Below are 57538 nucleotides of genomic sequence, written 5' to 3'. Positions count from 1 at the left end.
GCCCCCTTCATGGAGGCGATCGCGCCGCCGGCCATGCCGTCGTTCGCCGCGTACACCCCGATCACCCGGTCCCGCCCGATCGCCGTGATCGCCTGGTCCATCTCCTGCTGGGCCCGGTCCGGGGACCAGTCCGGGGTGTCGAACTCGTTGCCGATGTTGACCTTCCCGTCCAGCACCGAGTGCGCGCCGGCCTTGAAGTCGGCCGCGTTCGGGTCGGTCGGCGAACCGTTGATCATGACAATGTCGCCGCGCTTCGGGTCCTGCCCGTTGGCGCTCAACTGGTCCAGCAGGGCCTGACCCTGCACCATGCCGACCCGGCGGTTGTCAAACGAGACGTAGAAGCTGACCGGCCCGGAGGCGAGCCGGTCGTACGCGACCACCGGGACCTTCTGGGCCTGCGCGTTGCTGACGATCGCACCGGCCGCCTTCGCGTCGACCGCGTCCAGGATCATCACCTTGATGCCCTGGGTCAGCATCGCCTCGGCCTGCGCCTGCTGCTTGGCCGGATCCTGGTCGGCGTTCTGGTAGAGCACCTGGCACTTCGGGCAGAGTTCGCTGATCTTGGACTGGATCAGCGGCCGGTCGAAGGTCTCGTACCGAGTGGTCTTGGATTCGGGCAGCAGCAGGCCGACCTTGAAGCCGTCGTTGACATTCGCGTTGCCGGTCGAGGTGCCGCTCCCGCCGTTGTTGTCGTCTCCCCCGCAACCGGCGACCGCGAGCCCGGCCACGAGCAGCGCGCTGGTCACGCGCACGGCAGCACGAAATCTCGTTGACACGTTCGACCTCCTGGCCTAGCCGCCCCCGCTCACGCGACACCACCGCAGCGGATTCACGTTTGCCCTGGTTGTCAGCTTGGCGGAACTAAGCGCTCTTTGGAGCTGCTTTGCCAGCATCCGCCCGTTGACCAGGCGGGTCGCCGCGACAGCAGGCAGAAGGCACGAGGGCCCGAGGTCACGAGGACACGACGGCACGAGGACACGAGGGCGGGCGACGTCGGCGGACGCCGGGATGCCGGTCAGAACAGGATGGTGGCGAACGTACCGACCGGGCGGAAGCCGCAGCGCTCGTACACCCGGCGGGCCGGCACGTTGTAGTCGTTGACGTAGAGGCTGACCGTCGGCGCGACCCGGGTCAGCGCGTCCGCCACCACCGCCGCCATCGCGGCGGCGGCCATCCCCCGCCCGCGCCACCCCGGCGCCACCCAGACCCCCTGGATCTGCGCGGTGCGCCGGGTGACAACCGCCAGTTCGGCCTTGAACACCACCTGGCCGTCCACGAACCGGGCGTACGCGCGCCGGGCCCGGACCAGGTCGGCCACCCGGCGGCGGTAGCTGCGGCCACCGTCCTCGGCCAGCGGCGAGACGCCCACCTCCTCGGTGTACATCGCCACCGCCGCCGGGAAGAGCAGGTCCACCTCACCCGGGCGGACCGGGCGCACGTCCGGGTCGGGCGCGATCGGCGGCGTCGCCCCGGTCGCCAGCAACGGCTGGTTCGGCCGTACGTCACGAGCCGGTCCCCAGTGTGTGGAGAGCCGGTCCCAGAGGCCGAGCACCTCTTCGGCCCGCCCGACGATCGACGAGCAGAACCGCTCCTCGGCGGCGAGCAGTTCGGCGAAGGCGGCGATCGCCGGTGGGCTGGCCCGGACCGGGGTGAGCTGACCGCCGACCCAGCACATCGACTCGATCTCGCGCGCGCTGCCGTAGCCGTAGACCCGTCCGTCCGCGCGCCACCAGGACAACCCGTGCGCGGCGATCCGCTCGGCCACCTGGGCAGCCGCGTACGGTTCGAGGTCGAGCAACCGTTCGACGGTGCCTCGCTCGGCCTCGCCGAGTTGCCGTACCGGAACCATCAGCACACCTACCAGCGTGCCAGACGAGCGACCGGCGGCGCGGGGCGACGTCCACCCCGGTGGATGAGCCTCCACCGCGCCGGTCAGCCCACGGCCACCGCCTCGGCGGCCGGTTGACCCGGCCGGCTGCGCGCCGCCCAGCGGACCACCGCCGGCTGCGCCGCCCCGAGCAGGACGAAGAGCACGGCGAGCACCAGCCAACCGGGCGCGCCCCAGCCCACCGCGAGCGTGGTCACCAGCACCGGGGCCAGCATCCCGCCGAGTTGCATGCCCATCCCGTACGCGCCCTGGTACTGGCCCTGTGCGTGGGCCGGCGCCAGCCCGAAGGAGATGCCCCAGCCGGCGGCCGAGTGCCACAACTCCCCGATCACGTGCACCAGCGCTCCCGCCACCAGCAGCGTCACCGCGACCGGGGTCGGCCCGGCACCGCTGGCCGCGTAGAGCAGGCAGGCGGCCCCGATGGCGAGTCCGGCCCGACGGGCGGCGCGGGCGGCTCCGGTCAGCGCTTCGGTGCCGCGCGAGGCGCGTACCTGGAACAGCACGATCACCGTGGTGTTCACCAGCAGCAGCACCGAGATCAGCCAGCGGGGCGCGTCGGTGTGCTGCGCGATCCAGAGCGGCAGCGCGATGTTGAGCAGCCCGAAGTGCATCGACATCAGCCCGTCCAGCACGGTGAAGGCCAGGAAGGGGCGGTCGCGCAGGGCGATCAGGCGGGGCCCGTGCCCCGGCCCGGCGACCGGTGGGATCGGCGCCATCGGGATCAGGATCAGGGCGGCGACCGCCAGCGTGGCCGCGTTGATCCCGATCAGGGTCACGTACGCGGCGCGGGTGTCGGCGGCGAGCCCGACCCCGGCGAGCACGGTGCCGATCGAGATGCCGACGTTGGTGGTGGCCCGCAGGTAGGCCCGGGTGCGTACGCGCTGGTCCGGCGGTACGGCACCGGCGATCACCGCGCCCCGCGCGCCCCGGAAGGCGGCGTCGCTCAGTGCGGTGGCGACGCCGACGGCGAGGAACTGCGGGAAGGAGCGGACCGCGATCAGTGCCCCGGTGAACCCGGCCGAGGCGAGCAGGCCGAGCAACTGGGTGCCGCGCGGGCCGTACCGGTCGGCGAGGTAACCCATCGGCGCGCTCGCGACCAGGCTGACCAGCGCGGTCACGGTGAGGCCGAGCCCGACCTGGGCCACGCTCAGCCCTACCGAGCGGGTCAGGAAGAGGGCGCTCGCGGTCAGCCAGATGCCCCGGCCGACCGTCTGGACCAGGGTGGAGACGGCGAGGATCCGGCCCGCCCCGGGCTCCGGCAGAAATCGCGTCAGCATGACCCCCACCTAACCGTACAGACGTACGGTTTGTCGCCCGAGTATTGCCGGTCTCACGCACCCGAACTACCGAGACTTGTCGGCGACGCATTGCCGATATATCGTCGACACATCAGCGATAGTGCTAGAAGGAGTTGAGATGAGTTTCCACCGAAGAATGCGTGCCATGCACGAAGAGTCACGAATGCGTGGTTTCGGCTTCCCACCGATCCCGCCGGGCGGCTTCGGCTTCGGCCCACCCGGTCACGGCCACGGCAGGGGACGCGGCCGGGGCCGTGGACGCCGCCCGAACGTACGGGCCGCCGTACTGGCCCTGCTCACCGAGCGGCCGATGCACGGCTACGAGATGATCCAGGAGTTGGACTCCCGTACCGGCGGGGCGTGGCGCCCCAGCCCCGGCTCGATCTACCCGACCCTGCAACTGCTGGAGGACGAGGGCCTGATCGTCGCCACCCCGGCCGAGGCCGGCGGCGGACGCAAGCGGTTCGGCCTCACCGAGACCGGCCGGGCGGAGGCGACCGAGGCAGCCCAGACCCCGCCCTGGGAGGAGTTCGCCGAGAACACCATCAATAGCTGGCAGGAGATCCGCGACGCCGGCTTCCAGGCGATGAACGCCCTCCGCCAGGTGATGGTCAACGGCACCGACGACCAGCGCGAACGCGCCGCCCAGGTGCTGGAGGAGACCCGCCGCAAGCTCTACGCCATCCTCGCCGAAACCGAGTGACCCCCGAGCACCGGCAGCGCCTACGACAGCCAACACAGAAGGGCGTCCCCACCACCCGGCGGGGACGCCCTTCTGCTCAGCACGAGAGGCGCCCCCACCACCCGGGGACGCCTCTCGCCCAACTCAGAAAGGTTTGTCGGGGCAGCGTGCCCACGACGGGATCAAGCCTGACCGCCCAGAGTGGGCACGCTGCCCCGACAAACCACCAGCTCAGTGAACCGTAACCGTAGGACCCGTGATCACGTCACGCAGCTCCTCCGGCAACTCCGCACCCATCTCGTCCGCCAACCGCAGCGCCTCTTCGATCAGCGTCTCGACGATCTGCCCCTCCGGCACGGTCTTGATCACCTGACCGCGTACGAAGATCTGGCCCTTGCCGTTGCCCGACGCGACGCCGAGGTCCGCCTCGCGCGCCTCGCCCGGTCCGTTGACCACGCAGCCCATCACGGCCACCCGCAGCGGCACCGGCAGCCCTTCGAGACCGGCGGTGACCTCCTCGGCCAGCTTGTAGACATCGACCTGGGCCCGCCCACAGGACGGGCAGGAGACGATCTCCAGGCCGCGCTCGCGCAGCCCCAGCGACTCCAGGATCTGGTTGCCGACCTTGATCTCCTCGACCGGCGGCGCGGAGAGCGAGACCCGGATGGTGTCGCCGATCCCCTCGGCCAGCAGCGCGCCGAAGGCGACCGCCGACTTGATCGTGCCCTGGAACGCCGGACCGGCCTCGGTCACGCCCAGGTGCAGCGGGTAGTCGCACTGCTCGGCCAACTGCCGGTACGCCCGGATCATCACCACCGGGTCGTTGTGCTTGACCGAGATCTTGATGTCGCGGAAGCCGTGCTCCTCGAAGAGCGAGCACTCCCAGAGCGCGGACTCGACCAGCGCCTCGGCGGTGGCCTTGCCGTACTTGCTGAGCAGGCGCTTGTCCAGCGATCCGGCGTTGACCCCGATCCGGATCGGCACCCGGGCGGCCTCGGCGGCGCGGGCGATCTCGGCCACCTTGTCATCGAACTGGCGGATGTTGCCCGGGTTGACCCGGACCGCCGCACAGCCGGCGTCGATCGCGGCGAAGACGTACTTGGGCTGGAAGTGGATGTCCGCGATCACCGGGATCTGGGACTTCTTGGCGATTGCCGGCAACGCCTCGACGTCGTCCTGGGACGGCACCGCTACCCGGACGATCTGGCAACCGGAGGCGGTCAGCTCGGCGATCTGTTGCAGGGTCGCGTTCACGTCGGAGGTCAGGGTCGTCGTCATCGACTGGACCGAGACCGGGGCGCCGCCGCCGACCGGCACCGAGCCGACCATGATCTGGCGGCTCAGCCGGCGGGTCGCGAGCGGCGGCGGAGGTACGGCCGGCATTCCGAGACTGACAGCGGTCACAGGACACTCACCTTGAGAAGAGCGTGATCGGATTTACCACGTCCGCGGTGACGGTGAGCAGCGTGAACGCGCCACCGATCAGGATCACCACGTACGTTACGGGCATCAGCTTGAAATAGTCGACGCGGCCCGGGTCGGGGCGGCCGAGTCGGGTGAAAATCCAGGTCCGGACCCGCTCGAACCAGGCGATGGCGATGTGTCCGCCGTCCAGCGGCAGCAGCGGCAGCAGGTTGAAGATGCCGACAAAGAAGTTCAGCGAGATGAAGATCAGGACCAGGAACTCCGCGACGCCGTTGGCCAGCGCCTCGCCGCCGAGCCGGCTCGCCCCGACCACGCTGATCGGGGTGTCGGCGTCCCGCTCACCGCCGGTGATCGCCGTCCAGAGCGCCGGCACCTTCTCCGGGATGCGCTGCAACGCGTGCAGCGTGTTGACCGCCATCTCGCCGGTGTAGTCGGCGGTCGCGCCGAACGCGCCGACCGCGCTGTACTTGATCATGCCCGGGGTCTGGATGTCGACGGCGACACCGAGTGCGGAGACGGCGGAGAGCGCACCGGACGGGTTGTCGAGCGGTGGGCGCTGCACCGACGCGAGCTGGACCACGGCCTGCTGCGGGTTGCCGTCACGCTGGTAGTCGATGGTGGCCGGGGCGTTGGCCGGCGTACGCCGGACCGCGTCGAGCACCTGACCCCAGGTGGCCACCGGCGTGCCGTTCACCGCGGTGATCCGGTCCCCGGTACGGAGTTGCGCCTGCACGGCCGGGCTCGGCGGATCGTTGGGCGTGCAGGCCCGCTGCACGTTCTCCACCACGACACAGTCGGTCAGGGTGATCACCGCCGGCTCCTGCCGGACCTGCGCCTCGGTGGCGGGAAAGTCGGGGTTGGGCAGGCCCATGAAGATCGCGGCGAACCAGAGGGCGACGATCGCCAGCAGGAAGTGCGTGACCGAGCCCGCGCCCATCACGATCGTCCGCTTCCACACCGGGTACCGCCACATCGCCCGCGGCTCGTCGGCCGGGTCGACGTCGTCGTCCTGCGGCGTCATTCCGACGATCTTGCAGAAGCCGCCGAGCGGGATCGCCTTGAGGCCGTACTCGGTCTCACCCCGCCGGAAGGACCAGACGGTCGGGCCGAAGCCGACGAAGTAGCGGGTGACCTTCATTCCGAAGAGCTTGGCCGTCAGCATGTGTCCGGCCTCGTGCAGGCTCACCGAGATGAGAATCCCCAGGGCAATGATCACGACCCCGAGCAGGTACAGCATCAAGCTCCCTTCACCGACATCTCGATGATCTTCTGGGCGTGCTCCCGCGCCCACGACTCCGCCGCGAGCACTTCCTCGACGGTACCCGGTTCACTCAGCTCTGGAGCCGCCTCCAGGACCCGTTCCAACGTGTCGACGATGCCGAGGAACGGTAGCCTGCCGGCCACGAACGCGGCCACGCACTCCTCGTTCGCCGCGTTGTAGATCGCCGGCCGCCCCCGGCCGGCGAGCCCGGCCTGCTTGGCGAGCCGGACCGCGGGAAAGGCAGCGTCGTCCAGCGGCGCGAACTCCCAGCGGTGGCTGGCGGTCCAGTCGACCGCGGCGGCGGCTTCCGGCACCCGGTCCGGCCAGCCCAGCGCGAGCGCGATCGGCAGCCGCATGTCCGGCGGACTCGCCTGGGCGATGGTGGAGCCGTCGACGAACTCGACCATCGAGTGGATCACCGACTGCGGGTGCACCATCACCTGGATGTCCGCGTACGGCACGTCGAACAGCTCGTGCGCCTCGATCACCTCGAGCGCCTTGTTGACCAGCGTGGCGCTGTTGATCGTGACCACCGGTCCCATGTTCCAGGTCGGGTGGGCCAGTGCCTGCTCCGGCGTGACGTCGGTCAACTCGTCCCGACGGCGGCCCCGGAACGGTCCGCCACTGGCGGTGAGCACCAGCCGGCGCACCTCGGCCCGGCTGCCCGAGCGCAGGCACTGGGCCAGGGCCGAGTGCTCGGAGTCGACCGGGACGATCTGACCGGGCCGGGTGACCGCGCCCCGGACGATCGCGCCACCGGCGACCAGCGACTCCTTGTTGGCCAGGGCGAGCGTACGTCCGGCCCGCAGCGCCGCCAGGGTCGGCGCGAGCCCGAGCGACCCGACGACCCCGTTGAGCACCACGTCGGCCGGCCACTGCGCCAACTCGGTCATCGCCGACGGGCCGGCGAGGATCTTCGGGATCCGGAACCCGCCGCTGGGGTAGCCGCGCTTGGCGGCCTCGGCGTAGAAGGCGAGTTGCAGGTCCTGGGCGGCCGATGCCTTGGCCACCCCGACCGCCTCGACCCCGAACTCCAGCGCCTGGGCGGCGAGTTCGGCGACGTTGCCGCCACCCGCGCCGAGCGCCACCACCCGGAAAAGGTCCGGATTACGTCGGGCGATGTCGATGGCCTGGGTGCCGATCGACCCGGTCGAGCCGAGCAGGACGATGTCACGCGGAACGCTCACCCGGACATTCTCCCTGAACCACGCCAACTACCGGACACCGAGCCTCATGCCCGCCGCTGACCTGCCCAAGCGGTCCCGCCGACCAGGCCGCCGCCAGCCGGAGCGGCGCGGACGAATCCCGTGCCGGCGCGCTGGATCAAGAGCGCTGGCGGATCAAGAGCGCTGGCGGATCAAGCGCTCGTGCCAGCGCCGCACCACGGCCGTCGCCCGCGCCGGATCGGTCAGCGGGAGCCCGGACGAGGCCCCGAGCCAGCGGCTGACCTCCTCCAGGGAGTAGATCTCGAAGACCCGGGCGAGGTCGGCCGGCTCCTCGGTCCAGTCCCGGACGACCAGCCGCTCGGTCTCGTAGGCGACGGCAACCGTCATGACCGTCGACCCTAACCGGATCCCGCTTCATGATCACGAAGAGTTCGGCTCGCCATGGCCGGCCGAACTCTTCGTGGTCATGAAGCGGACTCGCGCAGGCCGAAGCGGCGGTGCAGCCGGGCCAGCGGGGCCGGCGCCCACCAGTTCCAGCGGCCGAGCAGGCGCATGGTCGCCGGCACCAGCAGCGCCCGTACCAGGGTCGCGTCCACCACGATCGCCACGATCATGCCGACGCCGATCAACTTGATGAAGGTGGTGCCGCCGGTGGCAAAACCGGCCACCACCACGACCAGCAGCAGTGCGGCGGCGGTGATGATCCGACCGGTGTGCTGGAGACCGGCGGCCACCGCGGCTGTGTTGTCGCCGGTGGCCTCCCACTCCTCCCGCACCCGGGAGAGCAGGAACACCTCGTAGTCGGTGGCCAGCCCGAAGAGTACGGCCAGCATCAGGATCGGGTTGCTCGGCTCGATGAAGCCGGTCGGGGTGAACCGCAGCCAGTCGGCCAGGTGACCGTCCTGGAAGATCCAGACAACGACGCCGAACGAGGCGCCGATCGAGACCAGGTTCATCACCACCGCCTTGATCGGCAGCACCACCGACCCGAAGGCTAGAAAGAGCAGCACCAGGGTGGCCGCCGCCATGATCGCCGCCATCCAGGGCAGCCTCGTACCCAGGCTGTGCAGCAGGTCGGCGTCGACCGCCGGCCTGCCCCCGACCAGCACCTCGGCTCCGGCCGGTCCGGGCAGCCGGCGCAGCTCGCGGACCGCCGTCCGCGCGGTGTCGTCGTTCGGCTCGCCCCGGTACGTGACCGACAGCAGCGTGTGCTCACCTCGACTGGCGGCCACCGTCACCCCGGTCACCCCGGGCACCCGCCCCACCTCGGCGGCGAAGCCCTGCGCCGCCCCGGCCGGCACCCCCGATACGAGCACCTGGATCGGGTTCGCGTTGCCGCCCGGGAACTCCGCCGCGATCCGCTCGGTCACCACCCGGGGCTCCGCGTCGGCCGGCAGCACCCGCTCGTCGATCCCGCCGAACCTGATCCCGAGGAACGGGGCGGCCAGGACGGCCAGCACCACCAGCACCCCGACCAGGTAGGGCAGCGGCCGGCGCATGACGCTGCGGGCGAGCCGCGCCCAACCACCGCCCGCCGTCGCCGCAGCCGCTCCCAGACCGACTCCCGCCGGACCGACTCCCGCCGGACCGGACGCCGCCGGACCGGTTCCGGACGTCGCCGGACCGGTTCCGGACGTCGCCGGACCGGTTCCGGACGTCGCCGGACCGGTTCCGGACGTCGCCGCCGCTGCCCGGGCGGCGGCCCGGCGGCGTCGGCCGGGCAGCGGGACCCGCAACGCGTTGATCCGGGGTCCGAGCACGGCGAGCAGGGCCGGCAGCACGGTCAGCGCGGCGAGCATGGCGACCAGCACCGCCGCGACCCCGCCCAGCCCCATCGACCGGAGGAACACCTGCGGGAAGATCAGCAGACTGGCCAGGGCGAGCGCGATGGTCAGCCCGGAGACCAGCACCGTACGACCGGCGGTCGCCATCACCCGTGGGATCGCCTCCCGGGTGTCGCGCCCGGCGGTCAGCTCCTCCCGGAACCGGCTCACCACGAAGAGCGCGTAGTCGATCGCCATGCCGAGCCCGATCAGGGTGATGATGTTGACCGCGAACACCGACACGTCGGTGACCAGGTGGAGCAGGCGTACGGCGACAAAGGCGCCGAGGATGGCCAGCCCACCGATCACCAACGGGGTGGCGGCGGCGACCAGTCCACCGAAGATCAGGATCAGCAGCACCAGCAGCACCGGCAGGGAGAGCGTCTCGGCCCGGGTGATGTCCTCGGTGGTCTGCTCGTTCGCGGTAACCAGGAACGGCACGTTGCCGCCGACCTGGGTCCGTACGCCGGGCGCGTCCAGGTCGGGCCGAAGCCGTTCGAAGGCGGCGGTCTTGCCGTCCTCACCCCCGGCCCGCAACTGCACCAGCGCGTACGTGGCGTGTCGGTCGGTGGCGAGCAGGGCCGGTGAACCGGTCCGGTACCAGTCGGTGACGCTGGCCACCTCGGGGCGCTGGCGCAGCCGGTCCAGGGTCGCGGTGACCGGGCCACGGACCGCCGGCTGGTCCACCGTGGTCGTCCCGCTGGAGTAGAGCACCAGCACGTCGGCGCTCTGTTCGCCCAACTCGGCGACGATCCGCTGCTGGGCCCGGCTGGACTCGCTGGTCGGGTCGTCGAAGCCGCCGCCGGTGAGCGAGCCGAGCAGACCGGTCCCCCAGGTCGCGCCGAGGACAACCACCGCCAGCCCGGCGCCGAGCACCGCCCAGCGGAACCGTACGACCGCCGTACCCCACCAGCCGAACATCGTCGTCCCTCCACGCGCTCGTCCCCCTCGGGGGCGGATCACGATCAAGAACCGGGTTCAGCCTAGGACCCCTCCCGGGCGGGCCCGAACGGCACTAGGCTCCCCTGGCATGAGTGCAGAGCTGCCCGGTCGCGCGGACGTGGTGATCGTCGGTTCCGGTCACAACGGCCTGGTCTCCGCCGTGCTCCTGGCCCGGGCCGGTCTCGACGTGGTGGTGCTGGAGGCCGCCGGCACGCTCGGCGGCGCGACCCGCACCGAACAGCCGTTCGCGAAGGTACCGGGGCTGCGCCACTCGACCGGCTCCTACCTGCTCGGGCTGATGCCGCCGGAGCTGATCGCACTGCTCGACGTGAAGATCCCGGTGCTGCGGCGGGACCCGCACTACTTCCTGCCGACCCCGGGCGGCATCGGCTCGCCGTACCTGCTCTTCGGCAGTGACCGCGAGGCGACCCGGGCCCAGATGGCGTCGGTCTTCTCCCCCGCCGACGTGGCCGCCGACGACGCGATGCAGGCCGAGCTGGCCGCGCTCCGCGACGACCTGGCGCCGGCCTGGCTGGCCGAGCCGCTGCCGGTGCGGCAGACCGCCGAACGGTACGTCCGGCCGGCGCTGCGGAACGCCTTCGTCGACCTGGTCACCGGCTCGGTCGCCGACTACCTGGCCCGGTTCGAGTTCCGCTCGGAGCTGCTGGTCTCGATGTACGCGGTCACCGACGGGCTCTCCGGCCTCAACGCCGGCCCGGACGACCCCGGCACCGGGCACAACTTCCTGGTGCACAACATGTGCCGGCTGCCCGGTGCCGACGGCACCTGGATGATCACCGAGGGCGGGATGGGGACCGTCTCGCGGACCTTCGCCGACGCCGCCCGCGCCGCCGGGGCACGGATCTTCACCGGTACGCCGGTCAGCGCGGTCACCCTGGCCGGGGGCGTGGCGAGCGGGGTGGCCCTGGCCGACGGGCGGGAGATCGCGGCCGAGGTGGTGCTCGGCGCCTGTGACCCGTACCGTCTGATCGACCTGCTGCCCGACGGGGCGCTGCCGGCGGCGTTGGGCGACCGGATGGCGGCGTCGCGACGCACCGGGACCACGCTCAAGCTCAACCTGGCGCTGACCGGGCTGCCCCGGTTCTCCTGCCTGCCGGCGGACGCGCCGAGCCCGTTCGGCTCCACCATCCACCTGCTTCCCGGTTCGTCGTCCCTGATCGACGGCGGCACCGGCGAGTCGCCGATGGCGGCGCTGCGGGCGATGTGGACCGACGTACGGGCCGGGCGGCTGCCGGAGGAGCCGACCATCGAGTGGTACCTGCACACCACCGTCGACCCGTCGCTGCGCGACGAGGCGGGACACCACTCGTCGGCGCTCTTCGTGCAGTCGGTGCCGTACGAGCTGGCCGGCACCACCTGGACCGAGGCGATGCCGTCCTACGTGGACAAACTGCTGGCGATCTGCGAACGGTACGCGCCCGGTTCCGCCGACCTGGTCGCCGACGCCGTACCGCTGGCGCCGCCGGGGATCGAGGCGCACTTCGGCATCAGCGGCGGGCACATCCACCACGTCGACAACACGGTCTCGTTCGCCGACCGGATGCCGTACGCCACCGGGATCGACGGCGTGTACGCCGGCAGCGCCGGTTGCCACCCGGCGGGGAGCGTGATCGGCGCCGCCGGGCACAACGCCGCCCGGCGCATCCTCGCCGACCTCGGGCGCTGACGGCCGTCGGCACGCGGGTGACGGTGCCCCGTGCCGACGGGTACGACGCCCTGGTCGGCCGCTCCGTGGACGAGGACCGGTGGGGACGAGGACCGGTGGGGACGAGGACCGGTGGGGACGAGGACCGGTGGGACCCGCGATGAACGCGCGCGGACCTACTCGGCGGTGGCCGGCGCCTCGGTGCCGGCCCGGTGTGCCCGGATCTCGTGGCCGACGCTGGTCAGGCAGCGCCCGCTGTTCAGGTCGAACCGCCAACCGTGGAGCTGGCAGGTGAGCTGGTCGCCGTCGATGATGCCGAAGCGGGTCAGGTCGGCCTTCAGGTGCGGGCAGCGCCGTTGCACGATCCAGTCGCCGAGCTTGACGTCCTCGGCATCCGGGCGCTGCTCGGCGTACCAGCCCTCGGCGTACTGGAGGCGCTCCTCGGAGAGGCACTTGAAGAAGGCGTAGACAAACTCGTTGTACTGGCCGATCCGGGCGGCCGAGAAGCGGCAGGAGAGGAAGAGCGAGTTGACCCAGTCCACCTCTCCGGAGTGGAGCAGTTGCTCGATCAGCGCCCGCTCGGTGCGGAACCGGTAACGCACCTTCTCGTCGGCGTACGGCCGGACCTGCTGGCCCGGGAAGTCCACCACGATCGACTCGACCGACTCGCCGTCGTAACCGACCAGGTCGAACCGGACCGGGCCGCCGACCCCCTTGGCCAGGTAGACCGACTCCTCCAGCAGCGGCTCGATCCGCCGCTTCATCTCCCCGAGCACGTCCACCTCGGGGTGCCGCCAGCTCGCCTTGGCCGCCTCGATCACCGGCCGTGCCCGGGTCTGGTACTCGCGCAGGTGCTCTTCCTTGTTGGCGAAGAACGCCGCCACGTCCGGCACCGGGTGGCTGGTCTCGACGTTCTCCGTGGTGACCTCGGAGACGCTGCCCGGGAGCAGGATCACGCCGTTGTCGTAACCGAGCCCGTGGTAGTGGTCGATGAAGACCTGCTGGTCGGGGAAGATGTTGCCCTCGTCGCCGTGGATGTCGTTGAACTGCCACAGGTCTTCGTCGAGGAAGCAGGGCGGGCCGGCGATCGGGAAGACGTACGACGCTTTCAGGTCGTCGATGTACCGGACCGTACGGTCCATCTGCCGGTCGCGCTTCTGCTTGCCGAACGCCGTCTTCGCCGCGTTGGGCAGCTCGTAGACCATCGGGTACCAGATCGCGCCGGAGAACTGGAGCATGTGCGCGTGTACGTGACCCAGCTCGGCGAAGACCGACAGGTCGGTCGGGCGGGCGTCGTTCTGGTTCAACAGCCGTACGCCGTCGTGCTCGACCCAGAGGGACGAGTCACCGATCGGGCCGTCGGTCGGGCTGGTGAGCGCCTGGATCATCACCTTGAGCCCGCCGTCGAGCTCGACCACCTCGTTGCTGGTGGTACGCAGGAAACTGGTGAAACCCAGCTCGCGCAGCTCGTCCTCCAGCTCGGAGGTGGGGTATTCCGGCAGCAGGACGGTCGCCTTCTTGGAAATGAACCGCTTGAGGTGCGCCGCGTCGAAGTGGTCCCGGTGCAGGTGCGACACGTAGAGGTAGTCCACCTGGCCGAGGGACTCCCAGTCGAGCTGGGAATTGTCCGGGAATGGGAACCACGAGGCGAAGTAGGCCGGATTGACCCATGGATCGCACAGGATGCTGCCCGCGGCCGTGTCGATCCGCATACTGGCGTGTCCCGTACCGGTCACTCGCACCGTGCACTCCTCCTTGCCGAAAACGTGTCGTACGCCCGAACTCCTCGGCGGAAAACCGTGGGCGTACGCCCAAACGCTACCGGAGTGGGCAGCGGGGCCGACCCGCGACGCCAGGTTGCCCGCTCGGCGAACCCGGGCCTGCCGCATGACCAGCATGGAGACCCTGCACCAGCATGGAGACCCTACGGCGACGCCACCGACCGGCGTGCCAGACTGAAGCGGAGATCCGATCGTGAGGGGAAGGACCGAACGTGGCAGGAAGCGAGCCGGTAACGTCGCCCGACCAGCGCAAGCCGGGACACCGGAGGGCGGGCCAGATCGGCGCGGTTGTCTCCGCGATAGCGCTGCTCTTGATGTTGATCGGCAACCACGAGGGTGCCGTCGAGGAGATCTGGCTGATCGGCATCGCGGTCGGGCTGCTGGCGATCGTGATCGGCGACGCCGTACTGCGCCGCAACGGCCTGCGCTCCTGACCGTCGACACCGTCGAACCTGGCGGCGACGTACCCGTCGACAAATCAGGCCCGTCCCCGATCGGGGACGGGCCTGATTCACGTCTCGGTCAGCGCCGACGCAGGATGTCCTGGACCTCCTTGAGCGCGGCCTCGACCTCGGCCTCGAAGTAGCCACCGGGCACCAGCCCGAACTTCATGAGGTCGAGTTCGGCCGGGTTCACCGGCATCGGGCCACGGCCGGACATGCTGGCCAGGATGCCGTCAAACAGGCGGTCGACCTGGTCGGGGTCGTAACCACTGCCGAACCTACGCACCTGGAACCCACGCCGGATGTGGTCGATTCGCGCCATGTCTCCACCCGGGCCGCCGGGCATCGGCGGCGGGCCACCCATCGGCGGGCCACCCATCGGCGGACCGCCCATCGGCGGGCCAGCGGGCGGCGGGCCGCCCATCGGCGGACCGCCCATCGGGGGACCGCCCATCGGGGGACCACCGGGCGGCGGGCCGCCCATCGGGGGACCGCCCATCGGCGGGCCAGCGGGCGGCGGCGGACCACCGCCGGGCGGCACACCGAGGCCGGGACCACGGCGCAGGTCACGGTCGGGCATCCTGATCTCGGCGGTCATGTCCATCTTGCCGTGTCGGCCAGACTCGAAACCGTCGAAGCGGTCGTCCGGCGACGGGCCGAATCCGGCGCCCGGACCACCCGGTCCGCGCCCACCGCCCGGTCCACCGGGACCGCCCGGACCGCGTGGGGCGTCGTAACCGCCGGGCCCACCCGGCCCACCCGGCCCACCGGGTCCACGGGGAGCGTCATAACCACCGGGACCACCGGGACCACCGGGGCCGCCCGGCCCGCCGGGGCCGCGTGGGGCGTCGTAACCACCGGGACCACCGGGTCCACGGGGAGCGTCATAACCACCGGGACCACCGGGACCACCGGGACCACCGGGACCACCGGGACCACCGGGACCATTCGGCCCGCCGGGTCCATTCGGCCCGCCGGGACCACGCGGGGCGTCGTAACCGCCGCGTCCCGGACCGTCGTAACCACCACCCGGCCCACCCGGGCCGTCGTAACCGCCACCGGGGCCACCTGGGCCGCCGAAGATTCCGGTGGGCTCGTCGTACCGGCCGTACTGGTCGGGTGGACCCGCCTGGGCCGGCATCGGCCGCTGCGGCAAGGACGGGGCACCCGGAGGCAGAGCGCGGTCGTCGCGCATCGGCGGACCCATCCGGTCCGGCGGACCCATCCGATCGGGGGGACCCATCCGATCCGGCGGCGGACCCATCCGGTCGGGCGGGCCCATGCGATCCGGCGGGCCCATGCGATCCGGCGGGCCCATCCGGTCGGGCGGACCCACCCGGGCCGGCAGGCGTGAGTCCGCGCCCCGGCTGCCGCCGCCACGTTCCTCGAGCTCGGCGAGTTGCCGCTCCACCCGGTCGAGGTGCAGGTCAACCTGCCACTCGTCGTATCCGCCGAAACGTACTCGGAAGACGACATCGTGGACTTCCTGCGAGGCGACGGGCGCACCGGCCGGCGAACCGGCGAGCGTGGCCTCGACCCGATCCAGGAACGTGTCCACCTCGTCGACCTTGTAGCCCCGCCGGAGCGCCTTACGCCGGAAGCGCTGACCCTGACTCGCCACTATGTCTCCTGCTTCGATCGCTCATCACGCAGCCCACCGCCGCAGTCGGCCCGATGGCTGTGCCCACTCACGTGGCCACCTCCGCCGCCGCCAACTGCCCACATGCCCCGTCGATCTCCCGCCCACGGGTGTCGCGGACCGTGGTCGACACCCCGGCCTCCCGCAGCCGTCGGACGAACTCCCGCTCGACCGGCTTCGGGCTGGCGTCCCAGCGGCTGCCCGGCGTCGGGTTGAGCGGAATGAGATTCACATGTGCCAACCGCCCGGCCAACAGCCGGCCGAGCAGGTCGGCCCGCCACGGCTGGTCGTTCACATCTTTGATCATTGCGTATTCGATGGAAACCCGACGTCCCGTACGATCGGCATAGTCCCATGCCGCGTCCAGCACCTCGGCGACCTTCCACCGCTGGTTGACCGGAACGAGTTCGTCGCGCAGATCATCATCAGGTGCGTGCAACGACAGCGCAAGGGTCACCGACAGGTCCTCGCCCGTCAGCCGGCGGATGGCCGGCACCAGCCCCACCGTGGATACGGTGATGTGGCGCTGGGACAGGCCGAGCCCCTCGGGCGCCGGAGCACAGAGCCGGCGGATCGCCGCGATCACCCGCGCGTAGTTGGCCAGCGGCTCGCCCATGCCCATGAACACCACGTGCGAGAGGCGGGGCGGCGAACCGGCGACCGCCCCGGACGCGGCGACACCGGCGAGATAGACGGCCTGGTCGACGATCTCGGCGGTCGAGAGGTTGCGGGTCAGTCCCGCCTGACCGGTGGCGCAGAACGGGCAGGCCATCCCACAGCCGGCCTGGCTGGAGATGCAGACGGTGATCCGGTCCGGATACCCCATCAACACGCTCTCGACCATGGAGCCGTCGTGCAGCCGCCACAGCGCCTTGCGGGTGGCACCGTCGTCGCACTCCAACTCGCGGACCGGAGTCAGCAGCGTCGGCAGGAGCGCGTCGGTGATCCGGCCACGGCTCGCGGCCGGCAGGTCGGTCATCTGCGCGGGGTCGCGCACCAGCCGACCGAAATAGTGGGTGGAGACCTGCCGGGCACGGAAGGCGGGCTCGCCCAGGTCCGCGACCAGCGCCTGCCGGTCGGGCAGGGCGAGGTCCGCGAGATGGCGCGGTGGCATCGACGCACGAGGGGCTTTGCCGGTCGCGTTCGGCGCGTCCGGACTGATCTGGATCAAGGGCAGGCTCGTCATGGCCTGTCCAGTCTCCCACGCCGTTGGAAGCGCACACCTGGCCGAGGGGTCCCAACCAGGAGGTGATCTCGGCAAAGCGGTCCGCGTCCAGGCATCTCAGCCGACCGGCACCAGGATGGTCAGCAGGAGATATGCCACCGGTACGGCGAACAGGACCGAGTCCAGCCGGTCCATCAGACCACCGTGTCCCGGCAGCAGATTGCTCATGTCCTTCACGCCCAGGTCCCGTTTGATCATCGACTCGCCGAGATCACCGAGCACCGCCGCGCCCGAGACGGCCACCCCGAACAGGGCGCCCCAGAGCGGGTTCACGTCGAGCAGGAGCGCGAGCAGCACCGCGCTGCCGCCCGCCGCCGCCAGCACCGAGCCGGCAAAACCCTCCCAGGACTTCTTCGGGCTCACCGACGGGGCCATCGGGTGCCGCCCGAACATCACCCCGGCGGCGTACCCACCGGTGTCGGACAGCACCACCGCGACGATGGTCACCACCACCCGGAGGTGCCCGTCGGTGGGCTCGGCGGCGAGCAGCGCCGCGAAGCCGCCGAGAAAGGGCACGTACACCGCGACGAGCGTGGCGGCCGTCACGTCGCGCTGGAAGTTCGCCGGACCGTCCCCGAGCCGCCACACCGTTGTCGCCAGCACGGTGACCAGCAGGCCGAGGCTGAGCGCGTCCAACCCGGCGAACCAGGCCAGCGCGACCATCAGGACCCCGCCGGCAACCAGTGGCACCAACGGTGGCCGGGCGCCACCGCGTCCGATCGCCTGGACCATCTCCCAGATCCCGACCCCGACCGCGCCGGCCACCACCAGCATGAACACCGGCGGAAACAGGAACAGCGGGACGACGACCAGGGCGCCGAGGCCGAGGCCGACGCCGATCGCGGCCGGCAGGTTCCGGCCGGCCCGGCTGGTGGTCGGCAGGGTGGCGGGTCGCCCCGGTCCGGCTCGGCGTCGCCCGGTACGGGGACGAGGGCCGTCCGGCTCGGCCGGGTACGAATCGGGACCGGGGTTAGCTCCGTCGACCGGGCCACCCGTACGGACGTCACCGGGGCCGCCGTAGTCGGGGCGTACCCGGCCGGGGTCGACGAGGTCCGTCCGGTAGGTGTCCGGCCGAATCGGTTCGAGCAACTCCGTCTGGTCGGAGTCGCGCACCGGGGCCCAACCCAGCGGGTCGGTCAGTCCGTCCGCCCCGGCGTCCGCCCTGTCAGCCCCGCCAGGGTAACCGTGGCCTCGGTCGTCCGGCCGGTACGGCTGCCCGTCCGGCCGCTCCACCCCGGCGTACGGTCCGGCGCCACCGGCGTACCCGTCCCGGCGGGCGGGGGTGTCGCCGTGCCGGTATCCGGACACGGGCGCATAACCCGGCGTCTCGGCAAAGGCCTCGGGCGCGGCACCGGTGTGCCGCGCCCGGGGTCGAGGCTCCTCGTGACCATCCGGCCAGTACGGACCCGCTGGTCCGTCCTGGCGCTGCCAGCCCTGGGACTCGGCGCTGCCGTTGGGGTCGAGGTAGGACATCAGACCTCGAGCAGCTCGGCTTCCTTGTGTTTGACCAGTTCGTCGACGTGCGTCGAGTACCTCTGGGTGAGGTCGTCGAGTTCCTTCTCGGCGCGGCGGCCCTCGTCCTCGCCCGCCTCGCCGTCCTTGACGATCCGGTCCAGCTCTTCCTTGCCCCGGCGGCGGATGTTGCGGATCGCCACCTTGGCTTCCTCACCCTTGCCACGAGCAATCTTGATCATGTCCCGCCGCCGCTCCTCGGTCATCTGCGGCAACAGGATCCGGAGCTGGTTACCCTCGTTGTTCGGGTTGACACCGAGGTCCGAGTCGCGGATCGCCTTCTCCATCGCTTGGAGCTGCGAGGCGTCGTACGGCTTGATGATCGCCATGCGCGGCTCCGGTACGCCGACCGACGCCATCTGGGTCAGCGGCGTGGGCGAGCCGTAGTAGTCGATGATGATTTTGGAGAACATGGCCGGGGTGGCTCGCCCGGTGCGGATGGCACCGAACTCCTCCTTGGCGTGCTCGACCGCACGTTCCATCTTTTCCTCGGCCTCGAGGAGAGTGTCGTCGATCACCTGCTCCCTCGCCTCCCTCACTCAGTCGTAGGTCGTGTGTCACGCCCGGCTCGCGCCGGTTCCCGTCCGCCGTCACGGCCGGCACGCCGTGCTCTGCCTATGGTCACGGCTCACGCCGTGCTCTGTTCATGGTCACGGCTCACGCCATGCTCTGTTCATGGTCACGGCTCACGCCGTGATCAAGGTCCCGATCCGGTCACCGCCGACGGCGCGGATGATGGTGTCGTCGCCCTCGGCGCCGAAGACCAGCATCGGCAGGCCGTTCTCCTCGCAGAGGCTGAACGCGGCGGCGTCGGCCACCCGCAGCCCGCGCCGGAGCACCTCGGAAAAAGTGATCTTGTCAAGCTTGCTGGCGGTCGGATCGGTACGCGGATCGGCGGTGTAGACCCCGTCCACGCCGTTCTTGCTCATCAGCACCACGTCGGCGCGAATCTCCAGCGCACGCTGGGCGGCGACCGTGTCGGTCGAGAAGTACGGCATCCCGGCGCCCGCGCCGAAGATCACCACGCGGCCCTTCTCCAGGTGCCGGATCGCGCGCAGCGGGATGTACGGCTCGGCCACCTGGGCCATCGTGATCGCGCTCTGCACCCGCGTCTCGATGCCCTCCTTTTCCAGGAAGTCCTGCAGCGCGAGGCAGTTCATCACGGTGCCGAGCATGCCCATGTAGTCGGCGCGGGCCCGGTCCATACCCCGCTTCTGCAGCTCCGCGCCGCGAAAGAAGTTGCCGCCGCCGACCACCACCGAGACCTGCACGCCACGACGTACGACGGTCGCGATCTGCCGGGCGATCGCCTGGACCACGTCGGGGTCGACCCCGATCGCCCCGCCCCCGAAGACCTCACCGGAGAGCTTGAGCACCACCCGGCGGGCGCGTCCCGGCGGGGGCGCCGTCGGATCATCCGCCGCCAGGCTCCGCTCACCAACCACCTGCGTCATCCGACCCGCCTCTCCTCCGCGGACATTCCGTCCGCTGACCCGCCGCACCTGCCGCTGCCGACCTTATGTGACGAGGAGGCCGCGGTGCCTCTCATGTACACCGGCGGCCTCCTCGTGGTTTGTCCGTTGGTCCCCGCACCGCCCCGGCCTGGCCGGGGCGTCGCCGGGATCCGCTCAGGCCTGGCCGACCTCGAAGCGGACGAAGCGGGTCACCGTGATGCCCGCCTCGGCGAGCACCTGCTTGACCGTCTTCTTGTTGTCGGTGACCGACGGCTGCTCCACCAGGACGTAGTCCTTGAAGAAGCCGTTGACCCGACCCTCGATGATCTTCGGCAGGGCAGCCTCCGGCTTGCCCTCCTCACGGGCGGTCTGCTCGGCGATGCGCCGCTCCGACTCGACCGTCTCGGCCGGCACCTCGTCGCGGGTGACGAACTGCGGCCGCATCGCGGCGATCTGCATCGCGGCGGCCCGGGCGTCCGCGTCCCCCGCCTCGTCCGACTTGCCGGTGTACTCGACCAGTACGCCGACCGCCGGCGGCAGGTCCTGTGCCTTGCGGTGCAGGTAGACCGCGATGGTGCCGTCGAGTACGGCGAAGCGGTTGAGCACCAGCTTTTCGCCGATCTTCGCCGACTGCTCCTGGATCAGGTCGGCGACGGTCTTGCCGTCCAGCGTCGAGGCGAGCAGCCCCTCGGCGTCGGTCACGCCGGCCTTCTCGCCGTGCTCGACGAGCTGCTGGGCCAGGGCGATGAAGTCCGCCGTCTTGGCGACGAAGTCGGTCTCGCAGTTGAGCTCGAGTAGCGCCTTGCCGGAGTGGGCGACCAGACCGTTCGCGGCGGTACGGCCGGCCCGCTTGCCGACATCCTTGGCACCCTTGATGCGCAGCAGCTCGATGGCCTTGTCGAAGTCGCCCTCGGCCTCGGTGAGCGCCTTCTTGGAGTCCATCATGCCGGCGCCGGTGAGGTCGCGGAGCCGCTTGACGTCCGCAGCGGTGAAGTCTGACATGACTCTCTCTTCGGTGTTTGAGACTGCGATGGATGATCTGCTAACGGGAAACTTCGGATCCGGGCGCGCTGTGCTCGTACGCGCTCGGGTCCGCCGACCGCGGGTGCGGCCGGCGGGCCCGGCGGCAGGGTCACTCAGCGGCGGCGGCAGCGGGCTCCGCGGCCTTCGGCTCCGAGTCGTCGGCCTTCTTCTCGGTGTCCTCGATCAGCTCGCGCTCCCACTCGGCGAGCGGCTCGTCGGCGGCCACCACGCCCGGCTCCGGCTTCTCGTCGGTGCCGCGCGACTTGCCGGAACGGGCGATCAGACCGTCACCGACCGCCGCCGCGATGACCTTGGTCAGCAGCTCGGCCGAACGGATCGCGTCGTCGTTGCCCGGGATCGGGAAGTCGACCTCGTCCGGGTCGCAGTTGGTGTCGAGCACCGCGATCACCGGGATGCCCAGCTTGCGGGCCTCGTCGACGGCGATGTGCTCCTTCTTGGTGTCGACGACCCAGATCGCCGCCGGCACCTTCTGCATGTCCCGCAGACCACCCAGCGTGCGGGTGAGCTTGATCTTCTCCCGGGAGAGCTGCAGGGTCTCCTTCTTGGTGTAACCCGCGGCGGTGCCGGAGAGGTCGCCCAGCGCCTCCAGCTCCTTCATCCGCTGGAGCCGCTTGTACACGGTCTGGAAGTTGGTCAGCATGCCACCGAGCCAGCGGTGGTTGACGTACGGCTGGCCGACCCGGGTCGCCTGCTCGGCGATCGCCTCCTGGGCCTGCTTCTTGGTGCCGACGAAGAGGATGCTGCCACCCTCGGCGACGGTGCGGCGCACGAACTCGTAGGCCGTCTCGATGTACTCGAGCGTCTGCCGCAGGTCGATGATGTAGATGCCGTTGCGCTCGGTGAAGATGAAGCGCTTCATCTTCGGGTTCCAGCGGCGGGTCTGGTGCCCGAAGTGGACACCGCTCTCCAGCAGCTGACGCATGGTCACTACGGCCATGGTGGGGTGCTCCTTCAATGTCCCTGGTTGTCACGCCGGGCCGGCGGCCTGGCGTCCTGACGCCTGGTCGCCGGCCATGGTGGGCCCAATCAAGATCGGGACCAGGGGGCCGTCGTCCCACGGGCATCCGTGGAAAGGGCGCGCGAGGTCGACCGCACGGGCGGTCGCCAGTTGCCAAGTGTACGCCCCACGCCCCTCGCCCCCGCACAACCCCGGGTACGGACGCCTCGCACGAGGGGGCGAGCGTGACGCCCCGGGACGATCCGCCCGAACGATCGGCCGCGCCGGGTCAGCCGACCGGATCAGCCGGCGGCGAGTGCGGCGGCGACGAACAGGATCAGGCCGACGGTCAGGTAGGCGGTCGGCGGGCGCAGCCAGACCCGGGCCGGGTCACCGAGGGCCGCGCCACCGGTGATCAGCGCGTAGAGCCCGGACGCGAAGATCGGCAGGCCGGTCGCGAGGAACGTCCCGGAGACGATGCCGCTGGGCGACACCGGCCCGCCGACCGCCGCGTCCGCGAGCATCCGCAGCGCCGGCACCTCGAAGATCACCGCAAGTACGGCGAAGAGCAGCGCGACCGCCGGCCGGCGGGTCCGGTACACCCCGTCGCCACCGCTCGCCGCCCCGCCGCCGACCCGTCGGAGACCATCGGCCGGCTCGCCGTACAGGCCACCGGAGTCGGCGCCGAACCCGACCTCACCGCCCGGAATCGGGTTGCCGGGCGGCGGACCGATCATGCTGACCGGCCCGGTCGGCAGGTGCAGCGCCGCGACCGGCGTCTCCGTCGGGGCCGGCTCCGGCTCGCCGCCCCGGCCCGGCGCGACGATCGGATAGCCGCTCAACGGCGACCGTTCGGCGCCGGCCGGAGTACGGGCCGGTTCCGCCCCGCCCCGTCCGCTCTCGTGCGGCGCGTCCGCCAACCGCCCGTTCGGCTCACCCCGCCCGGTCGCACCATCCGGACCCCGTCCGGTCTCGCCCGCCTCCCGGCCGCGCTCGGACGGATCGAGGCCGACGTCCGGCCGGATCCGGATCGCGTCGAGCGGGTCACGACCGAGATCCGACGAGTCGGCGTACCGCTCGCCGCCGGCGTACCGGTCGGGGTCGTTGCGGAACCGGTCCGCGTCGGGGTCGCCGCGGAAGCGGTCCGGCTCGGTACGGAAACGGTCCGGCTCGGTACGAAAACGGTCCGGCTCGGCGCGGTAGCGGTCGGGCTCGGCGGCGTACCGGTCGGGGTCGGCCGGGAAGCGGTCACCGTCCGAGGGGTAGCGGTCGCGGCCGGCGTCGGTGGCGCCGTGCCGGGGCTCGTCGGACACCCCGGTGCGTGACTCGACGGCGGAGTAGCCGTCCCCGGGGTGACGCGCCTCGTTCGCACGCCAGTCCGACTCCGGATATCCGCGCTGGCCGGCGTACCAGCGCAGCTGCTCCTGGTCCTCGGGGGAGTTACGTTGTCCGTCCACGAACGGGCACCGTAAACGACCCGGCCAGGGCTGCGCCAATTAGTTGACCTTGATGCCCCGGCTTGTCGCCGCCCTCCGTGTTCCGGCCGAGGAACCGCCTTTCGCCCCTTCTCGCGAAGATCCGATCCGGCGTCACGGCGACCTCGGCACCCGCGCCGGCGCGGGTCGACCGGGCTCGGACCGGGCCAGCGGTCGGTGATGAACGGGTGACGGCGGTCGCTGCGCCCGGCGTCCGACCGGCGGACCATCTCCGGTATGAGACCCACCGAGGAACAGGCCCTGGCGCAGATGTTCCGCCGCTTCGCCCGGCACGAGTTCCGCGGTGTCTCACCCCGGTACGAGCAACTGTCCGAACTGCTCGCCGACCGACCGGAGCTCACCGAACCGCTCCTCGCCGCCGGACCGGGGCAGCGGCGGGCGATCCTATACTTCGCCGCGGTGCAGTACCTGCTCCGGACCGTCGCGCGCGAACACCCGCTCGCGGCGTACCTGCCGACGCTCGGCGGCACGCGGGACGTGGACAAGGGCCTCGGCGTCGCCCTGGCCGACCTGGTCGGCGGCTACCGCGACGAGCTGACCGAACTCTGCGCGACCAGGACCACCCAGACCAACGAGGCCCGGCGGGCGGCCTCGCTGCGGGCCGGCTTCGGACGGGCGACCGAGCACGCCGAGGGGCGCCCGCTGCACCTGGTCGAACTGGGCACCAGCGCGGGGCTGCTGCTGATCACCGACCGGTACGCCTGCCGGTACGTCGGCCCGGACGGCCGGACCGAGACGTACGGGCCGGACGGGGTGCCGGAGGCGCTGACCATGGCGGTACGGCTACGCGGCCCCGGCTGGCCCGAGCCGGCCGCCACCGAGCTGACCGTCGCCGACCGGGTCGGCATCGACCTCTCCCCGGTCGACGCCACGGATCCGCTCGCCACCGACTGGTTGCGGGCCTGTATCTGGCCGGAGCAGACCGACCGGCTGACCCGGCTGGAGGCGGCGCTGACCGAGGTCTCCCGGGTCAGGCCACGGCTGGTCGCCGGCGACCTGGTGCACACCCTGCCGACGCTGCTCGCCGAGATCGCCCCGGACGCCGTCCCGGTGGTCTTCGCCTCGATGGCCCTGACCTACCTCGACCGGACCGCCCGTCGCCGGCTGGCGGCGACGCTCGCCGAGGTCGGCGCCGAGCGGGATCTGACGGTGGTGGTCAGCGAGGCGTCCGTCGCCGGCGCCGAACTCTTCGTCGACGGTCGACCCGCGGCGGCCGGACCACCGGACGTGATCGGTGCCGCGCTGCTCACCGTGGTCTCGTGGCGTGATGGCCGGGCCGGCGTCGAGGTGCTGGGGCGGACCGACGGACACGGCACCTGGCTGGAGTGGCACCCGAGCCGGTACCCGTACGCGCGACCCGTGGCCTGACCCGGACGGAGGCGGTGCTAGCACACCCGGCGCCCGATCGTCCGGTTGTCCACAGGTGGCGGCGCTGTCCACAGGCGGCGGGCGGCCGAGCCGCCGTCCGGTGTCCGGTGCGGCAACCTCGACCGCATGACACGACAGCGGCAGGCGGTCGGCGCGTACGGCGAGCGGTGCGCCGTACGGCACCTGGTGGCGAACGGACTGCGGGTGGTGGACCGGAACTGGCGCTGCCCCTCCGGCGAGATCGACATCGTCGCCTGGGACGGCCGGGTGCTCGCCTTCTGCGAGGTGAAGACCAGGCGTGGCACCGCGTTCGGCCCACCCGCCGAGGCCGTCGTGCCGGCGAAGGCCCGTCGGCTGCGCGGGCTCGCGGCGCAGTGGCTGGCGCAGCACCCGACACACCCCGACGAGGTCCGGTTCGACGTGATCTCGGTGTTCGCTCCGGCCCGTGGCGCGGCCCGGGTGGAGCACCTCAAGGCCGCGTTCTGACCCACTGCCCACCGCGCCCGGCACCTGCGCCAGCCGACGACCCGGGCCGAGCACCCGCGTCCGCTGACAACTCGGCCGAGCACCCGCGTCCGCCGCCAACCGGGCCCGGCACCCGTACCCGGCGCCGTGAGGACGCGACCGGGTAGGGGTGCCGGGCGGCTTACCGGCTGGCGATCCCGTCGCCTCTCAGCCGGGGTGGGCGGCGTTCCAGTCGACCAGTTCCGGTGCCCGGTTGGTGATGACGCCGTCGACGCCGAGCCCCTTGAGCGTCTGCCACTGGCTGGCGGAGTCGACGGTCCAGACCATCAACGCCACGCCCGCCGTGTGCAGGCTGGTGATCACGGCGGGTCGGCCGGTCAGCGCCGCCACCGCGGGGTTGTACGCGGTCAGGTGGTACTGCCGGGCGATCGCCACCGGGTCGGCGTCGAGGGTGCTGCGCAGCAGGCCCAGCGGGATCTCCGGGGCCAGTTCGTAGCTGTACCTGAGCGCGTTGGTCTCGAAGCTCTGGATGAAGACCCGGCTGGTCATCTGCTCGGCCCGGATGATGTCGATGATCCGGGCGACCTCCGTCTTGCTGTGCGCCCCCTTGATCTCCAGCAGCAGCTTGCCACCCTTGGTACGCAGGTCGGCCAACTGCTCGGCCAGCGTCGGGATGCGTACGCCGGTGAACTGGGAGCCGAACCAGGAACCCGCGTCGAGCTGCTTGAGCTGGGCCGAGGTCAGGCTGCGGATCGCCCCGGTGCCGTTGGTGGTGCGGTCGACCGTGCTGTCGTGCAGCACGAACGGAACCCCGTCCTTGCTCGGCTGGACGTCGTTCTCGATCCATTCGGCGCCGTTGCTCCGGGCAATGTCCTGGGCGACCAGGGTGTTCTCCGGCGCGACGGCCGAGGCGCCCCGGTGGGCGATGACGGTGAGCGGGGCACCGACCGGCCGGATGTACGGGCTCGGCGCCAGCTCGGTGACCTTGACGTTGTCGTACGAGACGGTGGCGCCGTCGACGACCAGGGCCTGCACGCCGCCGGTCGAACGTTGCAGGCTGCTGGTGCGCAGCACCTCCCGACCACCGAAGAACCAGCGCGCGTTGATGCCGTGCACCTCGGCGGCGATGGCGATGTCCCGGCCCGTGCCGGCGGCCGACGGGGCGGCGGCGGTGTTCGTCACGTTCCACGTGTTGGCCGTGGTCCGCTGGGCGAACTCGATCCCGTTCGCGGCGGTGCTGCCGCTGCGAACGGTGGCGATCCACCAGGGCGGGGTGCCGGCGGCGGCGACGTCGAGCCCGAGCGCGGTCCAGCGGGTCGCCTCGTTGACCGACTCGAACCGGATCGTCGCCTCGAACCGGAAGTCGTTCAGGTGACGACCAAAGGTGATCTTGTTGGGCCCACTGGCGGAGGTGCCGTACAGCCGTCCGTTCTTGACCGTCCAGCTTCCGTCGACGGCCCGCCAGCCGGCGGGAAGGCCACCGGTGTCGAAGTTCGCCGAGACGACGACGCTGCCCGGAGCGGCGACGGCCGGGGTGCCGGCGTCGACAGCGGTGAGGGTGCCCACCGCGAGCGCCAGGGCCAGCAGTCCGACGGCGGCCCGGCCGGGGGTGGTGGCACGGGCGCGCGCGGCGCCCAATCGAGTGAAGACCATGATTGGGGACGCTAGGGCGGAGAGGGTAACGGCCGGGCGAAAACCAGTTACCGGTACGGAAATCAGGGATGTACGGCTCCATCACCACCTGACCACCCCGGAAGTGGCCGATCACGGCGGAAACGGACGTCCCGCTGGCGCCCCGAGGCGCAGCGACTAGAGTGCCGGAGGTCATGACGAGCATCCCGACACCCGCTGTCCCCGCCCCCGCGCTGAGCAAGCTGCCGTCGTTGACCGGTCTGCGGTGGATCGCCGCGATGCTGGTCTTCGGTTTCCACATCGGCACCATGCGGGTGATCGCCGAGCCCGACTACCAGGCGGTGGTGGGCAAGCTGTTCACCCTGGGCCTCTCCGGGGTGCAGTTCTTCTTCATCCTCAGCGGGTTCGTGCTGGTCTGGTCGGCCCGGCCGGGTGACACGCCGGTGGCGTTCTGGCATCGCCGGATCGCGAAGATCTTTCCGAACCACGTCGTGCTCTGGGCGGCGGTGTTGCTGCTCGGGGTCTACTGGGCCGACCCGTTCAACCTCAAGGTGGCACTGACCAACCTCTTCCTGGTGCAGGCGTGGAACCCGACACCGGGCTGGTTCTACAGCGTCAACACGGTGAGCTGGTCGCTCTCCTGCGAACTGTTCTTCTACCTCTGCCTGCCCCTGGTACTGCCGCTGATCCGCCGGCTACGGCCGTGGGTGCTGGTCGCGATCATCGTCGCGATGCCGCTGCTCATCCTCTCGCTCTGGCCCGGGCAGTTGCTGGTGCCGGAGCCGGACCGCTGGTGGTTCACCCAGGTCTTCCCGCTGGTGCGCTCGCTGGAGTTCTGGATGGGCGTGGCGGCGGCCGAGCTGATGGTCCGTGGCCGGTGGCGGGGACCCAACCTGAAGGTGGCGAGCGTCATCTTCGTGGTCGCCTGGGTGGCCGCCGGCCAGTGGATCCGGGCCGAACTCTGGACCACGCTGCTCGCGGTCGTATACATCCTGGTGATCACGGCGGCGGCGGACGCGGACGTCAAGGGCACCTGGTCGCCGTGGCGGTCACGGCCGATGCGTTGGCTCGGCGAGGTCTCCTTCGCCTACTACCTGGTGCACGTGTTCGTGGTGACCAGCGTGATGCGCGCCACGGGCAATCTGGACGGTTTCACCGGCTGGCGCGGGCCGGCCGCCACGGTTGGCTTCCTGCTGCTCAACCTGGTGCTGGCCGGGCTGCTGTTCCGGTACGTCGAGACGCCGATGATGCGCCTGCTCGGTCCCCGGCGCCGGCCCGCCCGGGCAGCAACAGGACCGGCCCCGACAGCGGCACCACCGGGCGCGGCGACGACGACAGCGACGACGCCGGGGACGGCGCCGAGGGTCGTCGTCCCCCGCCAGACCGCCGCCGACGACCACGAGCGGGAGCGGGACCAGGACCGGGACCAGGACCGGGTCACCCGGTCCGGCTGACCGTCAGCCCGGGGTGGTGGGCCGCCACATCGGCTGGATCGCCGGCCCGTCTTCGGGCAGTCTGATCGGGTCACCAAGCGGGTGGAAGCCGTGCCGCTCGTACAGCGCCCGGTTCCGGGGCGTACTCGCCTCCAGGTAGACCGGCACCCGGTCGGCGTCGGCCCGGGCCAGCCGGTAACGGAGCATGGCGGCTCCGAGCCCCCGACCCCGCTGCTCCGGTACGACCACCATCTGTTGCAGGTACCAGTGCGCTTCCGTACGGGGATGACGCCGCCGGGTCAGCTCGTGCACCAGGGCCATCCGGGGCGCGTACTCGCCGTAGGTGGGTTCGAAGAAGGCGGCGAGTTCGGCGGCGCTGGCCTCGGAACCGGTGTCGGTGCCGTCCTCGTACTCCCAGACCGACAGGCCGGCGATGCTCGCGTCCTCGGTGCCGGCGACCACGACTCCGCCCCCGGCCACCACGTCGGAGAGCCATTGCGTCGCCTGCTCCAGGCTGGCGGCGAGGCGCTCGCGGCGGACCCGCTCGTCCGGCACCACCCAGCTCACCACCGCCTCGTCCTGGCTCGCCGTGGCGAGGACCGCCGCGATCGTCGGGGCCTCGTGCGCGCTGGCCGGCCGTACGCTCAAGCTGTCGGGCATCGTGATCCTCTCCTGGTTCGGTGGGCGCCACCCCCACCATTCACCACAATGGACGTTGTTGCCAGCTCTTGGCGACAAGAGCAGACTTCCGATCATGACCGATGTCCCGCCCGTCCGGCGGTCCCTGCTCGCGCACACCCCCGTCCGGCGCACCCCTCGGGAGGTGCTCACCCAACTCCTCGACCGGGTCGACGACAACACCCGCACCAGCGGACCCGACGGTCCGGTGGCCCAGCTCGAACGACGGATCGCGACCATGCTGGGCAAGGAGTCGGCGCTCTTCTTCCCGACCGGCACGATGGCGCAGCAGGTCGCACTCCGGATCCACGCCGAACGACGGGACCGGCTGGCCTTCGCCGCGCACCCGCAGACCCACCTGGACACCTGGGAGGCCCGGGGCTACCAGGTGGTGCACGGGCTGCGTTTCCACCCGGCCGGTGACCGGTACCGGCTGATGACCGGGGCCGACCTCGACGCGGTGGGCGAGCCACTGGCGGCGGCGGTGTGGGAGTTGCCACAGCGCGACATCGGCGGACAGCTACCCGAGTGGGACGACCTACGCGCACAGGTCGACCTGGTACGTGCCGGCGGGGCGGCGGCGCACCTGGACGGGGCTCGGATCTGGGAGGCGCAGACCTACTACGGCCGCCCGTTCGACGAGATCGCCGGCCTGTTCGACACCGTGTACGTCTCGCTCTACAAGGCGCTCCAGGGCGTACGCGGTGCGATTCTCGCCGCCGACGCCGCGACCATCGACACGGCCCGGGTGTGGCGGACCCGCCTCGGCGGTGCCATCCACGACGCCTGGCCGCTCGCCCTGGCCGCGCTCGCCGGGCTGGACACCCTGCTCCCCCGGATGCCGGCCTACCGGGACCACGCGGTGGCGCTGGCGGCGGCGATCAACGCCGACGGGGTGGCCCTGGCCTGGCCCGACCCGCCCCAGACCCCGCTGTTCCACGTCCACCTGCCGGCGGGTCCGGCGGCGGTCGAGCGGGCCGGCGCCGCGCTGTTGGCCGACACCGGCACCCAACTGTTTGCCCGGGTCCGCTCGGCTCCGGACCCGACCAGGTCGAGTTTTGAGATCAGCGTGGGCGACAACGCGATGGAGTTCGCCCCGGACGAGGTGGTCGACCTGCTGCGGGAACTGCTCCGGCGGGCGGCCCGGGAGTGAGTCGCTCCCCGGCCGCCGCCGGGGACGGTTACCTGGTGCTCGGCACGACGGCGGCCGGGGTGACCACCGGGGGCTGCGCGGGCACCGGGTGCCGGCTGAGCACGGAGACCCGGTTGAAGGCGTTGATCGCGATCGCCGCCCAGCTCAGTACGGAGATCTCGTCGACGCTGAGGACCGACGAGATCCACGCGTGCTCCGCGTCGCTCACCCGCTCGCCGGCCATCAGGGTCGCCCCCTCGGCGAGCATCAGCGCGGCCCGTTCCCTGGCGTCGAAGAGCTCGGTCTCCCGCCAGACCGACAACACGGCCAGCCGGTGCGTCGTCTCCCCCTCCGCCAGCGCCCGCGCGGTGTGCAGTTGCAGGCAGTACCCGCACCCGTTGAGCTGCGACACCCGGATGTTGACCAGTTCCAGCAGGCGCCGGCTCAGCCCGAGGTCGTCGGCGTGCGCCCGAATCTGTACGGCGACCGCGCTGAGCGACTTGAAGATCGCCGGCGACTGCTTGTCCAGATAGGTACGGCGAGCCGGGTGCACTACGCGCCGCCGACGCGGGCGAGCAGGGCGGGCGTGACCGGGTCGACCAGGTCCTCGTACTGGTGGTGGCGTTCGACGTACCTCTTGACGAACGGGCAGATCGGCACGACCCGCAGCCCGGCCGCCCGTACGTGGTCGAGCGCACCGGCGACGAGGACGCTGCCGAGCCCCTGGCCGCCGTACTCCTCGCCGATCTCGGTGTGGAAGAAGACGCGCTGCCGGTCGTGGTCGAAGAAGCGGGTGAAGCCGGCGACCTGGCCACCGACGGTGATGGTGTACCGGTGGTGGGCCTGGTCCAGTTCGACGACCGGCTCGGCGGAAGGATTGGTCATGGTCTGTCTCGTCTCCGGGTGAGGGGTGGCAACGGACGGGTTCAGGCTTGACGGGTGGCGAATGACGGGTTCGGGCTCGGCTGGTGGCAACCGAGGGGTTCGGGCTTGACTGGTACCGACCGACGGTTCAGGCGCGCAGTTTCAGCCGACCGTTCGGCAGCGGCGGTGCCGGGATGAGTTCACGCCACTGCTCGGGGAAGGGGCCGTACGGCAGGTCGCCCGTACCGTCGCGGTCGGCGCCGAAAGCCTGGTCCTGCCACCGCTGCCGGTACTCGACGATCTCCTCGTGCGTACGCCCGATGAAGTTCCACCACATGATGATCCGCTCGCCGAGCGGTTCCCCACCGATCAGCAGGATCCGGGCCGGTTCCGGCCCCGCGGTGACGGTCAGGGTGCGCGGACCGGCCGGGACGAAGAGCAGCTCGGCCTGGCCCACGTCGGCACCGGCGACGGTGATCCGGCCGTCGTCGACCAGCAGCCCGTGCTCGAACGTCGGGTCCACCTCGATCGTCACGGTCGCCGTCGGCTCGATCCGCAGTTCCGCCCCGAGCAGGCGGGTGGCGGTCCAGACCGGGGAGGTCGCGCCCATCAGGGAGCCGACAAAGACACTCAGCCGGGCGCCGTCGATCCACGACGGTTCGGGGACGTGGTGCTCGAACCGGGGCGCGGTGTGCCGCTCGCTCTCGGGTAGCGCGATCCAGAGCTGCACGCCGCGCAGCACGGTGCTTTCCGGCGTCGAGATCTCGGAGTGGGCGATGCCCCGGCCGGCGGTCATCAGGTTCACCTCGCCGGGCCGGACCGTACGGACCGAGCCGACCGTGTCCCGGTGTTCGATCTCACCGTCGAAGAGCCAGCTCACCGTCTGCAAGCCGGTGTGCGGGTGGCCGTTGACCAACATGCCGCCGGTGGCGTCCACCCGGTCCGGGCCATAGTGGTCGACAAAACACCAGGCGCCGATCAGTGACCTGGCCCGCTGCGGCAGGGTCCGGCGTACGTTCATCGCCCGCAGTCCGCCCAGCGGCACCTCACGCGGCTCCAGGATCTGCGACCCGTCCGGCCCCGACTCGCAGGTGGTGAAGTCCGGCTCGGCCTCCGTGGTACTCACGTACGTCCTCCGCCCGTAAGGAAGGGCCCCTAGTTAACGGATTCGGTAGAGGAAGGGCCCCCTGTTAACCGCCCCGACGGAAGCGAGCGTAGCCCGGGGCGGTCAGCGACGGCAGCGGCGTCGAGTGGTGCGTCGGCCCGCCCTGGAAGGACTCAGGACGGGTCGGCCGGCAGGTGCTCCTCGGCCCAGCGGGCGATCTGCGTCAAGGCCGGTACGAGCGCACGACCCGCGGCGGTGAGGTGGTACGAGACCGCGACCGGTGGTCCGGCGTCGACGGTACGGACGACGAGCCCCACGTCGGTCAGTTGGGACAACCGGTCCGAAAGCACCGAGTCGCTGATCCCACCGACCGCGCGGGACAGCTCGCGGAATCCGGCCGGGCCGCTACTGAGACTGCCGATGACCAGACCGCTCCAGCGCTTGCCGAGCACCTCGAAGGCGCGCGCCAGGGCCACGTCGGCGCGATCACAGCTGATCGTCGTCGTCTCGTCCCGCCCGGGCCTGGTCACGCCACCAAAGCTAGCAGATCCGTTGGCACTTCGTTTTACGAAGCTGCTAGCCTTGCCGCCGCTACACCGAAATCCGATGCACCATCTGAAATAGGAGCAGTGCTGCAACCATGACCGAAACCACACCACCCCGCCCGACCGTGGCCGTCATCGGCGGCGGATACGCCGGCTTCAAGGCCGCGAAAGCCCTCGACGACATCGCCGACGTGACCCTCGTCGACCCGTCCGACTCGTTCCTGCACAACGTCGCCTCCTGGCGTGCGCTGGTGGAACCGGAATGGGTGGACCGGATCTTCCTGCCGTACGACCGGCTCCTGCATCGCGGACGCTTCGTCCAGGACCGGGCGGTGGCGGTCGACGGCCGGGAGGTAACCCTCGCCTCCGGCGCACGCCTGGAACCCGACTACCTGATCCTCGCCACCGGCTCGTCCTACCCGTTCCCGGCGAAGAGCGACGAGACGCGGACGACCGTCGCCCAGGCCAGGTTCCGGGACGCGCACCAGGAACTGCGGTCCGCCAAGCGGGTGCTCCTGGTCGGCGCCGGTCCGGCCGGCCTCGAACTCGCCGGTGAGATCAAATCGGCCTTCCCCGACAAGCACGTCACCCTCGTCGACGCCGGACCGGACATCCTGCCGGGCCGGTTCGACCAGGCACTGCGCGACGAACTCCGGGCCCAGCTCGACAAGCTGGGCATCGAGCTGAAGCTCGGCAGCGCACTGGACGAACTGCCCGACGTGCCCCCGGCCACCGCCGGACCGGTCTCCGTCACCACCGCCAGCGGCGAGCGGATCGACGCCGACATCTGGTACCGCTGCTTCGGCGTCACCGTCCGGACCGACTACCTGCGCGGCGCGCTCGCCGACGTACGCGACGATCGCGGCTACGTCCGGGTGGACGACCAGCTACGCGTCGTCGGCCAAGACCGGGTCTTCGCCATCGGCGACGTCTCCACCGCCGACGTCAAGATGGCGGGCATGGCCAGCGGACAGGCCGAACTCGTCGCCGGCAACCTGCGCACCCTGATCACCGGCGAGGGCCAGACCACGGCGTACGTCGCGCCGGGGCCGATGATCCTGGTCCCGCTCGGCCCCGACGGGGGCGCTGGAATGCTGCCCTGGATCGAGGGCGTCGCCGGTCCCGAGGCGGCCTCCGAGATCAAGGGGCGCGGCATGCTCGTCGACACGTACAGCGCCCAGTTCGACGCCCCGCCGGCCAGCGAGCGGGCCTGACCACGCTCGGCCCGGCGGCGTGACCACCCGTCGCCGGGCCGGTCCGACCAGCACTTACGGCTCCCTGACGGACTCGCCTAGCACGTCGTCGACGTGATCGTACGGTTGTCCACAGGGCTACCGGTCGTCCACAGCGGGGACCGGGCCGGCTACCGCGCTCGGCCCGGTTCGGCCACGGTCTGGCGCATGACAACCGCGCCACATCTCGACCACCCACCTCCTGGCCGGACACCGCTGATCCGGCCCACCGGAGCCGACACGACCGCGCGTTCCCGCCCGGCCGACCCGCGACCACGGCCCGCACGAACCCACCGGCCCGAACCGGCGGGAGCGACGCCGTCGGGAGCGACACCGGCCGAAGCGACGCCGTCGGAAGCGGCAGCGGCCGAAGCGACGCCGTCGGAAGCGGCAGCGGCCGAAGCGACGCCGTCGGAAGCGGCACCGGTCGAAGCGACGCCGTCGGGAGCGGCCCCGGCCGGAGCAGCACCGATCGGAGCGCCGCCGGTCGGAGCTACGGGGACGGGTCGGACCGGGTGGGTGCTGACGTGAGCTACGCGAAGGTGCTCTGCGTCGGGCTGGTCGGGGTGACCGGGCACCTGGTGGAGGTCGAGGCCGACCTGGCTCCGGGCCTGCCCGCCGTCGTCCTGTCCGGACTGCCCGACACCGCGCTGAACGAGGCCCGCGACCGGGTGCGCGCCGCCATCGTCAACTCCGGCCAGCACTGGCCCAACCGCCGGATCACCGTCAACCTGCTCCCGGCCACGCTGCCCAAGCACGGCTCCGGCTTCGATCTCGCGATCGCGGCGGCCCTGCTCGGTGGCAGCGGCGAACTCCCACTGGCCCCGCTCGACCAGGTGGTGGTCCTCGGCGAGCTGGGACTCGACGGCACGGTCCGGCCGATCCGGGGCGTACTGCCGATGGTCGCGGCGGCGGCCCGCGCCGGCATCACCCGGGTGGTCGTGCCGGTCGACAACGCGGCCGAGGCGGCGGTCGTACCCGGGATACGGGTCCGGGCGGCGGAGACCCTGCACCGGCTGGTCGCGTTCATCCGCGACGGTGTGCCGCTGCCCGACCCGCCGGCACGCCGGACATCCCCGCCGGCCACCGGACCGGACCTCGCCGAGGTCGCCGGTCAGGGACTCGGTCGCCGGGCGGTGGAGGTGGCCGCCGCCGGTGGCCACCACCTGGCGCTGCTCGGTCCGCCCGGCGCAGGGAAGACCATGTTGGCCGAACGGCTCCCGTCGATCCTGCCCGAACTGGACGACGAGACCGCGCTCGAGGTGACCGCGCTGCACTCCATCGCCGGCATCCTGCCGCCCGGTGGGGATCTGGTACGCCGCCCGCCGTTCCAGGCACCGCACCACACCGCCACCGTCCCGTCGCTGGTCGGTGGCGGCTCGGGGCTGGCCCGTCCCGGTGCGGTCTCGCTGGCCCACCGGGGCATCCTGTTCCTGGACGAGGCCGCCGAGTTCGCCGCCCGCGCCCTCGACTCGCTGCGACAACCGATGGAGCACGGCCGGGTGACGTTGAACCGGTCCAGGGGCAGCACCGAATATCCGGCCAGGGTGCAACTCGTACTCGCCTCGAACCCCTGCCCGTGCGCCAAACCCGCCGGTGACACCCACTGCGAGTGCACCGCCCAGGCCCGTCGGCGCTACCTGTCCCGGATCTCCGGTCCCCTGCTGGACCGGATCGACGTGCAGGTGACCCTCACCCCGCTGCGCGCCGCCGACCTGATGGACAGTGGAGAGGCGAACGAGTCCTCGGCCGAGGTCGGTGCCCGGGTCGCCACGGCCAGGGCGGCGGCCACCGCCCGCTGGGCGAAGCTGGGCTGGAAGGTGAACGCCGACGTGCCGGGGCCGTACCTGCGCCAGGCCCGGTGGCGGCTGCCGAGAACAAGCACACAGCAACTGCGGCGACGCCTGGACAGTGGCGCACTCTCGGCCCGTGGCTTCGATCGGGTGGTCCGGATGGCCTGGACCATCGCCGACCTCGACGGTCGGGACCGGCCGGGCGCCGAGGATGTCGCCGAGGCGTTGACCCTGCGCACCAGGGAGTCGACGTGACCTCGACGAACGATCTCGGGCAGTCCGACGCGCTCGCCCCGGTCAGGCTGGCCCGGATCGCGCTGACCTGGCTCGCCGAGCCCGGCACCTGGTCGGTCCACCGACTCGTGGACGCGTACGGGCCGATCGGCGCGCTGGAGCGGCTGCTGGCCGGTGACGTACCGGACCGTCGGGTGCGTACGGCGGTGGCCGCCCGCCGCGCGGCGGGTGACCCGCGCGAGGTCGCGGCGGCGGCGCTCGCCCACACCGAGCGACTCGGCGCCCGCCTCGTCGTGCCCGAGGACGACGAGTGGCCGGCGCAGGTACGCGATCTGGAGCTGATGACGCGGGAGGGCGCCGGACGTGTTGTCGACCAGGAGACGGCACCGCCGCTCGCCATCTGGGTGCGCGGCAATCATCCGCTCGCCGAGGCGCTGAACCGGGCGGTGGCGGTGGTCGGCGCGCGGGCGGCGACCCCGTACGGCGACCACGTCGCCAGCGGACTCGGCTACGGGTTGGCCGAACGGGACTGGACGGTGGTCTCGGGCGGGGCGCACGGGATCGATGCCGCCGCGCACCGGGGCGCGCTGAACGCCGGTGGGCTGACCGTGGCCGTACTCGCCTGCGGGGTCGACCGGCCGTACCCGGCCGGAAACAGCTCGCTCTTCGACCGGATCGTCGAGACCGGGCTGCTGATCAGCGAGTGGATGCCCGGGGCCGAACCGCTGCGGCACCGGTTCCTGGTCCGCAACCGGCTGATCGCGGCGGCCACCATCGGCACCGTGCTGGTCGAGGCCGCTGCCCGCAGCGGCGCCACCCAGACCCTGCGCCGGGCGCTCGCGATCAACCGTCCGGCGATGGTGGTTCCCGGCCCGGTGACCTCGGCGATGTCGGTCGGCGCCCACGAACTGCTGCGCGAGCACCCGGCTGCCCGGCTCGTCACCGGTCTGCCACACGTGCTCGAAGAGGTCGGCCGGATCGGCGCGGACCTGGCACCGCTGGCCCGAGCGCCCCGGCAACCACGTGACCTGCTCGACGACGAGAGCGCGGTGGTGCTGGAGGCGCTTCCCCGCCGGGGTGTGCTCGACGTCGACGCGCTCGCCGCCCGAGCCGGCCTGGACCTTCGCAACACGCTGCGCAAGCTCGCCCTGCTCGAAGACCTGGAGCTGGTGGTACGGCGAGACGACGGGTACGCCCTCGCGGTGCCGTCGGCCCGCCCGACGACCGTACGCTGACCGCGCGTGGGGTACGGGGCGCGACGGGAGCCAACGTCACCGGGCGACCGGTCGACGGAGGCCGTCACCAGAGTCCATGGTGGAGGGGACCCCAACCGGAGGCACGGGCTCCATCGTGGACCGTTCACGTCAGAACCGAGCGATATTCGCATTCGGCCGTTACCAGTGGATATCTGGAGGTTGACGGGATTTTCGCGCCCCGGCGGAATCTCGTCACACATGGGGCGTAGCCTTCCGCACGGTCCAGCGCAAAGTCGCTAAAACGGAGGATCTGTTCATGGCTCTGGTACGACGCGCTTCCGTCCTGGAGAACGCCGGACAGGTGGTGGCGACGGCGGTAGGCCGGGTCGCCGCACAGGCCGCCACCGCCGGGTCCACTTCGGTCGAGGGCGGGGGTTCGGGCACCGGTACGACGTACTCCGCCCAGCCGGCCGGCGGCGACGAGAACGGCACCTCGCCCGAGGCCGCCTCGGCCACCTCGCAGCAGGCCGGTTTCGGTGCCGTGACGGCGGCGTTCGCCACGATCGCCGTCGGCGGCTACGGCGCGTGGCAGATCTGGTCCAGCGGCGCGGCGGCGACCATCATCCAACCGCCGGACACCACCGCCGTCTTCGGCACGCTGGTGGTCTTCGCCGCGGCGGTCGAGCGGGTGCTCGAACCCTTCTCCCGGTGGTTCCCCGGACGGCGCACCGAGGCCGCCCTGGAACAGTCGATCGTGGCCCTGGTGAACCGGTCCAACCCGACGCACGAGGACCTGGTCGCGGTCGCGCAGGCGAAGGCACAGGTGGAGCGGGCCCGGAGCAACCGGACCGTGGTCTCCTGGGGAATCGCGACCGCGCTCGCCACGGTCGCCTCCAGCGCCGGTGGCTTCTACGTGCTGCACGCGATCGCCGGCCCGGAGTGGGAGGGGCTGCCGGTCTGGGTCGACGCCATCGTCACCGGTGTGATGGTCGGCAGTGGCACCAAGCCGCTGCACGACCTGATCAGCCGGGTCCAGAACGGCGGCAAGGACCCGGGGCAGAGCCCGGCCGCCTGAGCGCGGAGAAACGCACCACCAGCGGCGGGTCCGACGATGTGCCGGGCCCGCCGCCGTAGGGCCTGTCCGGCTGTCGCGGTTGCCGTAGGACCTGTCCGGCTGTCGCGGTTGCCGGCGTGCCGACTTGACCGCGATCCGGGTACGACCCACCGTCTCAACTGATGAGCCGAGAGAACGTCAGCCGAGCGAACACGGGTCGAGCGAGCAACAGCAGCCGGAACCTGCACGAGCGTCTGCCGCAGCCGATGCGGGACGCGGTGGACGACTTCGCCCGCCAGCTCTCCCACGTGGACAACCGCTCGAACCACACCGTCCGGGCGTACGTCGGCGACGTCGTATCGCTGCTCGACCATGCCGTACGGATGGGCTGCGGCATACCGGCCGAGTTGGACCTCGCCGTGTTGCGGAGTTGGCTGGCGAAGCAACGCACGCTCGGCGCCGCCCGTACGACGCTGGCCCGCCGGGCAGCCTCGGCGCGTACGTTCAGCACCTGGGCACACCGCGACGGCCGGATTCCCGCCGATGTCGGCGCCCCGCTCGCCAGCCCCAAGGCTCACCGGGAACTGCCCAGCGTGCTCCGGGCCGACCAGGCGAACGCGCTGGTGTTGGCCCCCGGCGAGGACACGGCAGCACTGCCGCTACGCGACCGAGCCCTGCTCGAACTCCTGTACGGCACCGGAGTACGGGTGAGCGAACTGTGCGGGCTGGACACCGGCGATGTCGACCACTCCCGCCGGGTGGTCCGGGTGCTCGGCAAGGGTGACAGGGAGCGGTCGGTCCCGTACGGCGTGCCCGCGCAGCGGGCAATCGACGACTGGTTGCGGCTGGGCCGACCGGCGCTGGCCGGGCCGGACAGTGGCGACGCCCTGCTGTTGGGGCAGCGGGGCGGGCGGTTGCAGCCGACCGTCGCCCGGCGGGTGGTGGGTGGCTACGCCCGGGCCGCCGGCCTGCCCCGGACCACCCCGCACGGACTGCGTCACTCCGCCGCGACCCACCTGCTGGAGGGTGGCGCCGACCTGCGCGCGGTGCAGGAGTTGCTGGGCCACGCCTCGCTGTCGAGCACCCAGATCTACACGCACGTCTCCGCCGAGCGGCTGCGCGCCGCGTACCGCCAGGCCCACCCGCGCGCCTGATTTTCACTTAGGTGTTGCCCTAAGCGATTTCCGCCCCCATACTTAGGGACATGCCTAAGCGAAGGGGTGATGCGGACGACCCGACGAACACCGGCCTCGACCGCGTGTTCCACGCGCTGTCGGACCCCACCCGCCGCCAGGTCGTCGAACGCCTCGGCCGGGGACCGGCGACAACGAGCGACCTGGCTCGTCCGTTTGACATGGCATTGCCGTCGTTCACCGAGCATCTGGGGGTTCTCGAACGCTCCGGCCTGGTGACCTCGGAGAAGACCGGACGGGTGCGGACCTACCGGCTCGCGCCCCAACCGCTCGAAGACGTCAACACCTGGCTCGCCGCGCAGCGGGTGCTGTGGACCAGGCGCCTCGACCAACTCGACGCGTTTCTCAACGACCTGAAGGAGCAGCAGAAATGACGGACTTCACGCCGAACCCGGACCTCGACCTCGTCCTGGTACGCACCACCGATGTCGCGCCCGAACTGGTCTGGCGGGCCTGGACCACGCCCGAGCTGATCGTGCAGTGGTTCGCCCCGAAGCCCTGGTCGACCCCGTCCTGCGAGATCGACCTGTGGCCCGGCGGCAAGTTCAACACCACCATGCGCTCCCCCGAGGGCCAGGAGTTCCCGAGCACCGGTTGCATCCTGGTCGCCGAGGAGGGCTCCCGGCTGGTCTTCACCTCGGCACTGGGCCCCGGCTTCCGCCCCCAGGTCGACGAGGAGGGCTTCCCCTTCACCGCGGTCATCACCTTCGAACCGCACGGCAACGGCGGCACGAAGTACACCGCGACGGCGATCCACGCCGACGCGGCGGCGAGGAAGTCGCACGAGGAGATGGGCTTCGCCGAGGGCTGGAGCACGGTCTTCGACCAACTGGTCGAGGTGACGAAGTCGCTCTGACAGAGTCGCTCTGACAGAGTCGCTGTGACGAAGTCGCTCTGACGAAGGACGGGAACGTCTCGCGCAGACCCGCGCGGCAGGCAGGAGTCCGGGCACCGGCCCGTGCCGCACCGCAGGATCCGCGAGGCGTTCCCTGACCGTCCACCGCCCGTACGTCACCGGGCATCCGGCCCGGCTACGCTGATCACGTGAGCGTCGTCGCGTCACCGCCGCCCGAGCCGATTGCCGGTGCGCGGCTCTTCTTCTCGCTCGACCCGGCCGTCACCCACCTCAACCACGGCTCGTTCGGCACGGTCCCGATCAGCGTGCAGCGGGCGCAGCAGCGACTGCGCGACGAGACCGAGAGCAACCCGCAGCGGTTCTTCACCCGGGGGCTGACCGACCGGATCGCCCACGCCCGGGGTTACCTGGCCGCCTTCCTCGGCGCCGACCCGGAGGGAACCGCGCTGGTCGGTAACGCCACCACCGGGGCAGCGGTGGTGTTGCAGTCGCTGCGGCTGGAGCCGGGCGACGAGGTGGTCAGCACCGACCACGGGTACGGCGCGGTCGCCTGGTCGGTCGAGCGGGAGTGCCGGCGTACGGGCGCCGTGGCGCGAACCCTGTCGGTCCCGCTCGCCGTGACCGACGAGGAGATCGTCGAGATCATCCGGACCGGCCTGCGCGCCGGCCGGCCGAAACTGCTGATCGTGGATCAGATCACCTCGCCGACCGCCCGCCTCTTCCCGGTCGACGCGATCGTCGCGGCCGCTCGCGACCTCGGGGTGCCGGTGCTGGTCGACGCCGCGCACGCCCCCGGCATGCTGCCGGTCGAGGTGGACCGGATCGGCGCCGACTTCTGGATCGGCAACCTGCACAAGTGGGCGTACGCGCCGCGCGGCACGGCGGTGCTCGTGGTGGCGCCGCCGTGGCGGGCGCGGATCGAGCCGCTGGTGGTCTCGTGGGAGCAGGAGAGCGGGTTCCCGCTCAACGTCGAGTACCAGGCGACGCTGGACTACTCCGGCTGGCTGGCCGCCCCGGTGGGCCTGTTCACCATGCGCAGTCTCGGCGTCGACCGGGTGCGCGAGCACAACGCCGCACTGGCCGCGTACGGGCAGCGGGTGATCGGCGCGGCGCTCGGCCTGGCGCCGGCCGACCTGCCCGACCCCGGCGGGCCGACGATGTCGATGCGGCTCCTGCCACTGCCCGACGGTGTCGCCACCACCCTGGACGACTCGATCGCGCTGCGGCACCGGGTCGCCGACACGCTCGGCGTCGACGCCTTCCTGACCTCGTGGAACGGCCGGGGCTGGCTGCGGCTCAGCGCGCAGATCTACAACCGGGCCGAGGAGTACGACCGGTTCGCCGAGCAGTTCCCGGCGCTGCTGACCCGCTGATGCCCGCCGGGCCGGGACCGCACCCGGGCCGGCCCCGGTCGTCCCGCTGTTGCCAGCCGGCACGGTGCTGCCAGTCGGCCTGCTGCTATCGGTCGGCTCAGTGCTTTCGGTCGGCTCAGTGCTTTCGGTCGGCTCAGTGCTGCCAGTCGGCCCGAAGCTGCCGGCCGGCTCGCCGCTGACCGTCGGTTCGCCGACGACGGTCGGCAGCAGCCGCACCCGGCCGAGCCCGAGCAGCGCCAGCGGGTCGAGGTAGTCCTCACCCCGGCGTAGGCCCCAGTGCAGGCAGGCCGGTGCCGGACAGCCCGGGTGGCCGGGGACGAGGAAACCGATCGCCGTGCCGGCGGTGATCAGGTCCCCGGCCCGTACGGTCGGCTCGACCGGCTGGTAGGTGGTCCGCAGCCCGGCCGCGTGGGTCACGCTCACCGTCGGTGTCCCGGCGACCCGGCCCGCGAAGAGCACCCTGCCCGCGCCGGCCGACCGGATCGTCGCTTCCGGCGATCCGACAAGATCTACACCACGGTGTCCGGGCTGCCACGGCAGCGGCGGCGGGTCGAACCGCCGCGCCAGCCGGGGCGGGCCGTCCAGCGGCCAGCGGAACGCCGGCTCGTCCGCCGATCGCGCCGCCACCGGCACCGCGACCGGTACCAGCGCCACCGGCACCGGCAGATCGGAGCCGGCCGCCGACGCCCCGGCGACAACCGTCACCGGTACGCCCGCCACGAGCACGGCCGGAACCAGTACGCCCGCCACGAGCACGGCCGGAACCAGTACGCCCGCCACGAGCACGGCCGGAACCAGCGCGCCCGACACGAACGCGGTCGGGACCAGCAGTGCCGACACGAACACGGTGGCGGCCCGTGGCCATCTTCGGTGCACCCTCATAGCGGGCAAGCATCGACCGCCGTTCGGGGCGGCACAACCGGCGCGAGCCGGGGCTGTGGACAGCCGGGGAGGCTGTGGAGAACGCTACCGCGACCCCGTTGATCTGCTATGGCGCGACGATCATGATCATCGCTCACCTAGGCTTTGCCCTGGTGGACCCGCCGTCAACGAGGACGCGGGCGACAACCGGGGAGATCAACTGATGACGACGGTGAACGAGGTGAGCGGGCCCTCGCGGCTGGCCCAGCCGGGCGAGGGGTTCTCGGCGGAGGAAGTCCAGCTTGCCGCCCGAAACCACGGCCTGCCGCTGGAGGCTCTGCGCTACGACGTCACTCCGGTCGGGTTGCACTACCTGCTGACCCACTACGACATCCCGGAGACCGAACCCGGGACGCACACGCTCACCATCGACGGCCGGGTGGATCACGCGGTGGTGTTCGACCTGGCCGAGCTGAGGCGGCGGCCGTGCGCTACCCAGCGGGTCACCATGGAGTGCGCCGGCAACGGCCGGGCGCTGCTGGAGCCCCGGCCGGTGAGCCAGCCCTGGCTGGTCGAGGCTGTCGGCACCGCCGAGTGGACCGGCACCCCGCTGGCGCCGCTGCTGCGCGACGCCGGGCTGTCGCCGGAGGCGGTCGACGTACTGTTCACCGGTGCCGACCACGGCGTGGAACGCGGGGTCGAGCAGGACTACCAGCGGTCACTGCCGGTGCCCGAGGCGCTGCGCGAGGACGTGCTGCTGGCGTACGAGATGAACGGCGCCCCGCTGCTCCCGCAGCACGGCTCCCCGCTCCGCCTGGTCGTGCCCGGCTGGTACGGCATGGCGCACGTCAAGTGGCTGCACCGGATCGAGGTGCTGGACCACGCCTTCGACGGTTACCAGAACGCGGTCGCCTACCGGGTACGTCAGCACCCCGACGACCCCGGCGTGCCGGTGACCCGGATCGAGCCGAGGGCCCTGGTCCAGCCGCCCGGCTTCCCCGACTTCATGTCCCGGACGCGGGCGGTGCGCCCCGGAACGGTCCCGCTGACCGGTCGGGCCTGGTCCGGGCACGCCCCGGTGACCGTTGTCGAGGTGACCGTCGACGCCGGCCTGAGCTGGGAGCCGGCCACGCTCGACCCGGCACCGGACGGCCCGGGCGCCGGGACCGAGTGGGCCTGGCGTCGCTGGCGGTACGACTGGGTGGCCGCACCGGGCCGGTACACACTCAGTGCGCGGGCGACCGACGCGTCGGGACGTACCCAGCCGGTGGAGCAACCGTGGAACCGGGGTGGCTTCGCCAACAACCTGGTCCAACGGGTCGAGGTCGTGGTGCTGGCCGGGTGACCGGAGATCGACGGCGCCGGTCACCGGTCACCGGTCACCGGTCACCGGCGCCACGGTCACCGTCCCGGTCTCCGCCGGTTCAGTTGCCGAATCCGGAGTCCGCCGGAAGGGAGATTTCTGGCTTTTCCAGCTCTTCCACGTTGACATCCTTGAACGTCATGACCCGGACGTTCTTCACGAAGCGCGCGGGGCGGTACATATCCCAGACCCAGGCGTCGTGCATCTCCACCTCGAAGTAGACCTCGCCATCCGAGTTCCGTACGTGCAGGTCGACCTGGTTGGCGAGATAGAACCGACGCTCGGTCTCGACCACGTAGGAAAACTGGCGGACGATATCGCGGTACTCCCGGTAGAGCTGCAGCTCCATCTCGGTCTCGTACTTCTCGAGATCTTCCGCGCTCATCGCACTCCGCCTTCCATGGCCACATCTTCCCCCACCGACGCTGGCGGCCGAGGCTGCTCCTCCAACGCCACGCCGACGGTACTCCCTAGCGGGGTCGTCCGCTTCCTCGACTCAGCCCGGCCGACCCCGATCGGACGCCGGGCCCGTGGCGGGCTGCCGGCACGACCGGAGATCGACGCGACATTCACGTACGAGAAGCGGTGCTCCTCGCACGGTCCGTTCCGCTCCAACGCGGCGGTGTGCTCCGCCGTGATGTAGCCCTTGTGCTCGGCGAAGCCGTAACCGGGGTACCGGCCGTCCAGCTCCACCATGATCTGGTCCCGGGTCACCTTGGCCAACACGCTGGCCGCCGCGACACACGCCGCGACCTGGTCACCCTTCCACACCGCCAGCCCCGGCACGCCCAACCCGTCCACCCCGAAGCCGTCGGTCAGCACGTACTCCGGTCGGGTCGAGAGCGAGGCCAGGGCGCGGCGCATCGCCGCCAGGTTGCACACGTGCAGCCCGCGCGCGTCCACCTCGTCGGCCGGGATGACCACCACCGCGTACGCCAGCGCCCGCTCGGTCACGGCCTGGTAAACCCGCTCCCGGGCGGCGGGGGTGAGCAGCTTGGAGTCGGCCAGCTCGTCGATCTCGCCACGGCGCCCCTCGGGCAGCACCGCCGCCGCCGCGACCAGTGGGCCGGCACAGGCACCGCGACCGGCCTCGTCCGCTCCGGCGACGTACCGGAAGCCGCGTCGTTGCAACGCCCGCTCCAGCGCGTACAGCCCGCCCTCGCGGCGCACCACCGTACGCGGCGGGGTCAGCATCCGCCCTCACCGCCGAGCACCCGGCGCAGCAGCGCCGGCAGGTCGGTCGGGTAGAACCGCTCCCCGGTGCGCTCCAGGTCGGCCACCGACCACCACCGGTGCTCGTCGATGGAGTCCCGCTCGATCTGGTCGAACCCGGCGGTGTCCACCTCGAAGGCGGACTCCCCGGCCGGCACCCGGCACAGGAAGAACTCCTGCTGCTGCCGGAACCACTCGCCACCGAAGGTGAACTCGGTGCTCTCCCGCCAGACCGGTTCGCCGAGCTGCTCCGGGGTCACCCGCAGCCCGGTCTCCTCGGCCAGCTCACGGGCGGCGCCGTGGGCCGACGACTCGCCCGGATCGAGGCCACCGCCCGGGGTGAACCAGTAGCGGTGCCCCGGTCGGGCCGGATCCCAGCCGTGGAACAGCAGCACCCGGTCGGCGGCGTCGAGCAGCAGCACCCGGGCGGCCTGACGAGGGGTGTAGACGGTCACCGGGTCAGCCTAGACGCGCCCTGCGGGACCGGAAACGACCGCCCAGCCCCGGAAGGGACGGATCCGTGACCGTACGGTCTTTTGTTACGAATTGGGGACCCCGTCGTACGAGTCCGGCACCGACAGCCACTTGGCCCGGTCCAGCGGCCAGAAGACGGTGAACGCCCGCCCCACCGCGGAGTCCACCGGGATGGTGGCCAGGTTGATGTCGCCCTCGGGGTTGCTGGACTTCGACTGCTCCCAGTGCTCCAGCGAGTCGCCGGAGGCCGACCGGTGGTCGCCCATCACCCAGAGCCGGCCCGCCGGCACGGTGATGTCGAACTCCTCGTCGGCGGCCCGGTCGCGCACCCCGTTCTCGGAGAAGATGTACGGCTCGTCGAGCGAGTGCCCGTTGACCATCAGCCGGTCCTGCGCGTCGCAGCAGACCACGCGGTCGCCGCCGACGCCGATCACCCGCTTGATGAAGTCCTCACCGTCCGGGTTGTTGCTCCACTCGAACGGGGCCCGGAAGACCAGGATCTCGCCCCGGCGCGGGTCGCGGAAGTCGTAGACCAGCTTGTTGACGAGCACCCGGTCGTTGATGTCGAGGGTGTGCTGCATCGACGGGGAGGGGATGTAGAAGGTCTGCAACACGAAGGCGCGAACCAGGACCGCGACCAGCACGGCCACGCCGAGCAGGACGGGGAGTTCCCGCCAGAAGGAATTACGTGGCTTCGGCTTGTCGGTCTGCTCGTCAATCACGGGTGGAGCCTACGACGCGGAACTGGGAGCCAACGCCCGGAACGCGCGGAAACGAAGAGCGGCCCGAGGATCGGCAGCACGAGCGCGAGTCCGGCCCCGCCGTCCGATGTGACCGGCGGGTACGGACCGGCCGGTGCGGCGACCGCCTCGGGTAGGTCCTCGAACGTCTCGGGCACCGACAGGCCGGCCCAGCGGCTGTACGGCCAGACGACCACGAAGGCCCGCCCGACCACGTTGTCGATCGGCACCGGCCCCTGACAACGCGCGTCCTGCGAGACGAGCCGGTGGTCACCCATCACGAAGAGTTGACCCGCCGGGACCACCACCTCGTCGAAGCGCCGGGACCGGCACTCCTGCGGGTTCGGCGGGATGTCCAGCGGCGAGTCCTCGAGCACGTACGTCTCGTCCAGGGGGATGTCGTTGACCGTCACCCGGCCCTGCTCGTCACAGCACTTGACCCGGTCACCGGGGAGCCCGATGACCCGCTTGATGAAGTCCTTCTCGCCGGGTCGGCTGACCCCGACCAGGTCGCCCACGGTCCGGCCCAGCTTGCCGACAAGACCCGGCTCGGGCTCGTCGGTCTGCTGTGGCGCCCACCGGTCGGTGCCCCGGAACACCACGACCTCGCCCCGGATCGGGTCGCGCATGTCGTAGACGACCTTGTTGACCAGGACCCGGTCACCGATCAGCAGGGTGTCCTCCATGGACCCGGACGGGATGAAGAACGCCTGCAACAGGAAGCTGCGGATCAGCACCGCGAGACAGAACGCGACCACGAGGAGCAACGGCAGTTCCTGCCACAACGGCATCTGCCTGCGGGCCCGGCGGACCCGTCGACGCCAGGGCTCGACGTCGTCCTCTTCATCCACCCTGCGTACCACGCGGCTCCCCGGTCCCGAGATACGGCGCTACCGCCCGGACGGGCCGAAGCCCACCTCGGACGGTGGCGCGGACGCGTCGTCTCCTCGCGGTGAGCACCGCGAGGAGACGTTCCGCTTCTGCCCGTGCGGCCAGCGTAGTCCCCACCGGCCCGGACGGCACCTCATGGTCGGCAGGCAACGCCGAAACGGGTCAGCTCGCCTGCTTCTCGCGCTTCTCCTTGATCTTCGCCTTCTTGCCGCGCAGCTCACGGAGGTAGTAGAGCTTCGCCCGCCGGACGGCGCCACGGGTGACGACCTCGATGCGGTCGATCGCCGGGCTGTTGAGCGGGTAGGTCCGCTCCACGCCGACACCGAAGCTGACCTTGCGGACGGAGAAGGTCTCCTGCAGGCCCCCACCCTGGCGACGGATGACCACGCCCTGGAAGATCTGGACCCGGGAACGGTTACCCTCGATGACTCGGGCGTGCACCTTGACGGTGTCACCGGCGCGGAACGCGGGGATGTCGGTCCGCTGCGACTGGGCGTCGAGAACGTCCAGGGTGTTCATCGCTGCATCCTCGTAAGGTCACGGCGCGCCGGGACTCGGCACGCGGATTGGTGATTCTGATCTCCGACCCGCCGCTGTCGACCTGTCGGTCGGGCACCGGAACCGGCGATCCTCGTACCCCTCCGCGGCGCGGAGAAGCACGGCAACCTCCCTACTTTGCCATATCGGCCGGCGGCACCTGAAATCCGGCCTCGGCCAGGGTGGCCACGTCCCGTTTGTCCAACTGCTCGGCCCGAAGCTCGCTGATCATGTCCGGCCGGCACTCCGCGGTACGTCGCAGCGCCTCGTCCCGCCGCCAGCGCGCGATCCGGCCGTGGTCGCCGGAGCGGAGGATCTCCGGCACGTCCAGGTCCCGCCAGGAGGGCGGCTTGGTGTAGACCGGCGCCTCCAGCAGCCCGTGCGCGTGGGACTCCTCGTCGAGGGAGTTGGCGTTGCCGAGCACCCCGGGCAGCAGCCGGGTGATCGCCTCCAGCATCACCAGCACCGCCACCTCACCGCCGAAGAGCACGTAGTCGCCGAGCGAGACCTCGGTGACCGGCATCCGGGTCGCGGCGTGCGTGAGCACCCGTTGGTCGATGCCCTCGTACCGGCCGCAGGCGAAGACGAGGTGGGATTCCGCCGCCAGCTCGTACGCGAGGGACTGGGTGAAGCGCACTCCGGCCGGGCTCGGCACCAGCAGCCGGGGCGACGGGGTGGCACCGGGCGGGACCAGGGCGTCGAGCGCCTCGCCCCACGGCTCCGGCCGCATGACCATGCCCGGCCCACCGCCGTACGGGGTGTCGTCGACGGTCCGGTGCACGTCGTACGTCCAACTCCGCAGGTCGTGTACGGCGAGATCGAGCGTGCCGGAGGTGCGCGCCTTGCCGATCAGGGAGAGATCCAGCGGCGCGAAATACTCCGGGAAGATGGAAACCACGTCAACGCGCATGCCAGTCACCGCTCAGCTCGAAGGCCGCGCCGGTCCGGCGAGGGAACGGCGCGGGTCGGAGTGGGAGCGCCGGTCAGAGGTCGAAGAGACCGGCGGGGGCGTCGACCACGACCCGGCCGGCGGCCAGGTCCACCTCGGGCACGATCGCCTTGACGAACGGCACCAACGCGGTGCCCCCCTCCGGCCGGCGCAGCACCAGCAGGTCGGAGGCGGGGGCGTGATCGATCCGGGCCACCTCGCCGAGCGTCTCGCCGGTCGGGCTCACGACGGTCAGGCCGACGAGCTGGTGGTCGTTGAACTCGTCCGGGTCGCTCGGTGGGGTCACCTCGGCGCTGTCCACCAGGAGCATCGTGCCCCGCAGCACCTCGGCGAGATCCCGGTCGTAGAAGCCCTCGAAGCGCATCAACGGGTGCCCCTGGTGCCAGCGGACCGTCTCGACGGTCAGCTCCTCCGGCACCGTCACCGGCTCCCCCGGACGGGCGGCCGGGGCCGCGTTGCCGCCCCGGCTGGCCGCCGTCGGTTCGGTGCGCAGCACCGTCCCGACGGCGAACCGTGCCTCAGGCTCGTCGGTCCGCACCTCCACGGTGACCTCGCCGTGGACGCCGTGCGGCCGGCCGATCCGGCCGACGATCAGGAGCATCAGTACGAGTCGACGATGTCGACCCGGACCCCGCGACCACCGATCGACCCGATCACCTGGCGCAGCGCCTTGGCGGTGCGGCCGGAACGGCCGATCACCGTGCCCAGGTCCTCGGGGTGCACCCGCACCTCGAGCCGCTTGCCCCGGCGCGAGTCGACCAGCCGGACGCGCACGTCGTCCGGGTGATCGACGATGCCCTTGACCAGGTGCTCCAGTGCCGGCCGGATAGCCATGTCAGGCCTGCTCGCCGGAGGCGGCACCAGCTTGCTCCTCGGTCTTCGCCGGCTCCTCGGCCGTCGCGGCCTCGGCCGGCGCAGCCTTGGCTGCCTTCTTGGCCGGCTTCGCCGGCGCGTCGGCGACACCGGCCGCCGCCTTGGCCTCGGCCTCGTACGCCGCCAGGCGGTCGGTCCGCTCGGCCGCCACCAGCAGCGGCGGCGGGGCCGGCAGGCCCTTGAACTGCTGCCAGTCGCCGGTCTTCTCCAGCAGACGCTGGACCGCCTCGCTCGGCTGCGCGCCGACGGACAGCCAGTACTGGACCCGGTCCGACTTGACCTGGATCACCGAAGGGTGCTCCTTCGGCTGGTAGATCCCGACGAACTCGATCGCCCGACCGTCACGCTTGGTGCGCGAGTCGGCGACGACGATGCGGTATTGCGGGTTGCGGATCTTACCCATCCGCAGGAGCCGGATCTTTACGGCCACAGTGTGTTCGCTCCTGTTGCGATTCTCACCGGCCCGGGAGGGCGGTGGGCGGGTGAGCGCCGACCGGCACAGTGGGGTTTGGGCCGGAGACAACTCGGTGGACTGGCGACACGCCCGGGTTAGAGGGCGCCGGACGCGTGCCGGATACCAGCGACCCATTGTGCCAGATCCGCCACGGAGATCTCACCTCGGACCCGACCAACGCGTACATCCGCCCGGATTGTCCTAATGACCGCGCTCCGGGCGTTTCCCGTCATGCCGCATCCCCGGCCGCGCCGGAGGCTCGACCGATCCCGCCCACGACCGCTCGCCGATCAGCCGCAGCAGGTCGCGGGCCGGACCGTCGGGCACCCGGGCGAGTGCCTCCCGGGCCCGCCGGCCGTGCTCCTCGGCCAACCGGGCGATCTCCGCCCGCTGCCCCGCCCCCTGGTCGTCCGGCCGCCGCCCCGAACCCTGGTCGTCCGGCCGCCGCCCCGGGCCCGCCCCGCCGACGCGTGGCGTGGGGACCACTCGGTCCGGCCCGGCGCCCCCGCGCGCCCGCAGTTCTTCGGTGAGCGCGTGACTCACCCCGAGATGCCGCCCGTAACCGGCCAACGCCTCGACCACCGAGGCGCTCGCACCACCCAGCCGGGCCCCGAGCCGGCAGGGCAGCTCGAAGATGGTCGCCATCCGGCCCGCGAGCAGCTCGACCCGCGCCGACAGGTCGCCGTCCCGGGAATCCCCCAGCCGGCCGGCGTCGCCTGGCCGGGTCGCAGCGGCCCAGGGTGGAGTTGACGGTCCGGCCGTACCCTGCCGTCGCTGCTCGCCCAGCTCGACGGCGCGCGCCTCGCAGCTCACGGTCAGCGCCTCGGCGAACTCCGCGACCACCGCCGCCCCGCCCCGCGCGGCCAACTCGTACGCACGGGCCAGTAGGTAGTCGGCGGCCAGCACGGCGAACCGGCTCCCCCACGGCGTCGGCCCGGGACCGGCCGACTGGCGGAGCCCGGAACCGGCGGGCGGCGGGGCGCCCCGGGGGGAGGGCAACCGGCCCACGGAGGGGCCGTCCCCGGTTCCGGGTCGGCCCGTGGTCACCCGACCACCCTGCGGTGCCGTCGCCCGACCAGCCGGCGGTGCCGTCACCCGACCACCCGGCGGCGCCGTCACCCGGTCACCGGGTGGCGCCGTCATCCGACCATCTGGCGGCGCCGTCGCCCGATCATTCGGTGCCGTCGCCGGGCCGGGTGGCCAGCCGGGCACCCGCAGGACGGCGTACCCGGCACCGGGCGGATTCGGCACGGGCGGACCGCCGGTGGCCGTACCGGGTGGTGGCGGTCCCGCGCCGTCCAGCGCCAGACCGGCGAGCAGACCGAGGTCCACCGCCGCCGCCAGGGCGTGCGCGACGGGGTCACGGCGCCCGCCCACGTACCCGGCGAGGAGCAGGAGCACCGCCGGCCGCAGCCCGACGGCGGCCAGTTCCTCGTCCGGCGCGACCAGTCGGACGAACATCGGCCAGTCGTCGCGTACGCAACCGGTGAGCAGCTCGGCGACGGCGAGCAGGTCCCGCCGCAGGGCCCGGCCCAGCACCGGGTCCATCGCCGGCAACGGGCTGAGCAGCCGGTCGGCGCGGGCGCCGTCGGGCAGGAACGCGAGCCGCCGGCAGAGCTCGAAGATCGGCCGGTCGTCGTCGAAGGTCGACTCCAGTACGCGCCAGCCGAGCAGGTAGCGGCGGGCGGTCTGGCGACCGGCCTCGAAGTAGCCGGCGTGCCGGCTGGCCAGCGCACGCGCGTACGGGGCCGGGTCGACCGGGTCGTCGGCCGACTCCCGCAGCGCCTCGTCGATCCGGGTCGCGGCCAGCGCCCCGGACTCCAGCGCGAGGCTGATCCCCTCCCCGGTGAACGGGCTGGCCAGCCCGGCGGCGTCGCCGACCAGCAGCAGCCCCGGCACCCCGCAGCGGGCCGGGTCGAAGTCGAGACGCAGCGGTGCCCCGCTCATCCGGCCGACCGGACGGGCCCGGCGGAACCGGGGATCGGAGCTGGTCAGCTCGGTCACGAACCTCTCGTAGAGACCACGGACACTGTCCCGGTGGGCGGGGTCGAACAGGCCCACGCCGACGTTCACCACACCGCCGCCGACCGGGAAGACCCAGCCGTACGACGGCAGCAGGAACCGCTCGGTGACGTCGAAGAGCGGCAGGTGGATCTCCAGCAGTGGATCCAGGCCGGTCACGTCGGCGAAGTAGCCCCGGGCGGCGAACCCGGTCCGGTCCCGCTCGGCGGAGCGGAGCCCGGCCTGCCGGCCGAGTCCGGAGCCCGCCCCGTCGGCGGCGACCACCACCGGGGCCCGGACCGCCATCCGCCGCCCGTCCCGTTCGATCTCGACCCCGCGTACCGCGCCGGGTTCGCCGAGCAGGTAGGTCGCGCGGGCGTCGGACCAGAGGGTGGCACCGGCCCGGACCGCCCGGTGGCAGAGCTTCGCGTCCAACTCCAGCCGGGGCACCACCATCCCGTACGCCACCGGCCCGTCCCCGTCGTACCAGAGGTCACGGCTGCCCCGGCCGCGCATCCGGACCCGGACCCCGCCGACCCGGGCCGCCCCGGTCAGCTCGTCGAGCACCCCGATCTCGCCCAGCAACCGGACCGCGGTACGGGTCAGCGCGTCCCCGCAGCTCTTGTCCCGGGGAAAGTCGCGACGGTCCACCAACAGCACCCGCCGACCCCGCCTGGCCAGGTGGTACGCGGTGGCCGAGCCCGCCGGGCCCGCACCCACCACCACCGCGTCGAGCCGATCCGCGCCGGCCGCCCCGGCCATCTCAGCCGGCCCTGGCGATGGCGTGGTCGGCCAGCCGCCACAGCGACTCCCGGGCCGGACCCTCGGGCAGCACGGCGAGGTGACCCCGGGCCCGGGTGGCGAGTTCCCGGGCCTCCCCGAGGACCTGGTCCACCACCCCGGAGCGGAGCACCAGGTTGCGCACCTCGGCGAGTTGGGCGGCACCGGGGTCGAGCAGGCCGAGCAGTTCGCGTACCCGTTGCGCGGCCGGCGTCGCGCGGGCCAGCAGCCGGAGTACGGACAGCGTGTAGACCCCCTCCCGTACGTCGCCGAGCGGGTACTTGCCCAGCCGTTCCGCGCTGCCCCACACGTCCAGCGCGTCGTCGGCGAGCTGGAACGCGATGCCGAGGTCGTGGCCGTACCGGGAGAGGGCGGTGACGATCCGGTCCGGCGCGTCGGCCAGCCGCGCGCCGAGCCGGCAGGGAAGCTCGAACAGGGTCGCGGTCTTGCCCGCGATGATCCGCATGTACTCGTCCTCGGTCAGTCCGGTGTGGAACGCGTTCTCGGTCTCCCGGAGCTGCCCGGTGCAGAGCGCGACCACCGCGCGGGCCACGTCCCGGCCGTAACAGTCGTCGAAGGCGGTGATCAGGGCGCTCGCCCTCGCCACCAGAAAGGTGCCGGTGACCAGGGCGGCGGCGTCACCCCACTGGGCGTTGGCGGTCGGCCCGTGCCGGCGGCTGACCGCCCGGTCGAGCACGTCGTCGTGGTAGAGCGTGGCCAGGTGCAGCAACTCCAGGGCGACCGCCGCGTCGAGCAGCCGGTCCGGCCGGAAGGTGCCGAACTCACCGGCGACCAGCAGCAACGCCGGCCGGATCCGTTTGCCGCCCCGGTCGAGCAGGGCCGTGGCCATCGTCCAGAGACCCGGGTCGCGCGACGCCACCGCGTCCTTCATCCGCCGGTCCAGGTCGCCCAGCGCGGTCCGGGCCCGCGCGCTGGCCAGCCACCGGTCGTCCACCGTCGCCGCGCCGACCACCGTCATCGCGGCCACCTGCGGCCACGGCCGGGGACGGTCGTACGGTCAGCCACGCCAACCCCTCTCCACCGTGCCCGTACCGGGTGGCGGTGTCACCGGGTGGACCGGTTCACGCGGGGCGGGCGGGACCGGGGTCCCGAGCACCGCCCGGCAGCGGACCAGGAACGCCTCCGCGCCCCGGCCGTCGATCCGGACCGCGACGATGCCCGGCCCGGTGAGCACGACGGCGGCCGGCAGCGCCTGGCTGGCCGGCGGAAGTTGGGCCCGGTCCCGCACGTTGCCACCGGCGTCGACGGCGATCAGCGACAGCGGCCGACCACCGGCGTTGAGCAGGGTGAGCGTGACCCGTTCGGCCGGGCGCGGTGGCCGGATCACGAGGCCGAGGCCGAGCCGGAGCGCGGTGCCGTCGGCCGGCGGCTCCAGACTCACCACCGCCCGCGCACCGCCGTCCGGCGTACGTAGGGAGAAGTCCTGCTCGGACCACTCCGGCGGGAACTGGGTGCCCCGGTCCCGGTCAGCGAAGTCGAGCGCCGCCTCGGCCGCCGGTGCCGCCACCGGTGGGCAGTACGGCTGCGCGGCGAGCAACTCCACGTCGTCGAACCAGACCCGTTCGGCTCCCGGAGCGGGGTCCCGCCCGTCCGCCCGGTACGCCTCCAGGAAGACCGTGATCGCGGCGGCGCCGGCGGTGACCCGTACGGTCAGCGGGCTCCACCGTTCGGTCGCCGTACCGTCGCTCCAGACGACGGAGCCGGCGCCCGGGTCGACGCCCCCGGCCGGGTCGACCCCCAGCCGGGCCGTGCCCGGCCGGGCCTGGTCGAGGTCGTACCAGGCGGTGAGCTGGTAGGACCAGTCCGGGTTGGCGCCGATCCGCTGGTGGATCCCGACCCGCTCGCGGGCGCCGGCCTGGAGCCCCTGGGCCCGCCGACCGCCGTGCACGACAAAGTTGCTGGCGGTGTGCCGGGCGGCGGTGTTGCCCGACGACGCCGACCGCAGGTACGGCTCCCACCCGATCGCCACCGCACCGGTGCCGCGCTGGGCGAACCCGTCCTCGAAGTGGCGGTTGACCACGTCGATGGCCCGGACCACCACCTCGTCGCTGCCGACCCCGCCGTCGTCGTCGACCACGGTGCAGCGCGCCACGAAGGTGCCGCAGTCCGGATAGCGGTGCGCCGCCACCGCCGTGCCCCGGCTCGCCGGGGGCTGGTGGGTCTCGGTCACCACGGCCGGGATCGCGGCCGTGGTGTCGCCGAACGCCCAGGTCGCGGTGTGCGTGTCGCACCAGCCGGGGTCGCTGAAGGCGGCGGTGAGGGTGAGCACCGTCGCCGGGTACGTGAACAGGTCCGGACCGGCGTCCACGACCGGCGGCACGTTCCGTACGGTCACCAGCCGGGTGTCGGTGGCCACGCCGCCGTCGCGGTCGCGCACCCGCAGGGTCACCTCGTAGACCCCGTCGTCGCACCAGGCGTGCCGGGCGGTGCTGGTCCCCTCGGCCCGGGGCGGGGTGTTGGTCTCCGCCAGCGTGCCCGGTTCGGTCGGCGAGTTGTCGCCGAAGTTCCAGGTGGTCTCGTGCGTGTCCGTCCACTCCCGGTCGGAGAAGCGGCCGACCAGGGTGACCAGTTCGCCCTCGTCGACCACCACGTCCGGGCCGGCGTCCACGGTCGGCGGCACGTTGGCCACGTGCACCAGGGCGAAGTGGTGACTGGTGGCGCCGCCGGGGCCGGTGACGGTGAGCGAGTGGGTGGCCAGGTGCACGCCGCTGACGAAGTAGGTGTGCGCCAGGTCTCGGGTGGTGACCGGCGGACTGCCGTCGCCGGGCCGCCAGACGTACCGGGCGGCCGGGTCGGTGTTGCCGGCGGTCAGGGTGATCGGGGTGCCGGCGGTGCCCGCGTACGATCCGCCGCTGCGGGCGACGAGCACCGCCGTCCGCGCGCACGAACTGGTCACCTCCAGGGTGCCGGCGACCACGAGACCGTCGCCGCCGATCGTGACCGGGTTGTGGAAGACCGCCCGTACCCGGCCGATCCCGGCCAGTTCGCCCGGCCAGCCGCTGATGCCCCGGACCGTACCGTCGCGCGGGTCGACCGCTCTGGACCCGCCGATGGTGGCGGCGATCCCGGTCAGTACGGCGGCGGTCACCACCGCGGCGATCCCGACCAGGATGCTGCCCGCGCCCCAACTCGTCAGCCCCAGCACGATCGCGACCAGCCAGTACGCGACCGACCGCTCCGGGTCCAGTTCCGGGTCGCCGACCACCTCGACCTCCAGCGCCTGCACGCCGTCGGGACCGGTGCCGCCGTCCGGGTTCCAGCGCAGGTCCGCGTCGGACCGGAAGGTCACGTCGACGTCGACACAGCCGAGGATCGCGTCGACCACCGTGAGCGCGCCGGTCATCCGAATGCCGCTGTCGGTCAGGCTCAGCTCGAGTTCGCGGACCTCCGCCCGGGTGTCGTCCCGCTCGAACCGGCGGGGCAGGTCGGCATCGGACCAGCCGTTGGCGGCACGGGCGGCCTCGATCGCCGCGCGCAGCACCGGTCCGGGCAGTGCGATGGCGAAGTCGCGTCCGGTCGGCACCAGTTGCCCGACGGCGGCGATGTCCGCGCCGGGTCCGGCGTTGACCGCGATGGTGAGGGCGTCGAGGGCGACCCGGGTGGTGACGTCACGCGCCTCGAACGGCTCGGCGCCGGCCCCCGGGGTCCAGAGCGCCAGGTGGTCCCGGCCGCCGAGGTCGGCGTGGAACACGTCCGCGACCATGGCCTCGATCCGACCGGTGGTCGGCACCGGTACGGTCCGTGGCCCGAAGCCCGCGACCAGCGTCCCGCCCCACTCGGCGAGCCAGCCGCGCAGGGCGGGTTCCAGGAGCCCGAACAGAGCACTGTTGTTCAGCGTGTAGTTGGTCCCCTCCAGCCCCGGTGCCGGCGCGATCTGGGCCGCGGTCACCGTCGCGGTGTCGAACCGCAACGTGTACGCCCCCGGCGACGTCTCCAGGTCGACCAGGATCTCCAGCCGCCCCCCGATCCCCATCGGCTCCGCGAGCGCGGAGGTAGGAGTGGAAGTGCCCGTCGGCGCCGGACCGGTGCCCTCGGCGGCGTGCCACAGGCGCAGGTAGCAGGGGACGCTGAACAGTGCCTGCGTCGGGCCGGGTCGTCCCACCTCGATCCGGTACGCGGGCTGGCTCTGGTCGTCGTACAACTCCAGGTGGGTGTCGAACCGGTAGCCACCGGCGCCGAACGAGAACCCTTGCCCGGTGTCGTCCCGCTCGTGCGGGAACACCGGTGCCCCCGGGTGGATCACGCCACCGGGTCCGCCGTTCTCGTACCCGAGGTGGACGTACTCGGCCAGGAGTTGGTCGATTTTGCCGGCGGTCGGGGCGCCGCTGGTGACGGTCACGGTGACCGCGTCGCGGGGCAGCCCGCCGAGTCGGATCCCGACATCGCGGGAGTCCGGCAGCGTACCGATCGGCACCTGTGCCCGTACGGTGGCGGTGAGGTCGAGCAGCCGGGCCGAGGGAACCGGCGGGTCGGCGAGGGTGACCTGGACGACCAGACCGAGGACGAGGCGGCAACCGTCGCCAGTGGGTAGGAGTTCGGCGTCGAGC

At 72.0% G+C, this 57538-nt stretch carries 52 protein-coding genes and 1 pseudogene (2 of these 53 only partly in view); 16 read left to right on the top strand and 37 right to left on the bottom strand.

The genetic code is table 11. The annotated features are described in order from the left end of the window. From ACI2K4_RS07810 to ACI2K4_RS07800, 3 genes are all read right to left on the bottom strand, one after another. Positions 1–752 carry the 5' portion of a sugar ABC transporter substrate-binding protein gene (locus ACI2K4_RS07810; RefSeq protein WP_404509618.1) on the bottom strand. It extends 349 nt beyond the left edge of the window, so only the first 752 of its 1101 coding nucleotides appear in the window; it begins with the start codon at positions 750–752; its stop codon lies off the left edge, out of view. Positions 753–1015: 263 nt separating this feature from the next. Further along, a complete protein-coding gene (locus ACI2K4_RS07805; RefSeq protein WP_404509617.1) occupies positions 1016–1855 on the bottom strand; it encodes a GNAT family N-acetyltransferase in 840 nt (279 codons plus the stop codon). Between the two features lie 77 nt (positions 1856–1932). Further along, on the bottom strand, positions 1933–3165 hold the full coding sequence (locus ACI2K4_RS07800) for an MFS transporter (protein WP_404509616.1): 1233 nt from the start codon (positions 3163–3165) through the stop codon (positions 1933–1935). A gap of 139 nt (positions 3166–3304) precedes the next feature. Here ACI2K4_RS07800 and ACI2K4_RS07795 point away from each other — a divergent pair, with 139 nt between their 5' ends. Further along, positions 3305–3889 (top strand): PadR family transcriptional regulator, encoded by a 585-nt coding sequence (locus tag ACI2K4_RS07795; RefSeq protein WP_404509615.1) that lies wholly within the window; start codon positions 3305–3307, stop codon positions 3887–3889. A gap of 210 nt (positions 3890–4099) precedes the next feature. On the opposite strand, the gene ispG is transcribed toward ACI2K4_RS07795, so the two are convergent. From ispG to ACI2K4_RS07770, 5 genes are all read right to left on the bottom strand, one after another. Continuing rightward, positions 4100–5272, bottom strand: coding sequence for a flavodoxin-dependent (E)-4-hydroxy-3-methylbut-2-enyl-diphosphate synthase (ispG, locus tag ACI2K4_RS07790; protein ID WP_404509614.1), 1173 nt, complete (start codon positions 5270–5272; stop codon positions 4100–4102). A 7-nt stretch (positions 5273–5279) separates the two neighbouring features. Continuing rightward, positions 5280–6530 (bottom strand): M50 family metallopeptidase, encoded by a 1251-nt coding sequence (locus ACI2K4_RS07785; protein WP_404509613.1) that lies wholly within the window; start codon positions 6528–6530, stop codon positions 5280–5282. Further along, a complete protein-coding gene (dxr, locus tag ACI2K4_RS07780; RefSeq protein ID WP_404509612.1) occupies positions 6530–7741 on the bottom strand; it encodes a 1-deoxy-D-xylulose-5-phosphate reductoisomerase in 1212 nt (403 codons plus the stop codon). The genes ACI2K4_RS07785 and dxr overlap by 1 nt, the downstream gene beginning before the upstream one ends. A gap of 153 nt (positions 7742–7894) precedes the next feature. Further along, the gene (locus tag ACI2K4_RS07775; RefSeq protein WP_404509611.1) at positions 7895–8107 is read right to left on the bottom strand and encodes a hypothetical protein; all 213 of its coding nucleotides are present in this window, start codon (positions 8105–8107) and stop codon (positions 7895–7897) included. Between the two features lie 77 nt (positions 8108–8184). Next, the gene (locus tag ACI2K4_RS07770; protein WP_404509610.1) at positions 8185–10464 is read right to left on the bottom strand and encodes an MMPL family transporter; all 2280 of its coding nucleotides are present in this window, start codon (positions 10462–10464) and stop codon (positions 8185–8187) included. A 109-nt stretch (positions 10465–10573) separates the two neighbouring features. On the opposite strand from ACI2K4_RS07770, the gene ACI2K4_RS07765 reads away from it, so the two are divergent. Then, on the top strand, positions 10574–12172 hold the full coding sequence (locus ACI2K4_RS07765) for a phytoene desaturase family protein (RefSeq protein ID WP_404509609.1): 1599 nt from the start codon (positions 10574–10576) through the stop codon (positions 12170–12172). Positions 12173–12327: 155 nt separating this feature from the next. On the opposite strand, the gene ACI2K4_RS07760 is transcribed toward ACI2K4_RS07765, so the two are convergent. Next, positions 12328–13893, bottom strand: a complete 1566-nt coding sequence (locus ACI2K4_RS07760; RefSeq protein WP_404509608.1) for a Rieske 2Fe-2S domain-containing protein — start codon at positions 13891–13893, stop codon at positions 12328–12330. 251 nt (positions 13894–14144) lie between these two features. Between ACI2K4_RS07760 and ACI2K4_RS07755 the strand changes: the two genes are divergently transcribed. Continuing rightward, on the top strand, positions 14145–14366 hold the full coding sequence (locus ACI2K4_RS07755; protein WP_404509607.1) for a DUF2631 domain-containing protein: 222 nt from the start codon (positions 14145–14147) through the stop codon (positions 14364–14366). Between the two features lie 88 nt (positions 14367–14454). Here ACI2K4_RS07755 and ACI2K4_RS07750 read toward each other — a convergent pair whose 3' ends face one another. The 8 genes from ACI2K4_RS07750 to ACI2K4_RS07715 form a co-directional block, all read right to left on the bottom strand. Further along, complete coding sequence (locus tag ACI2K4_RS07750) at positions 14455–15996, bottom strand: DivIVA domain-containing protein (RefSeq protein WP_404509606.1); 1542 nt, start codon at positions 15994–15996, stop codon at positions 14455–14457. Between the two features lie 67 nt (positions 15997–16063). Further along, positions 16064–17200, bottom strand: a complete 1137-nt coding sequence (gene rlmN / locus ACI2K4_RS07745) for a 23S rRNA (adenine(2503)-C(2))-methyltransferase RlmN (protein ID WP_404509604.1) — start codon at positions 17198–17200, stop codon at positions 16064–16066. 96 nt (positions 17201–17296) lie between these two features. Beyond that, entirely contained in the window at positions 17297–18712 is a 1416-nt protein-coding gene (locus tag ACI2K4_RS07740; protein WP_404509603.1) for a phosphatidate cytidylyltransferase, read from the bottom strand. Next, entirely contained in the window at positions 18712–19269 is a 558-nt protein-coding gene (frr, locus tag ACI2K4_RS07735) for a ribosome recycling factor (protein ID WP_404510295.1), read from the bottom strand. Before frr ends, ACI2K4_RS07740 begins: the two co-directional genes overlap by 1 nt. 168 nt (positions 19270–19437) lie before the next feature. After that, positions 19438–20205, bottom strand: coding sequence for a UMP kinase (pyrH, locus tag ACI2K4_RS07730; protein WP_404509602.1), 768 nt, complete (start codon positions 20203–20205; stop codon positions 19438–19440). A 174-nt stretch (positions 20206–20379) separates the two neighbouring features. Then, the gene (gene tsf / locus ACI2K4_RS07725) at positions 20380–21207 is read right to left on the bottom strand and encodes a translation elongation factor Ts (RefSeq protein ID WP_404509601.1); all 828 of its coding nucleotides are present in this window, start codon (positions 21205–21207) and stop codon (positions 20380–20382) included. A 130-nt stretch (positions 21208–21337) separates the two neighbouring features. After that, positions 21338–22186 carry a 30S ribosomal protein S2 gene (gene rpsB, locus ACI2K4_RS07720; protein ID WP_404509600.1) on the bottom strand — a complete coding sequence of 283 codons (849 nt, stop codon included), beginning with the start codon at positions 22184–22186 and terminating at the stop codon, positions 21338–21340. 302 nt (positions 22187–22488) lie between these two features. Further along, positions 22489–23643 carry a hypothetical protein gene (locus ACI2K4_RS07715; protein ID WP_404509599.1) on the bottom strand — a complete coding sequence of 385 codons (1155 nt, stop codon included), beginning with the start codon at positions 23641–23643 and terminating at the stop codon, positions 22489–22491. Positions 23644–23898: 255 nt separating this feature from the next. On the opposite strand from ACI2K4_RS07715, the gene ACI2K4_RS07710 reads away from it, so the two are divergent. Together ACI2K4_RS07710 and ACI2K4_RS07705 are read left to right on the top strand one after the other, a co-directional pair. Beyond that, positions 23899–25050, top strand: a complete 1152-nt coding sequence (locus ACI2K4_RS07710) for a DUF2332 domain-containing protein (RefSeq protein WP_404509598.1) — start codon at positions 23899–23901, stop codon at positions 25048–25050. A 126-nt stretch (positions 25051–25176) separates the two neighbouring features. Beyond that, complete coding sequence (locus tag ACI2K4_RS07705) at positions 25177–25536, top strand: YraN family protein (protein WP_404509597.1); 360 nt, start codon at positions 25177–25179, stop codon at positions 25534–25536. A 186-nt stretch (positions 25537–25722) separates the two neighbouring features. Here the strand turns inward: ACI2K4_RS07705 and ACI2K4_RS07700 are convergent, their stop codons facing one another. Further along, the gene (locus ACI2K4_RS07700) at positions 25723–27168 is read right to left on the bottom strand and encodes a glycerophosphodiester phosphodiesterase (protein WP_404509596.1); all 1446 of its coding nucleotides are present in this window, start codon (positions 27166–27168) and stop codon (positions 25723–25725) included. Positions 27169–27341: 173 nt separating this feature from the next. Here ACI2K4_RS07700 and ACI2K4_RS07695 point away from each other — a divergent pair, with 173 nt between their 5' ends. Beyond that, on the top strand, positions 27342–28601 hold the full coding sequence (locus ACI2K4_RS07695; RefSeq protein WP_404509595.1) for an acyltransferase family protein: 1260 nt from the start codon (positions 27342–27344) through the stop codon (positions 28599–28601). A gap of 3 nt (positions 28602–28604) precedes the next feature. Here ACI2K4_RS07695 and ACI2K4_RS07690 read toward each other — a convergent pair whose 3' ends face one another. Then, complete coding sequence (locus tag ACI2K4_RS07690) at positions 28605–29240, bottom strand: GNAT family N-acetyltransferase (protein ID WP_404509594.1); 636 nt, start codon at positions 29238–29240, stop codon at positions 28605–28607. A 94-nt stretch (positions 29241–29334) separates the two neighbouring features. Here ACI2K4_RS07690 and ACI2K4_RS07685 point away from each other — a divergent pair, with 94 nt between their 5' ends. Further along, positions 29335–30411 (top strand): threonine aldolase family protein, encoded by a 1077-nt coding sequence (locus tag ACI2K4_RS07685; protein WP_404509593.1) that lies wholly within the window; start codon positions 29335–29337, stop codon positions 30409–30411. A 28-nt stretch (positions 30412–30439) separates the two neighbouring features. Here the strand turns inward: ACI2K4_RS07685 and ACI2K4_RS07680 are convergent, their stop codons facing one another. From ACI2K4_RS07680 to ACI2K4_RS07665, 4 genes are all read right to left on the bottom strand, one after another. Then, positions 30440–30943: a carboxymuconolactone decarboxylase family protein gene (locus tag ACI2K4_RS07680; RefSeq protein WP_404509591.1), complete on the bottom strand. Its 504-nt coding sequence runs from the start codon at positions 30941–30943 to the stop codon at positions 30440–30442. After that, a complete protein-coding gene (locus tag ACI2K4_RS07675; RefSeq protein WP_404509589.1) occupies positions 30943–31275 on the bottom strand; it encodes a GNAT family N-acetyltransferase in 333 nt (110 codons plus the stop codon). Before ACI2K4_RS07675 ends, ACI2K4_RS07680 begins: the two co-directional genes overlap by 1 nt. Before the next feature lie 127 nt (positions 31276–31402). After that, positions 31403–32380 (bottom strand): pirin family protein, encoded by a 978-nt coding sequence (locus ACI2K4_RS07670; protein WP_404509587.1) that lies wholly within the window; start codon positions 32378–32380, stop codon positions 31403–31405. Between the two features lie 152 nt (positions 32381–32532). After that, on the bottom strand, positions 32533–32889 hold the full coding sequence (locus tag ACI2K4_RS07665; RefSeq protein WP_404509586.1) for a winged helix-turn-helix transcriptional regulator: 357 nt from the start codon (positions 32887–32889) through the stop codon (positions 32533–32535). A 110-nt stretch (positions 32890–32999) separates the two neighbouring features. Between ACI2K4_RS07665 and ACI2K4_RS07660 the strand changes: the two genes are divergently transcribed. The 8 genes from ACI2K4_RS07660 to ACI2K4_RS07625 all read left to right on the top strand — a co-directional run bounded on the left by ACI2K4_RS07660 (position 33000) and on the right by ACI2K4_RS07625 (position 41835). Then, positions 33000–34118: an NAD(P)/FAD-dependent oxidoreductase gene (locus ACI2K4_RS07660; protein ID WP_404509584.1), complete on the top strand. Its 1119-nt coding sequence runs from the start codon at positions 33000–33002 to the stop codon at positions 34116–34118. A gap of 545 nt (positions 34119–34663) precedes the next feature. Continuing rightward, entirely contained in the window at positions 34664–36184 is a 1521-nt protein-coding gene (locus tag ACI2K4_RS07655; RefSeq protein ID WP_404509583.1) for a YifB family Mg chelatase-like AAA ATPase, read from the top strand. Beyond that, positions 36181–37398, top strand: a complete 1218-nt coding sequence (dprA, locus tag ACI2K4_RS07650; RefSeq protein WP_404509582.1) for a DNA-processing protein DprA — start codon at positions 36181–36183, stop codon at positions 37396–37398. Before ACI2K4_RS07655 ends, dprA begins: the two co-directional genes overlap by 4 nt. Before the next feature lie 277 nt (positions 37399–37675). Further along, on the top strand, positions 37676–38434 hold the full coding sequence (locus tag ACI2K4_RS07645) for a hypothetical protein (protein ID WP_404509581.1): 759 nt from the start codon (positions 37676–37678) through the stop codon (positions 38432–38434). A 245-nt stretch (positions 38435–38679) separates the two neighbouring features. Next, positions 38680–39567, top strand: coding sequence for a tyrosine recombinase XerC (locus ACI2K4_RS07640; RefSeq protein ID WP_404510294.1), 888 nt, complete (start codon positions 38680–38682; stop codon positions 39565–39567). A gap of 50 nt (positions 39568–39617) precedes the next feature. Then, the gene (locus tag ACI2K4_RS07635; RefSeq protein ID WP_404509579.1) at positions 39618–39980 is read left to right on the top strand and encodes an ArsR/SmtB family transcription factor; all 363 of its coding nucleotides are present in this window, start codon (positions 39618–39620) and stop codon (positions 39978–39980) included. Continuing rightward, entirely contained in the window at positions 39977–40462 is a 486-nt protein-coding gene (locus ACI2K4_RS07630; RefSeq protein ID WP_404509578.1) for an SRPBCC family protein, read from the top strand. The genes ACI2K4_RS07635 and ACI2K4_RS07630 overlap by 4 nt, the downstream gene beginning before the upstream one ends. Before the next feature lie 188 nt (positions 40463–40650). Next, complete coding sequence (locus tag ACI2K4_RS07625) at positions 40651–41835, top strand: aminotransferase class V-fold PLP-dependent enzyme (RefSeq protein WP_404509577.1); 1185 nt, start codon at positions 40651–40653, stop codon at positions 41833–41835. A gap of 201 nt (positions 41836–42036) precedes the next feature. On the opposite strand, the pseudogene ACI2K4_RS07620 reads toward ACI2K4_RS07625, so the two are convergent. Continuing rightward, positions 42037–42633, bottom strand: a pseudogene (locus tag ACI2K4_RS07620) (M23 family metallopeptidase); the annotation flags it as partial. Positions 42634–42919: 286 nt separating this feature from the next. On the opposite strand from ACI2K4_RS07620, the gene ACI2K4_RS07615 reads away from it, so the two are divergent. Further along, the gene (locus tag ACI2K4_RS07615) at positions 42920–44041 is read left to right on the top strand and encodes a sulfite oxidase (RefSeq protein WP_404509575.1); all 1122 of its coding nucleotides are present in this window, start codon (positions 42920–42922) and stop codon (positions 44039–44041) included. A 79-nt stretch (positions 44042–44120) separates the two neighbouring features. On the opposite strand, the gene ACI2K4_RS07610 is transcribed toward ACI2K4_RS07615, so the two are convergent. From ACI2K4_RS07610 to ACI2K4_RS07550, 13 genes are all read right to left on the bottom strand, one after another. Further along, a complete protein-coding gene (locus ACI2K4_RS07610) occupies positions 44121–44444 on the bottom strand; it encodes a DUF2469 domain-containing protein (protein ID WP_121158970.1) in 324 nt (107 codons plus the stop codon). After that, positions 44441–45253, bottom strand: a complete 813-nt coding sequence (locus tag ACI2K4_RS07605) for a ribonuclease HII (protein WP_404509574.1) — start codon at positions 45251–45253, stop codon at positions 44441–44443. Before ACI2K4_RS07605 ends, ACI2K4_RS07610 begins: the two co-directional genes overlap by 4 nt. After that, entirely contained in the window at positions 45247–45726 is a 480-nt protein-coding gene (locus ACI2K4_RS07600) for an NUDIX hydrolase (RefSeq protein ID WP_404509572.1), read from the bottom strand. The genes ACI2K4_RS07605 and ACI2K4_RS07600 overlap by 7 nt, the downstream gene beginning before the upstream one ends. An 84-nt stretch (positions 45727–45810) precedes the next feature. Then, positions 45811–46467, bottom strand: a complete 657-nt coding sequence (lepB, locus tag ACI2K4_RS07595; RefSeq protein WP_404509571.1) for a signal peptidase I — start codon at positions 46465–46467, stop codon at positions 45811–45813. Further along, the gene (gene lepB / locus ACI2K4_RS07590) at positions 46464–47276 is read right to left on the bottom strand and encodes a signal peptidase I (RefSeq protein WP_404510293.1); all 813 of its coding nucleotides are present in this window, start codon (positions 47274–47276) and stop codon (positions 46464–46466) included. Before lepB (ACI2K4_RS07590) ends, lepB (ACI2K4_RS07595) begins: the two co-directional genes overlap by 4 nt. A 262-nt stretch (positions 47277–47538) precedes the next feature. Continuing rightward, entirely contained in the window at positions 47539–47895 is a 357-nt protein-coding gene (gene rplS / locus ACI2K4_RS07585; protein WP_404509569.1) for a 50S ribosomal protein L19, read from the bottom strand. Between the two features lie 151 nt (positions 47896–48046). Further along, positions 48047–48823 carry a tRNA (guanosine(37)-N1)-methyltransferase TrmD gene (gene trmD, locus ACI2K4_RS07580; protein WP_404509568.1) on the bottom strand — a complete coding sequence of 259 codons (777 nt, stop codon included), beginning with the start codon at positions 48821–48823 and terminating at the stop codon, positions 48047–48049. 73 nt (positions 48824–48896) lie between these two features. Next, positions 48897–49463 (bottom strand): ribosome maturation factor RimM, encoded by a 567-nt coding sequence (rimM, locus tag ACI2K4_RS07575; protein ID WP_404509567.1) that lies wholly within the window; start codon positions 49461–49463, stop codon positions 48897–48899. After that, a complete protein-coding gene (locus tag ACI2K4_RS07570; protein WP_246017239.1) occupies positions 49463–49723 on the bottom strand; it encodes an RNA-binding protein in 261 nt (86 codons plus the stop codon). The genes rimM and ACI2K4_RS07570 overlap by 1 nt, the downstream gene beginning before the upstream one ends. Further along, positions 49698–50165 (bottom strand): 30S ribosomal protein S16, encoded by a 468-nt coding sequence (gene rpsP / locus ACI2K4_RS07565; RefSeq protein WP_404509566.1) that lies wholly within the window; start codon positions 50163–50165, stop codon positions 49698–49700. The genes ACI2K4_RS07570 and rpsP overlap by 26 nt, the downstream gene beginning before the upstream one ends. 225 nt (positions 50166–50390) lie before the next feature. Then, complete coding sequence (locus tag ACI2K4_RS07560) at positions 50391–52952, bottom strand: geranylgeranyl reductase family protein (protein WP_404509565.1); 2562 nt, start codon at positions 52950–52952, stop codon at positions 50391–50393. A gap of 1 nt (position 52953) precedes the next feature. Further along, positions 52954–53949, bottom strand: coding sequence for a polyprenyl synthetase family protein (locus ACI2K4_RS07555; protein ID WP_404509564.1), 996 nt, complete (start codon positions 53947–53949; stop codon positions 52954–52956). Between the two features lie 39 nt (positions 53950–53988). Then, positions 53989–57538, bottom strand: partial view of a PKD domain-containing protein gene (locus ACI2K4_RS07550; RefSeq protein ID WP_404509563.1) — the 3' portion only. It continues 179 nt past the right edge of the window; the window shows 3550 of its 3729 coding nt (coding positions 180–3729); the start codon falls outside the window, past its right edge; its stop codon occupies positions 53989–53991.

Origin of the sequence: Micromonospora sp. NPDC050397 (genome assembly GCF_044901685.1) — a bacterium.
Lineage (GTDB): Bacteria > Actinomycetota > Actinomycetes > Mycobacteriales > Micromonosporaceae > Micromonospora_G.
Note: the sequence above shows the minus strand (reverse complement) of the source record. Positions and strands in the feature narration are given on the sequence as shown.

Excerpts from the sequence above, each read along its gene's own strand:
- ACI2K4_RS07800 (WP_404509616.1), bottom strand. The coding sequence starts at position 3,165 with ATGCTGACGCGATTTCTGCCGGAGCCCGGGGCGGGCCGGATCCTCGCC.
- ACI2K4_RS07795 (WP_404509615.1), top strand. The coding sequence starts at position 3,305 with ATGAGTTTCCACCGAAGAATGCGTGCCATGCACGAAGAGTCACGAATG.
- ACI2K4_RS07785 (WP_404509613.1), bottom strand. The coding sequence starts at position 6,530 with ATGCTGTACCTGCTCGGGGTCGTGATCATTGCCCTGGGGATTCTCATC.
- ACI2K4_RS07775 (WP_404509611.1), bottom strand. The coding sequence starts at position 8,107 with ATGACGGTTGCCGTCGCCTACGAGACCGAGCGGCTGGTCGTCCGGGAC.
- ACI2K4_RS07770 (WP_404509610.1), bottom strand. The coding sequence starts at position 10,464 with ATGTTCGGCTGGTGGGGTACGGCGGTCGTACGGTTCCGCTGGGCGGTG.
- ACI2K4_RS07765 (WP_404509609.1), top strand. The coding sequence starts at position 10,574 with ATGAGTGCAGAGCTGCCCGGTCGCGCGGACGTGGTGATCGTCGGTTCC.
- rlmN (WP_404509604.1), bottom strand. The coding sequence starts at position 17,200 with ATGACGAGCCTGCCCTTGATCCAGATCAGTCCGGACGCGCCGAACGCG.
- ACI2K4_RS07740 (WP_404509603.1), bottom strand. The coding sequence starts at position 18,712 with ATGTCCTACCTCGACCCCAACGGCAGCGCCGAGTCCCAGGGCTGGCAG.
- pyrH (WP_404509602.1), bottom strand. The coding sequence starts at position 20,205 with ATGACGCAGGTGGTTGGTGAGCGGAGCCTGGCGGCGGATGATCCGACG.
- tsf (WP_404509601.1), bottom strand. The coding sequence starts at position 21,207 with ATGTCAGACTTCACCGCTGCGGACGTCAAGCGGCTCCGCGACCTCACC.
- rpsB (WP_404509600.1), bottom strand. The coding sequence starts at position 22,186 with ATGGCCGTAGTGACCATGCGTCAGCTGCTGGAGAGCGGTGTCCACTTC.
- ACI2K4_RS07710 (WP_404509598.1), top strand. The coding sequence starts at position 23,899 with ATGAGACCCACCGAGGAACAGGCCCTGGCGCAGATGTTCCGCCGCTTC.
- ACI2K4_RS07705 (WP_404509597.1), top strand. The coding sequence starts at position 25,177 with ATGACACGACAGCGGCAGGCGGTCGGCGCGTACGGCGAGCGGTGCGCC.
- ACI2K4_RS07700 (WP_404509596.1), bottom strand. The coding sequence starts at position 27,168 with ATGGTCTTCACTCGATTGGGCGCCGCGCGCGCCCGTGCCACCACCCCC.
- ACI2K4_RS07695 (WP_404509595.1), top strand. The coding sequence starts at position 27,342 with ATGACGAGCATCCCGACACCCGCTGTCCCCGCCCCCGCGCTGAGCAAG.
- ACI2K4_RS07690 (WP_404509594.1), bottom strand. The coding sequence starts at position 29,240 with ATGCCCGACAGCTTGAGCGTACGGCCGGCCAGCGCGCACGAGGCCCCG.
- ACI2K4_RS07685 (WP_404509593.1), top strand. The coding sequence starts at position 29,335 with ATGACCGATGTCCCGCCCGTCCGGCGGTCCCTGCTCGCGCACACCCCC.
- ACI2K4_RS07675 (WP_404509589.1), bottom strand. The coding sequence starts at position 31,275 with ATGACCAATCCTTCCGCCGAGCCGGTCGTCGAACTGGACCAGGCCCAC.
- ACI2K4_RS07660 (WP_404509584.1), top strand. The coding sequence starts at position 33,000 with ATGACCGAAACCACACCACCCCGCCCGACCGTGGCCGTCATCGGCGGC.
- ACI2K4_RS07645 (WP_404509581.1), top strand. The coding sequence starts at position 37,676 with ATGGCTCTGGTACGACGCGCTTCCGTCCTGGAGAACGCCGGACAGGTG.
- ACI2K4_RS07640 (WP_404510294.1), top strand. The coding sequence starts at position 38,680 with ATGCGGGACGCGGTGGACGACTTCGCCCGCCAGCTCTCCCACGTGGAC.
- ACI2K4_RS07635 (WP_404509579.1), top strand. The coding sequence starts at position 39,618 with ATGCCTAAGCGAAGGGGTGATGCGGACGACCCGACGAACACCGGCCTC.
- ACI2K4_RS07630 (WP_404509578.1), top strand. The coding sequence starts at position 39,977 with ATGACGGACTTCACGCCGAACCCGGACCTCGACCTCGTCCTGGTACGC.
- ACI2K4_RS07615 (WP_404509575.1), top strand. The coding sequence starts at position 42,920 with ATGACGACGGTGAACGAGGTGAGCGGGCCCTCGCGGCTGGCCCAGCCG.
- ACI2K4_RS07610 (WP_121158970.1), bottom strand. The coding sequence starts at position 44,444 with ATGAGCGCGGAAGATCTCGAGAAGTACGAGACCGAGATGGAGCTGCAG.
- ACI2K4_RS07605 (WP_404509574.1), bottom strand. The coding sequence starts at position 45,253 with ATGCTGACCCCGCCGCGTACGGTGGTGCGCCGCGAGGGCGGGCTGTAC.
- lepB (WP_404510293.1), bottom strand. The coding sequence starts at position 47,276 with ATGCCGTTGTGGCAGGAACTGCCGTTGCTCCTCGTGGTCGCGTTCTGT.
- rplS (WP_404509569.1), bottom strand. The coding sequence starts at position 47,895 with ATGAACACCCTGGACGTTCTCGACGCCCAGTCGCAGCGGACCGACATC.
- trmD (WP_404509568.1), bottom strand. The coding sequence starts at position 48,823 with ATGCGCGTTGACGTGGTTTCCATCTTCCCGGAGTATTTCGCGCCGCTG.
- rimM (WP_404509567.1), bottom strand. The coding sequence starts at position 49,463 with ATGCTCCTGATCGTCGGCCGGATCGGCCGGCCGCACGGCGTCCACGGC.
- ACI2K4_RS07560 (WP_404509565.1), bottom strand. The coding sequence starts at position 52,952 with ATGGCCGGGGCGGCCGGCGCGGATCGGCTCGACGCGGTGGTGGTGGGT.
- ACI2K4_RS07555 (WP_404509564.1), bottom strand. The coding sequence starts at position 53,949 with ATGACGGTGGTCGGCGCGGCGACGGTGGACGACCGGTGGCTGGCCAGC.